Source organism: Micromonospora sp. NBC_00362 (assembly GCF_026342155.1).
Classification (GTDB): domain Bacteria; phylum Actinomycetota; class Actinomycetes; order Mycobacteriales; family Micromonosporaceae; genus Micromonospora; species Micromonospora hortensis.
This window is the reverse complement of the sequence record NZ_JAPENH010000001.1, coordinates 6863669-6921339: the sequence shown is the minus strand read 5'-3', so window position 1 is coordinate 6921339 and position 57671 is coordinate 6863669. Positions and strand designations below refer to the sequence as shown.

Genomic DNA, 57671 nt, shown 5'->3' with positions numbered 1-57671 from the left:
TGACGTCAACGCCTTCGTTCCGGCGATGGGCTCGATGGGGTGCTCGTTGACGTCGAAGCGGTTGTCGATGTGACCAACGCGTACACGGCTGACATTCCCCAGACGGTGGAGGCGTTCCGCGCGCTCACGCAGAATCTGCTCGCGGGCGAGGAGGGGGCAGGCGTCGAGCATGACGTACCGCGAGCCGATACGTCATCGTTGCAGCGGGTCCGACTACATGGAACACGTCGCGTTCCTCGAGTCAGACGCGGATGTATGTGACTTCGCCGACGGTGAACCAGGTGAACGGCCCCGCAGCGTCCAGCGCTTGTTGCAGCATGTCCAGAGCGACCTGGGGCGTGGTCTGGAACTCGACCTCGTCCGGGATCCCACACCGACCAACGCGACCGCTGGCCATCCGAAATGCCAGGTGCCGTTGCAGTACTCGAACCTGCCCTGTCGATCATGGTGCCACCTGTTTTGCCCAGGCGGGCGCTGGTTGTAGGAGCGTCACAGTCGCGGGCCTGCCACTGGGGGGTGGCAGGCCCGCGACTGTTTTGTGCTGGGTTTGTTGAGCGTGTCGGTGCGGTTGTAGTCGGGGTTTTTAAATTAAGGGTGTTTCCGGCCTGACCTGCCGGGCGTCGTGCCTGGTGAGGGGGGTGTCGTGATGACCGCGACGCTGAACGATCAGACCGGACGTCAGAAGCGGCCCGAGCCGTCGGCTGAGGCGAAAGCGGCCGCCGAGTTGATCCGAGCCGCGAAGGAGTAGGGCCTGTCGCTGACCGGCCCGGAGGGGCTGCTCAGGCAGTTCACCAAGACGGTCCTGGAGACCGCGTTGAACGAGGAGATGACCGAGCACCTGGGCTATGAGTAACATGAGTCGGCTGGGGTGGAGTCGGGCAACGTCCGCAACGGCACCCGACCGAAGACAGTGCTGACTGACAGCACCGGTCCGGGGCAGATCGACGTGCCCCGGGACCCCATTCCTGCAACACGCCACCAGCGTGGACTCGGTCACCCCATTCCTGCTGGCCTATGGCATTGCTGGGGTCGCGGGTAACTTCATCGCCGGCGCGACCGTCCGTCAGAGCTACGGGCCACCCTGATCGTGAGTGCCGTCGCCCTTGCCGCGGCCACCGCACTACTGCCCGTGCTCGGCACCGCAGCAGCCACGGCGATGCTGCTTCTCGTCGTCTGGGGTCTGGCCTACGGGGCCGTGCCGGTCTGCTCACAGATCTGGTTCGCGGCAGCAGCGACAGGCGCGGCCGAAGCCGCGACCGTCCTATTCACGGCGTCGTTCCAAGCCACCATCGCGCTCGGCGCCCTACTCGGCGGCGTCGTGGTCGACGCGACATCGCCGTCAACGGTCATGGTGCTGGGTTCGGGCATGGCACTGCTCGTCGCGCTCGGCGCGGGGTGGTCGGCAAGCCCGCAACGGCCCGCCTCGTCGTGAGCTGGCACCGTGGAACTGTTGAGGGCGTGAGCGCCGCTATGAGCAGTTCCGGTATTGGCATAAGACGAAGGCCGGGCCTCCCGCTGCCTCAACCTCGAGCTCCAGCCGTGATCACCAACGGCGAATGCCGTATCATCTCGTTGAATCTGTTGCCCGCTCTGTCGGTCAGGATGGGCGATCCCACTGCTTTTGTCCTGTTGAGATCCCCGGCGCCGTGAAGGTGCGGTTTCGCTTAGGGCCCCCAGCCGGCGTTACGTGCAAGAACCTAGCTGATGCGCGGATGAAGCAAGACTGAAGTCGAACTCTGGCAGGGTCACTCCAACGCCCACGGGGATGCACTAAGGGGTTCCGGATGTTCCTAGTAATCATGCTGACACCGATAGGCATTTGCCTCGCGCGAAATCGGCCTTAGGTGTAACAAAGCCTACGTCAGCCGGGTTGCCACGGTGGATCGGCGGCCACCCGCTGTCGTGACTCTACACCAATGACCTATTAGGCCGCGACTCCGGACTTCTGCGTTCACACGTATAGCAGATCCAATTGCGGAAATGGCGACGTTCACCGAGGACTCCGGTGGTTCTTTCAAACGGAAACCGAACTCTTGATGCCGTTTGTGGCACCATCACCGGTTTGGCGAGACGCAAGTTTCCCATAGGTTCGGTTCGATGGAGTGGCACGCTATACCACTTGAGCTAATGTTGTTCAAAATTGATAATTACTTCCGCCGCGCGAAATCTTAGTGGCAACTACACCCCTTGAAGTAGCCGTCTCCGGTTCTACCACCGACTTGAGGCCGTGCCGGTCGACTGGAGTGGGCGCGATCGCGGCTCAAGCAATCAGCCTGGACAAGGCAGTTGCCGCCGGAACTTCCGCCGACTTGACGTCAGACGACTGAGCGCACGCGAGAGTAGAGGCGTACGTGATCACCAGCTTATTGGCCGGGAGGAGAGATACATGACCGACGACTGCGCTCTGGCCTGGGAGCTAGACAATAACCGCACCCAGGCAGAGAGCTCTCGTATTACCAAGATGTTCGCTGGCGCCGCCCTGAAGCGCTTACAGCTAGTGTCGCGGCCAGCCGCGTCGCGGGCGCCCCCGTACTCATCGATCCTTCCGTTGCCCCGAACTTGCCCCATATTCAAGCAGACTTATGCGAAAGAAGGAAGCAGATGAATGCCTTGTCTAAGCTGAGGTCGATCATCCGCGGCCAGGTCTGGCTGCACGATGATTCCGGCTTCGATGCTGCGCGTCGCCCTTGGAATCTTGCAGTCGAACAGCCGGTGCAAGCCGTGGTCGAGGCCGCCGACGTCGACGACATCTCCGCGCTTGTCCGATTTGCGCATGATGGCGGGCTCGGTATCGCGACCCAGCCAAACGGGCACGGCGCGACGGGGCGCACGAACGGCAGTATCCTGCTGCGGACGCGGAAGCTGGACAGCCTGACAGTGGACACGGACACTCGCCATGCCCGCATCGGCGCTGGCGTGGCGTCGGGCCGGGTTCAGGCGGCTGCAGCTTCACATGGCCTTACTGGGCTGCCCGGCAGCTCCCCCGTCGTCAGCGTCACGGGCGTGGCACTCGGCGGCGGACTGAGCTGGTTCGGCCGCGCCCATGGTTGGATTGCCGACAACATCAGCGCTTTCGACATCGTTGACGCCGACGGCCAGCAACGGCACATCACCGCTGACCGGGACCCAGACCTGTTCTGGGCGCTGCGCGGCGCTGGTGGCGACTTCGCCATCGTCACCGCCCTCGAGCTCGCCCTGCACCCGGCACCCGCTCTCTATGGTGGCCGAATGCTGTGGACGGCCGAGCACGCGCCGGCCGTCGTGGACGCATACCGGCAGATCACCGCGGTCGCTCCCGACCAGTTGACTGTCTGGCTTGACCTGTTGCACTTTCCCGGAGGTGATCCGATGGTTGCCGTGGACGCCACCTACCTCGGCGACCAGGTCACCGCACGGACTCTATTGGCCCCGCTGGACCGCCTGCCCTGCCCTGTATCCGACAGCCGACGGGTGATGTCCGTAGACGAACTTGGGGCTATCACCGCCGAACCGACCGAACCCGGCGCCGGTCAGTCGCAGGGCGAACTGCTGACTGCCTTGGACGATGACGCTGTCAAAACTCTGCTAGAAAAACCGATCGCTCCGTTGCTGAGCATCCAGATCCGGCACCTGCAAGGTGCGTTCGCTCAAGCATCCGACAGCCCACACGGCCCGCTGACCGAACCCTACGCGCTCTACCTTTTTGGCCTTCCCTCCAGCCCTGCGGCCGCCGAAGCCGTGAAAGCCAAGCAACGGATGCTCGCCGACGCCCTGCCCACCAGCGGCAGGAAGCCTTTCACCTTCCTTAATCCCGACGAGACCGTCGCGGACGCCTTCACGCCCGCCGTGCTGGGCAGACTTCGCGGTATCAAGCACCGTGAAGACCCCAGTAACGTCTTCCGCTCCAACTTCGCGGTGGATTATTGAGATCGGTGCTCCTCTGTGCGTGACGAGCCCTTGGGAGCAAGTCGTTGTGACGCCCGCGTGGCTCGACTTCGTAGCTCCGACCTCTAGCACCCCTGAGGGCAGAGCGGCAGCGCAGCGTGAGGGACCGAAACGGAGTAAAACTCGACCGATGTCACCTTCTGTCCACCGTCATTGCAGGTCACGCTGGAGCGCAATTTGCTGAGCATCAGGGCTGCCACCAGACTCCCGTCGTCAAGCTGGTCCGTGCGATGTAACGGCGAAGATCGGCCTCCCCAGTTGACACTGAGCCACGATCTGCCAGTACCGCAAACCCCGGCACGGTTACACCTGATCTGCCTAAACCGACCTGGCTCCCGCTTGCCCTTACGCGGTCTCAGAAAGAGAGCTTGTCCGAAATCAGCCTTGTCATAGCCGCGCTCCAGACAACTGGTCCGGATCTCGGTGTCTCTGACGCCGACGTTGGGCTCGGGCTCGGTACCTACGCGGCGGCCCGGCACCTGCTGCTTGGTATGGGTGCCGGGGACGCGATGGGGCTGCTGAAACCCACGTGCTGCTGGAGGTCGTCGCTCGAGGCAGGGCCCGCTGCGGCACGCCCACCAGCGGGTTCGCGTGCTGGTCGACCTGGACCTGGGCCCATCATTGACACGGCCGTTGTGCTTGAACGACCAACAAGATCTCGGACGCTAGTGCCCAGACCACGAACGTTGACCGGTTTGGTTACGCCGCTTTCGTTGTTGGGTGGCCCCAGCGGTGCTGTCATTCGCTGTGGACGCGTGTGCGTTCGCCGCGTTGAGCGGCCAGGACCTCGGGTGGGCGGGCGTTGGCGTTACGCCAGCGCAGGTATCGACGGAGGTGGAGACTGAGGGCGACGTGGTTGTGGTGGGCGGATCCGGCGATCACGAAGGTGCGTAGCGGGCCGAAGTGGGCTTCGATCGGGTTGGCCCAGGATGCGTAGGTCGGGGTGAAGCAGAGTGCGACTTTGTTCCGGGTCGCCCCCTGCCAGATGGCGGTGCCTCTGTGCGCGGACAGGTTGTCGAGGATGACGTAGATCGGGGCGCCGTCCGGGCGTTTCGCGCGGATCGATTTCAAGGGGCGGCGAGGGGGTTTCGTTGCGCGGATTTCTGCTGGTGAATAACGCCGAAAATGATGTCGTCGCCGACGGAGTAGCAGCCGTGGAACTGTCGGACGCCGTGCAGTTTGTGGTGGTTCGCAGGCAGTCGGTTCGGGATGATTTTTGCGCTGCCATCGCGGCCCGGCATGCGATCGGATCGTCAGCGGTCCGAACTCGTCGAAGTCGAACACGCGGTGCCGGAAGTGGTGAATGACGTGCTCGATGCGGGCCAGTTTCGCCTCACGCTGCGGGTCGTTCGACTCCCTCCACGTCTACGTCCACGCGCATTGGAAGGCGATCTCGTGTTTATGCAGGAGTTGCCGCAGCCGTTCGCGGCCCACCAGGACACTGCGGTCGGGGCTGGTGGCCAGGTACTCGGCGAGTTTGCGGATAGTCCAGCGGGTGAACGGGCGCCGAAGTTTCGTCGAGCGGGTGTTGGCCGTCGAGACGATGAACTGCTCGTCGTCAGGACTGATCTGGCGGAGACGGCCACCCGCCCACCGACGGCCCAGGCTGCGCAAACCCATCTCATTGAACCGGTGAAGGACACCACGCACGGAATCCTCCTCGGCTTGGACCAGCCGGGCGATGACCGGCACACCGTAGCCGCCAGCGGAGGCCAACACGACCACCGCCCGGCGCAAGCCGGTACCTCCGAACCGGTCCCGCGACGCACGAGGCGTTGCAGCTTCTGGCCTTCTTGATCGCTTAATCGACGTACTCGAACGGGTTTTACCACCGACACAGCCTTGACCGACCCCGGGTCCAGGCAGCGGACCCGGCCCGGCGTGTCACCCAACCCGGCCAACGTTTCTGGTCAGGGCACTAGCTAGTGGTGGGGTAGCCGGGGCGCCAAAGGGGTAGACCGTCGCATGCGCTGGCACCTCAGGGCCACTCGGCACGATGGCAACACTCCACCTACCGGATATCGGGGCGCTCGGACAGCCGTGGCCAGGCGTGCGGTTGACTCGCTGAAGTCGACGGCACGGGACCGCGCGACTCGGTTGCGTGCGGGAGGTGTGGTTGCGGTACAGGCAGGGCTAGCTGCCAGCCTGGCGTGGCTGGTGGCTCATGAGTTGCTCGGAAACCCGGATCCTGTTTTCGCTCCTATCGTTGCGGTAGGCACGCTGGCGGCGTCGGTTGGGCAGCGCGTCAGACGGATTGTCGAGCTTATTGTGGGGGTAGGCCTCGGTGTGGCGGTGGGTGATCTATTCCTTGCCGTAGTTGGCACGGGGGTTTGGCAGTTGGGCGCAATCGTGATCTTGGCAATCATGGCTGCACTGATACTCGGTGGCAGCGTCGCGGTGGTTTTGCAGAGCGCGAGCACCGCCGTCCTGATCGCGACGTTAAGTCCAGCGGTGGGAAATTTGGAGGCCCCAAGATTCGTCGATGCACTGATCGGTGGTGCCGCTGCACTCGTGGTAACTTCTGTGTTGATCCCGATTAATCCTTTACGTGTTATTAACAGGGCCGCCGGGCCAGCCTTGGACATGCTTGCTGAGCAGCTATCCAATACTGCGGAGGCCTTGGCCGGCCGGGATATTGGTCGAGCCGAGCTTGCGATGGATCGCCTCCGACGAAATAAGGCTGAGCTGCAAGCGCTGACAGACGCAGTGGAAGGGGCTAAGGAGTCGACCACCTTGGCGCCGGTATCCTGGCGCTACAGGCGCGGAATCATCCGTCACTATTCTGCGGCCGCAGAACCTATCGATCGAGCAATGCGCAACAGCGGCACGCTTATCAGGCGAGCGGTGACGCTCATCGAAGATCAAGAGCCAGTACCTGTCGCCTTGCGGTCTGCGGTACAAGCGCTTGGTGAGTCCGTTCAACTTTTGCGCAACGAATTCGCGAGTGGAAAAGACCCGGCCGATGCGCGTGCACGCGCTTTGGGCGCCGTGCTATCGGCAGGCGTGGCCTACAGAGCAAGAGTGGGCTTTTCAGGCTCGGTTGTGGTGGCCCAGGTCCGTACCACGGCGAGCGACATACTCGTGGCTTCAGGAATGCCGCAAGCCGAGGCGAATCGCAACGTACGAGATGCCTTCGACCGTCGAGTCGTAGCTAGCCGATGAGCGCCTCTAACCTCGCGTCGTCGTCATGAAGGCTGGCGTTCTCGCGGCGACGAGCAGGCACTATCCGGACCTTCCTGCACGTGCTGCAAGCCGCCGAATCCCGCAGCCGCTGCACGGACCTCGACACTGTCGCCGACCTCGCCCGAGGGTTCACCGCGCTGGTCCGCCACCAGGGCACCGGCCAGCACCTTGACGCCTGGATCGACTGCCCGGCACGCCGGATACCCCGAACTGCGCGGCTTCGCCGCTGGCCTGATCAGTGACCGCGACGCGGTCGTCGCCGACCTCACCCAACCTTGGAGCTCTGGCCCCGTCGAAGGCCACGTCAACCGCATCAAAAACATCAAACGACAGATGTACGGCCGCGCGAACCTCGACCTCCTCCGCAAACGCGTCCTCGCCACGCCATGAGCCGCCACCAAGACCAATCACAGAATGTGTGCCAGAGCCCCGCTGCGGTCAACTCGACCCGACGGGCCTGACCGTCGTCGAAGCACACCATCACGTCCAACACGGTGGTGTCGATCTGCAACCTGCTGCCCGGACGGGACGCCCACGTCACCGTGAACGGCTCATCGGAAGGGACGCCGTCGACCGGCGGCTGGTCGCCGCACCAAAGGTGTGCTGCCCGGACGACAAGGACGCGACCAGTCGGTTGAAGGTGGACTTCGACGGCAACCGCCCCGCCCGGCCTCGATGCCGCTCGGTCAGGATGTCCTCCACCCGCTGCCGCAGCCGTTGCCGCGTGCCGATCGACCGCGTGACCTCACCGGACAGGGCGTCACGGACCGCGGGCCACGACCTCCGCATCCGACCTGCCGACCGGCGACGTCGCCCGCTGTGACCGGCCGTCAACCAACGCCCGCAGGCCGCCAGTTCGGTAACGCTGCCGCATCCGCTGCGCCGTCACGCCGCTGGTCTTCATCACTGCAGCGGTCAGCTCTTGCGCCTTGGCCGCCTCACGCTGGCGCAACGTCCGCTGCTGCGGGTCGTACTCCGGTTTCGACGTCATCCCCGGTTCAGCATCCGGAGGCAGGCCGATTTCCGCCTCCACGATGTGGCGCTCCCACCCCGGAGCCCGGTCTGCGACAACGTCGTCGAGGTCATCGAGCTGGTGAAGGGCTATCAACGCATGCGCCCGCTGTCACGGCCCCGTCGGCAATCCTGAAGCCTGGCCAATCGACCAAGTGCATCCACAGCACCACCGTAGGTGTGCCGTCCCGGCCAACCAAGCAGACCCACGAACCGGTCAGCGCCACGACCTGCTGCTCAAGGTCTTCGAAGACCACCCGGTCGCCGACTAGCAACAGCCGCGTCACGAGGCGGCCCCCACGATCGACGAAGAGTCCAGCCGCACCGCCAGGTCAACCTCCAGACGACGGGACCACAACAGATGAAGCAGCGTAGGTAGGACAGCGATTGGATCTCCCACCGTCTCGGCGCCCTTGATCAGTGGCATCGGCTCCATGAACACCTCCACCAGGCCGGCCGCGACAGGTTCGACGAGATGGCGAGGATGCCGATACCCGGCCAACCACTGCACGTTGGCCAACCACACTGCCTCATGTCCGTGGACCAGACGGTAGCCCCAACCGATATCCGCGCAGGCTCGCGCGGTGGCCTCGAAAGCCACCGCGTCGCACGGCTCCACTCGGGACGCAGGGCGGCAGTCGACCACGACGCCCATCCCGTCCACCTTGCGCGCAAAGAAGTCCGGCGCGTAAGACCGGACCCGACCGCCCTCCGGCCAAAACAACCAGAACGGCTGCGCCGCAAAATGCGGCCACCGTCGGGTCGAAGTCCATTGCCATGGCCTCATCACGCTCCAGTCAGGACTCGTACCTGACATGCGCTCCAGAACGGGGCAACCAGTAAAAGCCCAGGAAGTTGCGCTACCCCCGGTACGACGGAAACGACCGCACCGGAGACAGCTGCTCGAGCGGCACCTCGGCAGCCTCATCCATCGTCCGACGGACCTCATCGCCATCGGGACCGGCGTACGCAACTTCGAACCCTGTCGGAGGGATCACCCAGGAACCGGGAATGGCCCGCAGACGCTTCGGCAACCCTGGCCTCCTCACGACGTCCCTTGCGTTGACCCGGGGTGTGGGTAAGAATCGCGACACCAGAGGCAAGCAGATAATCTATGTGTGAGGCTGGGCATCTCAAACGGCGGCAGTAGCGCGCGCCTTTCCGCACACCTCCAGCAGCGGCAGGCCGGCCGCGTACCGCCGGAAGAAACCGGCGGTCGGGGTGTCCGCCGTCGCGACAGTGTCCGGAGTGCCCTCCGCGACCACCGCGCCCCCGTTCGGACCGGCTCCCGGCCCCAGGTCGATGACCCAGTCCGCGGACGCGGCGACGGGGATGTTGTGTTCGGCCATGACGACGGTGTTGCCCGAGTGGAGCAACACATCGAGCGCGTCCACCACGCGCTGGATGTCAGATGGGTGCAGGCCCGAGACGGGTTCGTCGAGAACGACGAGGCCGGCCTTGCGGCTCTCGCGGACGCCAGCTTCAGCCGCTGTGCCTCGCCGCCGGACAATTCTGTGGCGCCTTGGCCGAGCTGGAGATAGCCAAGCCCGACCTGGCTCAAGGCTCCCAGAGTCTCCGCGAGCTGCCGGGGTTCGGAGAACTGTTCGACGGCCTCGGCTACGGTCAGCTCCAGCACCTGATCGATGGCCAGCCCCTGATACCTGATTTCCAAAGCCTCCGGCTTGTAGCGCCGCCCGTCGCACGCGTCGCAGACTACCCACACGTCCGGCAGGAAGTGCATGTCGACCAGTTTTCGGCCATAACCGGTGCAGGTTTCGCAGCGGCCACCGCCCGCGGTGTTGAAGCTGAACCAGGAGGCATTGACCCCGCGCCCGCGCGCCACGTCGGTTTCGGCGAACAGCTTGCGGACAATGTCGAACGCCTTGCTATAAGTAGCCGGGTTGGATCGCGGCGTCCGCCCGAGCGGTTCCTGATCGACAACGGCGACCCAGTCGAATCCCTCGATGCCGGTCACCTCTCGCACCATGTCGGTCGCCGTTCCGTTTAGGGCGGCGTCCACGCTTGCCGCGAGCGCGCCGAGTAGGGTGCTCTTGCCGCTGCCGCTCACGCCGGTCAGGCAGGTGAGCCGACCGGCGGGGAACCTCACCACGCTCGCGGTCACGTTGTGCGCACGCAGGCCGTGCAGCTCCACCCAGCCGGTGTCGTCCCCGGCCGGACGGCGGGTCCGGTGCAGCCGCGGCCCCTCGCCGGCCAGATAACGCCCGTCAGCGACACCGGGCGGGCGGCCACGTCGGCGGGAGGCCCCGACACTAGGACCTCACCGCCGAGGCGGCCCGCGCCGGGCCCCATGTCGATCACCCAATCGGCCCGGGTAATCAGTTCAGGGTCGTGCTCGACCAGGAGCACCGTATTGCCAGCCCCGCGCAGCTCCAGGGCGATGTCGAGCAAGTGCGCCTTGTCCGCCGGATGCAGCCCGGTCCCGGGCTCGTCCAGGACGAAGATGATGCCGCTCAGCTCGGTGCTGAGCTGCGCGGCGAGCCGGGTCCGCTGCAACTCACCCCCAGACAACGTCGCCGCGCTCCGGGACAGCTGGAGATGAGCAGGCCGAGCCGGTCAAGGATTCCGAGCCTGCGGCCCAGGTCCTGCAGCAGCGGCTCACCCACCTCGCGCTGCCGGGCACCCAGGTCGTCCGCCACGCGCTTAGCCCAGCTGTGCACCTCCCGCACTTCCACCTCGAGCAGAATCGGGGTATGTCAGCCCGCCGAACCGCACGGACCGGGCCACCTCGTCGTACCCGCTGCCGCCGCAGGTGCCGCAGGGCTGCTTGCGCATGTACGGCAGATAGCGCTGCTTGGCGCTGGACGTCTGGGCGTTCACGAACACCCGCTCCACCTCGGCGAGCAAGCCCCGCAGCGGCTGGCTCGAGGTGTAGGTCATGAGGGGCGTCTCATTCTTGTTTGGCATGTCGACGGTCGCCTCGATCTTCTCGTCACCCGTGCCATACAGCACGCAGTAGCGGAACTTCGCAGGCAGCGACTGCCACGGCCGACCGAGGTCCACGCCCCGCTTCTCGGCAAGCGCCGGCACGAACACGTGCTCTCCCGACCGCCATTTCGCGTACCAGGGCGAGGCCCCCTCGAAGAGCGGAAGCTCCGGGTGGGTGATGACCAGGTCCTCCTGCGCCTGCCAGCGCCCGCCCACCCCGTAGCAGTCCGCACAGCTCCCTTCCGGCGTATTGCGGTCGAAATGGGCGGTCGTCAGATGCCCGTTTCCGCTCTCCGGCGTCGGGTCCTCGCCGATCCCCGGAAGGCGCGAGTACAGCAGCCCCAGATGCCGTCGATGCCGGTGATCGTCGCGACGGTGGAACGGGGGTTACGGTTCAGGCGGCGCTGGTCGACCGCGAGCGTCGCGCCGAGGCCCAGGATGCGATCGACCTTCGGCCGGTTGCGCTGCGTTATGTACTGCCGTACAAAGGGCGAAAGCCCTTCCAGATACCGTAGCTGGGCTTCGTTGTGCAGGGTGTCGATGGCCAACGAGGTCTTGCCGCTGCCACTCACTCCGGTGAAGGCGACAAGCTGGCCCTTGGGGATGCGCACGGACACATCCCGCAGATTGTTGGTACGAGCCCCCACCACGTCGATGGTCCCCATACTCGCGGCATCCGGTACGAATGCAGTCAACCGTCGTCCACCCTCTCGCAACGCAGCAGGGCACGGGCGGAGGAGACTCTCCACCCATACAGAACACACCGATCACGCCACTACGCAGCAGGTCTTCATCAATAGCGCTGAAGGGCGCTTCACCAAAACTCTCATCACGTAGCTGGCCCCGATGCGGCCCGTGCTGCGGATCAGGACTGGGACGCTGCAGTGAGCTTCGCGATGTCGGGGGCGTAGACGGTCATCCAATGCGGATGTAGCCGGTAGTAGACCACGTCGTTCTCCCAGTCGAAAAAGTCGTCGCCGTAGAAGTCCTTGAAGTACGCGAGCAGGTCGGGCCAGTCCGCAGCCGGCTCACCGTCCCGGGGGTTGAGGATCTCCACCTTGCCGTGCGTAAACACGCCCAGGTCCTCACCGCGCATATGCGCGGCGCTGACGGCAGGCCGCGCCGCGAGATGGCGCGCCTTGGCGGCGTTGCGCGCCGTGCCAAAGTGCCACTTCCCGTGCAGGAAGTGCCCGTCCACACCGCTGATCCGTGGCTCGCCCTTCGCCGTCACGGTGGACAGAGCGAGGGTGCACATGCTGGTGAGGACCTGGGTGAGCTGCACTGCGGTCAGCGTGCTTTCAGCCTTGATGATCGAGCGGAGATGCGAGGCGGAACGGGAGAGGGAGGCGTCAAGGAGAACCTGAAGCTCTTGGAGATCTTCTGAAGTTTCGCGCATGGAAGTCCTTTCTATTCCATATGCATCGTGGTGCCCAGTCCGCACCATCGACACCGACAGGTGAAGCCATACTCGACCCAAAGTCTGACACCCAGTGTCATATTTCTTCCTCTGCCTTGCGGACATCACCGCCCTGGTAATCATCGGCAGGATGCCCGGACATGGATCCCCTAACGGGACGCCAGCACAGACGTCGATGGCCGAGCCCAACACCACCTACCGAGATCCACTATTCGGCCCCTGGTGTCACCGTTCTTACCAACACCTCGACCCATGGCGGGCAGATCCCTGCCGCCGAACGGAGCTCAGTCTCCGTACCAGCGCCACCGCGGCAGGAACGCCCGTGTCGCCGCCACCGGCCCACGCTCCACGTCGTTACCCGCCGCCGCCTCCAGACGGTCAACTTCGACGTCGAGCTGCGGCAGATCCTCACGGCTGAGTGCGCCATCTGACCACGGGTCAAGCTGATCCAAGATCGGAAGTCGGTTTCCGCCGGCCGCATTCATCAACGGCAGCAGCTCCTCCGCAGGCACGTCGAGCAGCAAACCGCGATCCCCCGCCGTTGGTCTCACAGGACCGGGCCGAGGTCGCGAGTTAGCAGCGGCCGTGCCGGGTTGACGGCGTCCAGGCGGAGGGCGTTGCGGGACCGCTTACAACAGTCCCCGGGTCGGGCTCACCTTGCATCGGCGAACCCGACCCGGGGTCAGACCGTTCGGATCTCAGAGCACGACCGAGGTGATGTCAAGTTCGCCGACGTTGTTGATCTCGAGCTTCTTGATCTTCTCCGAGTGGCCGGACTGCTGACCGTAGAAGTAGACCGGGATGCTCGGGACGTCCTGGTCGACCTTCTCGACCGCCTTGGCGAACGCCTCGTGCGAGGCCTCCAGGCTCGGAGCGCCGCTGGCCTGCTTGGCAAGGGCGTCGACCTCGGAGTTGCTGTAGAGGCCGTCGTTCGAGGCGCCGTTGGTGATGAACAGCGGGTTGACCCAGTTCTCGACGTCCGGGTAGTCCTGCTGCCAGGCAGCACGGTACGGGCCCTTCATCGCATGGGCGTTGATGTTCTGGCGGAACACCGCGAAGGTCGGCACACCCTCGGCCCGGGCGTTGATGTTGAGGTTGGTCTTGATCTGCTGCGCGACGGCGTCCATCCAGTCCTTGTGACTAGAGTCCGCGTTGTAGTAGAAGACCATCTCACCGCTGAAGCCACCGGCCTCGGCGAGCAGCGTCTTGGCCGTGGCCGGGTCGAACTTGCAGGCGGTGCAGTTGCCCGGCTTGGCGCCCGGGGTCAGCGGGTTCGCCCAGCTGTCGGCCGGCTTGCGGGTACCGAAGAAGATCTTGTCCGAGAGCTCCTGCCGGTTGACCGCCAGCGAGAGGGCGCGACGCAGCTTCGGGTTCTGGAAGCGCTTGTCGTAGATCGGGAACGCGATGAACGCGGTCGACGGCGTGACGGTCGAGCGGCCCCGTTCACCGAGGTCGGTCTTCCACTTGTCACCGGCGAGCGCCGAGGTGGGGACAACCTCCATGAAGTCGAGGTTGTTGGCCAGCAGATCGGCGTAGGCCGCGTTCTCGTCCTGGTACAGCTTGACGTCGACGTCCTTGACCTTCATCTTGTCGCGAAGGTTGTAGTCGTCGAAGCGCGTCAGCTTGATGAGGGAGTTGTCCTCCCACGACACAAAACTCACTGGGCCGTTGCCGATCGGCTTGCGGCCGAAATCCTGGGGCTTCATGGTGAAGAACACGTCCGGCAGCGGCATGAAGGCGCTGTAGCCGAGCTTGGTCGGGAAGACCGCGGTCGGCGCCGCCAGGGTGACCTCGAAGGTCTGCTCGTCGATGACCTTCAGGCCAGACATCGCCTTGGCCGACGGCTCGGGAGCCTTCTTCGGGCCGTCCGCGCCATCCGGGTCGGAGGTGTAGGTCTGGTCGAAGCCCGCGATGTCCGCGAAAAAGGTGCCGTTCTGCGCACCGTTCGGCGAGTAGGCGGCCCAGTTCCAGGCGTCGACGAAGTTCTTCGCCTTGACCTCGGTACCGTCGTGGAACTTGGTACCGGCCTTGATCTTGATCGTGAAGACCTTGGAGTCCGTGGTGTTGATGGACTCCGCAAGCGCGTTACGCGGGGCCCCACCGTCGTTCGGGTACTCGACCAGGCCGGTCCACATCCAGTCGATGACCCTGCCACCACCGGTCTCATTGGTGTTCGACGGGATCAGCGGGTTCTCCGGCTGGACGCCCCGGACAACGATAAGACCGTCCTTGCTGGCGACAGCATCGCCGCCGCCGTCACCGCTCGAGCAACCGCTCGCGACAAGCGCGGCAGCCGCGCTGAGCGCGATGGCGCTCGTTGCCCGCTTCGAGATTCTCATCCCGCCGGGCCTCCTCTCTAGGAACTTACTTCTGTCATGGCTTCTGGGTTTGTGGATGTAGCGCCGCACACCCGGGCACGTAGCACGTAGCACGTAGCGTTGAGGTGCTTAGAGACGACCTTGCGCCTAACCGCTTCGGCCCGCCTTAGGCCGTGCACGTAAGCGCCGAAAATACCGACCGACTCATTCAGGTTGGACACAGTCGGCCTTCAGCTGTCAGTCGACGATCATCGTGGTTCTGAGCAATTGATCGGACGACCGCGACGCCTGGGATGAGTTGGCCGTGCGCATGCCGCGCACGGAGGATGCCGGGGCTGTCGCGCCAACGGCGTTTCCGGCGATCTTGGTTAATAGGTTTCAGCGGCTGGGAAGCGGTCGCTGAAGGTGATGGCGAAGGCGTTCAACGCGGTCTCCAGCGCATCGTCCATCGGGTGGCGGCTCTCAGCTTGCCGAGCAGGACTTTGTGCAGGCGTTGCCACACGCCGCCGTCGTTCCAGTCCCGCAACCGACGCCAGCAGGTCATCCTTGACCCGAACCCAAGTTCCTCTCGCCGGCCAGATAACGCCCCGTAGAGCACGAACAGGATCCCGCACAAAACCTTGCGGTCGTCGAAGGGCTTACGGCCCGGGAACCGGTGCTGGCGAGGCGGTCGAGGTGGCAGCAGCGATTCGATCTCGGGCCACAGGTCGTCCGAGACGATCCACGGCGGCTGCTCACCCCTCCGTAACGTCCCGGAGTTACGCCCAACATCATTTGATTAGGAGCTCTTAGTCGGGTCGTTCGTCGTGCAGGACGCTGGAGATGCTCCGGATGAGACTGGTGTATGCGCTGCCGGCTACGGCCGCCGGGACGAGCCGTGCCAGGAACTTCGTGGGGCCGGTGGCCGGCTTGTTGGTGCGCTCATTCGCGCCCATTTTCGATATCCGGCGCCCGTGCGGCGCGTCGGCGCTCGTACGCGCGTAGCCGCTCCGCCGTGTCGGAGCTTTCGGCCAGCGCTCTGTGGAGCAGCCAGGCGTCCTCGAGTGCCTGGTTGGCGCCTTGAGCCTGCGACGGGGGGAAGGCGTGTGCAGCGTCGCCAAGCAGGGTGACACGTTCGGTGCCCCACACGTCCGTGACGGTATGCAGGACCTGTGGGCGGATGCCGCCACCCAACGACCGTCGCCGCGCGCAGATCACCGACGCCGCTATCACCCTGCTGACCGAGGCGGGCGTTCACGGCGTCACTCACCGGGCTGCCGACAGTAAGGCCGGACTCCCGACAGGCACCGCCTCTAACTACTTCCGCAGCCGCGAAGCACTGCTCGTCGCCGTCACCCGCCGCGTGGCCGAACTCCACCAGGCGGACATGGCAGACGCCGCAGCGACAACCGACGTCGGCGGCAACGCAATCGAACACCTCGTCGAGCTGATCGCCGGGTCACTGCTGCACTCCGCGACCGCCGAGAGGGATCGCTACCTGGCCATCTTCGAGCTGCGGTTGGAAAGCCTGCGCCGCCCTGCGCTTGCCGCAGCCCTCGACACCCTGACGGAGGCGATGGCCGCCTACACCGCGGCGTACCACTCGCAACTGCGGCTGGAGATCCCGCCGGACGCGGTACGACCACTGATGGCCCTGTACGGCGGAGCACTGTTCACCCTGATCACCGCGCCACCAGAAACCGTAACCCCAGCCACAACACAGGAACTCGCCACCGCCATAGTGCGCGGCGCGATCGGCTAAACGCCCGCCATCCCCGTCGCGGCACCGGAGGCATCCAATCGACACCTCGAGCGCGGCGGGCGATCGCTCGGCTCCTAACATCGCCAACCATCACACGGCTTTCGGCTTGCCCCGGGGTGTGCTTTCGATCTACAGCATGGCTGTGTTCGGCATTCAGGCCCCTGGCGCTCCATCTGCGGCGCCGGCTGATCGATGAGAAACGCGAGGGCACTAACTTTCGGGCCCAGGCCAGGCCTCAGGAAACGATCCCGCAAGCGCTGCAGGATCTCCGGGAAAGGGCACCGCTTCCAAGTTGATCTTGCAGCTCAAGGCGGGTATGGCAAGCCCGGAAATCGAAGAGGGCGAAGCTCCAGGTACGACAGCAGTCGTCATGGTGCTTGGCACGACCGGCATCGCGGGTGCCAACCCTGGCCAGACCGCGCAAGTGCAAGGTGCAGCGCCTGGCACCCGGCGCCTGCTCCCGGCCCGCTGCCGATGCGCCCGAGACTCAGGCAAAGTCGCGATGTTCGAGGTCGACCGTCACCGAGTTGCCCAGGTTGTTGGTGAACCTGGCCACTGAGCCACGCGCCTCCGCCTTCTCGAACGGGTTGGAGTCGACCAGCGCCACAATCCACATCAGATTGCACTTCTGGGACAATGCTTGGGGCCCCCGAGTGGGAAGGCCCGCCGGTAGGCTGCGCGGAGACCTCCATTCCGCGAATGTCGTCGTCTCGGAACGTCAGAACACGATCGAGCGCGGCCCGGCCCGCAGTACCCCATGTCGGCTTGCCGCCAGGAAGGCCCCGCTCCCGTTCTGGCCATGACGATGAGGAAAGGCTCTTCAGAGCAGCCAACCCTCGGGCACGCCGTATCGTCGCACCGTCTCCAGCTTGCGCTGGCCCTCTCCCACATAGGCGCCACTCCCATCTCGGAGCGAGACGGACTATTTCAAGGCGTTCTGCGGCTGGTGTCTGAGCAAAGGACACTGGGGTCTATTCAACCGTCGCGGTTCGCCGAGGAATTTAGCCTGTTGGTCGTGTGTGACCGCCAGCGGTGTATCGGCTCCACGTCCTGCTGGCCTCTCCGATGAAACGACTGGTGGTCCTGTCGTGGTGGCCGAAAGCGTCCGCGACGACGGGGCCGGGCAGTTCGAGGAGCTGTTGGCGGATTGCGGCCCGGTCAAGACTCACGCTGCCTGACCGCGTGTCTTCAACGCGGTGTCGATCAGGTCCCAGACCACGACCGCGGCCGCGCCTACCGCGATGACGGCCCCAACGATGTTGCGGTTGTCCACGTCCGCCAGCCAGCTCAGTCGGTCGGCCAGGACCGGGTTGAGCAGGCGGTCTGAGAGCGCCAGCCACGCCAGCGGCACCGAAAACGCGAGGTCGAGCAGCGCCTTGGCCCCGAACAGCGCCCAGTTCCAACGTCCGATCCGGTACTTGACGATCTCGAACACCACGCGGGCGGCCAAGACCACGATCAGCGCCGGCAGCCAGAACGACCAGAGCGCCGGGTCGAGGATCGGGATGTTCTCGCCGTCGGCGCCGCGAACCCAGGACCGGTAGTACTGGAACGGCAGGTATCCGATAGCCACCACCAACATGACCACCGACGCGACGGTGTCCGCGAGGGAGATGTCGCGGTTCGCCGGAACATCGGGCAGTTGGTCGACCGTCCAGGCCGGCAGGTCTACGGTCGGTTGTGAGCGCTCGATGATGGCGAAGATCAGGGTGAGCCAGAAGGCGATGTGCACGCCCACGTGCAGGGCGACGACGATGCCCGGCCCGATGGCGCCGAACCCCTCGCCGCTGGCCACCCCGACGACGGTGACGATTGTGGCGACGAGCGCTGGGATAAAACTGAGCAGCAGCTTCAGCAGCCGCAGCCAAACCAGGTAGTAGGTCGGGCCGATGAGCTGCAGCCGGCGGTCGGCGTACCGGACGGCCAGCACGTCCGGGTTGCCCAGCTCGGTGAGCACCTCCCGCTCGGCGACGATCGGGTCCGCGCCACCGCCGGTGCGGTCATCGATCATGTCCTCGATGGAGGCCCGCAGCTCGTTGGCGATCTCGTCGCGGCGCTGGCTGGGCACCGAACGCAGGGTGGCGGCGAGGTAGCGGTCGGTCAGGGTGTTCATCGGTCCACTCCTTGGATCAGCCCGGTCATGGAGGTCCGTACGGTGGCGGAGACGTCGAGTAGCCGGGCGATCGGGGTCTACCGCGACGACGTAGACCCCTGAGTCTGGACTCGCGCCCAACCGGCGCGACGAAACTCAGGTTGCTGTAGTGCAGGTGGGCGTCCGCCGCGCCTGACCTTCAGTCCGGCTAACAAGAGTGACGCATCCGCAACTTGGCAGGGCGCTCCTTCCTAACAGGTCTGACCTCAACTTCCGAGGCTGGCCAGAGCCGCCTTCACCTCGTCTGCATCGGCATCGCCAGCCTCGACAAAAAGGTTCAGCGCCTCGGTCCAGCACTCGGCCGCTACCTCGGCTTCCCCTGCGGATCGGAACGTGCGCCCCAGATGAAGTAGCGCGATTGCAACCCCCCGGTCGCTGCCGATCTCGCGGCTGATGGACTCGGCCGCGCGTTGATAGGTGATTGCCCGGTCGAAGTTTCCGAGCGCGTTGTAGGCACGGCCCAGATTCGTCAGGTTGGTGGCTTGAACGTACCTGGCTCGAGCCTTCTTGTTAATTTCTAGAGCACGTCGCCAGTTTCTAATCGCATTGACGAAATCCGACCGAGCGAATGACAATTCGCCAAGATTGTCGAGGCTATGCGCCCGACCCCGCGAGTAATCGATTGCCGTGCAAATATCGAGGGCCTCGACGCAGAGCCGCTCAGCGGTTGCCAGATCCTCCTGCTCTACGGCCAGCATAGCGAGATTGCCTAAGACCTTGGCTTCGCCCATGATATAGCCGTCTGCGCGAAACGCCTGGATCGCCGCCTCGTACCGCTCCCGAGCATGGGCCGGTTGGCGAGTTTCCGCCAAGGCATTGCCCACGGCATTAAGTAGATGCCCTTCGAGACGCCGGTCGCCAATCTTGGCGGCAGCCGCGAGGGCGGGCTTGTGGCAGTACAGAAAGTCGTGCCAATGCTTGTAGTTGGCCAGCAACGACTCCAACAGATATGCGATCTGGCCAGACATCTCAAATTCACCGATATCGCTTGCCCAACCGGGCAAGGCGATAAGGGTGGGGTATTCAACCTCGCACCACGCCAGGGCAGACCTATGATCTCGGAACGAGAGCACCGGCACTGATCGTTCGAAAGGACCCGCCGGATCTCTATAACGGTCCGGCGCAAATATCTCGTCGATATTTATGAGAGTGTTCCTAAACCACTGAAGTAGTCGTTCCTGCGCCTTCGCTCGAGCCTCTGCAGAATCCTGCTGATGGGTTCGCTCGGCTGCGTATGTGCGCAGCAAGTCATGCAGACGGTACCGATTGTAGGCACTTTGCTCGACAAGGTTTGTTGCGACAAGTCGGTCCAAATGCCATCGAGTATCAGCAAGCCCAAGCCCACTGATCGCGGCTGCGGTGGCGAGCCCGATATCGTTGCCAGGATAGAGGCCGCCGACGAGGCGGAGAACGGCTGCAGTCGTCGACTCCAGGTGGTCGTACGACCAGGAAAATACCGCTCGGAGATCAGCGAGGTCACCGTCGTTGGCGTTGAACGCGTCGAGTCGGTTGAATTCAAAATCCAATTCGTCGACGACGTCGCGGAGCCTAGCATCTTGCATGCGGCCGATGCGCTCGCCGATAAGCCGCAGTGCGAGAGGGTTGTAATCACATATCTTAGCGATCAGCAGTGCTTCGTTGTACTCTTCCTGGATTCTGGCCGAACCGATAGCTGAGGTCAGCACCTCAACCGAGTCCTCGATCGGCAAGGGCTGGACACTCACCCGTTTCGCGGCCTCACGAGCGACGAGTCCACGGAGCTGGTTCCGGCTCGTCACGACCGTCACGCAGCTCCCGCCGGCCAAAAGCGGGCGCACTTGGTCCGAATTCCGGGCATTGTCGAGAAGGATGAGCATATGGCGCCCAGCGGTACGCGAACGGAACAAGGCGGAGCATGCCGCAACATCGTGTGGCACGCTTTCGGCTGGTACGCCGACACTGCGCAGCAACACGTGCAGAGCACCGAGCGGTTCCATCGCCGCCAGCGCGCCGAACCCTCGCAGATTCAGGTAAATCTGACCGCCGTGAAAGATGTCCGCGACTCGATTGCACCACCTGACAGCGAGAGCGGTCTTGCCGACACCGGCGCTGCCGTCAACGACAACAACCGAACCTCCGACCCCGTCGGTTGCTCCGGTCGACAGGATCCTGTCGAGCGCGGCGAGCTCTGCCCCTCTGCCGACAAAGTGAGCGACGTCCGTCGGGAGTTCCCGGGGTGAAGCTCCTGGAGCGGGATCATCAGTGAGGTGCACAGCTGCAACAACTGCCTCGCTCGAAGCGAGATGAGGGTTGATTGCGATGTCGGTATTGCGCTTCCCGGCGTTCGGCGCCACGTATTCGTCGTTGAGCATCTGCCGATGCAGTTCACGGAGCTCCGAGCCCGGATCGATCCCAAGCTCCTCTGAAAGCATCTTGGCAATCGCTCGATAGGTTTCTAGAGCCTCACCTCTTCGGCCCTGCAGGTAGAGCGACGCCATGAGCTGTGCCCAGAACCGTTCACGCAGAGGAAACTGGGCGGTCAGCATGCGTAGCTCGCCGCCGAGCCTCTCAGTTCGGCCGAGCAGAAGATCAAGATCAATTCGGCGCTCGAGGGCGACCAGCCTCCGTTCGGCCAGTTGGGCGACGTCGTTCTCATGCAGCACTTCGGAATCGACGTCCTGACACACGTCGCCCCGCCACAAGCCCAGAGCGGCGTGGAGCAGTTCGCACTCTCGATCGATCTCTGATGCGCCCTCTGCAACCGTAACCAGCGTTTGGAACTGGAGCAGGTCCAGACGGTCGGCGTCGATGTCGATCATGTAACCGCCGGGCCGGGTCACGATCGGGACATCGGCCGGCAGCGCGTGACGTAGTCGGACTACGTTGGTTTGCACAACGCGTCGGGGGTCCTTGGGAGCGGGGCCGTTCCACAGCCGGTCGATGAGGTGGTCTACCGTGACAACTTTGCCGGGGCTTAGTAGCAGCGATGCCAGCAGTCGGCGGATCCGACTTCCGCCGACATGAATTATCAGCTCATTGCGGGAGACGACCATCGGGCCAAGCACCTGCAAGCGGGTGAAGGCGCTGTCCGGCAACTGCACGTCAAGCAACCGATCCGTAGGCTTCTGGTTTTTCATCTCAGCGCCGATTCCGAGATCGATTCCCGGCCGTCGTGCAGGGCCAAAGGCTTGCTCGTGACGGCCTGCCCAAGGGCCCGCTGATCCAACTTTCGGACGGCCAGCTCGGCAATCCCATCGCAGTCTTTACTGTCGACACCGCTCAACGGCGAGGCCGCAAGCAGCGTCTTCAAACCTTCAACCACTGGTTCCCATCCGTTCGCGTCAAGACAAGAAGGCAGGCTCATCTCCCTACACAGGCCCGGGTCTCTCGACAGCGCACGTCCCGGGTTCCCGCGAACAGGCATCGCCGAGATCGACCGATCCGCCGTTAGCTGGAGCCAGGCGAAACCACTAGAAGAGCAGAATGGAGACACCGAGGGGCAAGCAGGCAGTCGACAAAGACAAACGTCATCTATGCCGCGCGAGGCAGAATTAAGTCGCAAGTCGCTCCTCGGTCAAGCCGTTGGGCCGCGAGGCGGAGCATCAGGCCCTTCCTGAACGGTCACTTATGAGAGTTCTATCATACCCGCGTGAACGCCAACCAGCAGTTTAAGCTCAGGACCGTGCAGCCCCTCGGTCACCCGGATAACCGGCAACGTCCTCTAGTCCGCAGCGAGGTGGCCTACGTTGAGACGTTTGGCCCCGCACCACCATATTTTTGGATTGCCAGGCAGGAATGACCGTTCCGGAAGATCGTCGGTTGGCCTGTTCGTACCGCTGGGGTCTGCAGGGGCGCCGCCGCCCGGTTCGAGAGGCGGAACACTCCGTCTGGTGATAGTTCTACACCGACATACTTCATCTCGCCATGGCCATGAAGGCGAATTGTCACTGAGATGAAGGTGAATCGAAGAGCGACGGATCTAGAGTCTGCTCGATATTTGCCGCAGAACTACGCCTTGCCTTACGTGCTGGCTGCATAGGTCAATGCTGGCATGACTCGACCCGCCGAGCCCTCAACCTCACGCCGCTTAGGAATTTTCACAATAGAGTCCGTAATCTGGACCCGAAACGCACTGACTTGCTGGCTGCGAGCACGCCAAGCACCCTCATCAGAACCGCTGCTTGTCGTTGGAGCGGTGCCGGGAAGATGCAATCCTCAGCGGGGGCCCACCCTATCCAAACTGGCCGATGAGAGCGATTTCGCCACGGCATCTGACTACCGAATATAGCTGGACACCCCGGGCGGACGGCCCGCATGAGCCTCGATGTTGGGCGAGCGGCTCCGCCTGCGCCGACCGCGAGGACATCCGCCAGACGCTCGCCCTGTTGTCCTGGCTCACGGAGCGTCACCTGACGGTTGATGACCTTACGCAAGCTCACCTAGACGAGCTCACGGCTACGCACAGTGGGTAGGAGGCGATTCTGGCTGATGACGATGCCGAGAACAACGATGACTGCTCCGACCGGCTGGTTCCAGCTGACGCGTTCGTCCAGCAAGACCACCCCCAGCGCGACACCAATCAAGGGTGTCAGGTAGGTGACGGTGGAGGCGTTGGTGGCGCCCCACCCCGCTACGACCGCGGTATTCCACACGTAGGCCATGCCTGTGCCCAGCACTCCCAAAGCCAGCATGCTGAGGGTGACGCGGGCGGTGAGGTGCATCGGCTGGGTGGCGATGAACGGAGCAGCGAGCATCATCAGAACTGCGCCAATGCTGACCTGAACGGTGGCCAGTGGTACGGCGGAGAGGCCACGAGGAGATATGAAACGGCGCAAATAGACGAAGGCCAGACCGTAGCACGCGGTAGCCACCAGGCAGTAAGCCTGCGCCAGGACACCACTGTCTCCGAGCCCACGCCATGGGGCTAGCACGACCAGAACGCCCCCGAATCCCGCGACAAGTCCCGTGAGCCGGGCAGGTGTAGGACGTTCCGCCGGGAGGGCGGCTAAGGCGACCAGCATTGTCATCAGCGGAGTGGTGGCGTTGTAGATGCTCGCCAGACCCGAGGAGATGTGCTGCTCCGCCCATGCGAACAGCAGGAACGGCGCGACACACAGCAGTATGGCGACCACCGTGAGATGTCCCCACACGATTGCTTCGCGGGGTAACGCCTGCCTGGTGAACAGCGTGATGGCCAACAACGCCGCTGCCCCGAACACCAGTCGCGCCAGAACTACCTGAGTGGGCGACAGACCTTCAAGCCCGATCTTGATGAACAGAAAGCTGGCACCCCAGGTCACCGCGAGGAGGACAAACTGTGCCAGGACCGATGCCGATACTCCCGCTGACCCCTGTCGAATCACGTCAGACTCCTGTCCCGCTCCGAGGAGCGTGTCCTTGCGCTGACCCACCGAAGTTGATCAGCCGATCTTGCGCCAAGTATTGGGGGTTCGCGTGCTGGACGCTGGCGGGTTTCGGACCTCGCGTTCCGCCGACCATCTTCTGTCCGCTCAGCCCAGGGGGTCCTGCTCGGCGAGCGCGAGTGCAAGAGTTCGCGCCTCCGCTCGTTCACCGAGTGTGCTTCCGGGGCGTCGTTGGCAATCGTGAGCGCTCAACGAGCCGCAGACAACGCGCGGGTCGGCGCCAATCGCCGCAAGGTGTACTGACCGGGGCTTGACTAACCGCGCGTAGGGCGGCTGGTTGTCGCACGCGGCGTGGGGCGGCGCTGGTTGTAGTGGTGCAGCCACACCTCGAGCGCGTCGCGGCGCTCGGTCTCTGACTGGTAGCAGCGGGCGTAGGCACACCCGTCGGCTATCGTGCGATGGAAGCGCTCCACCTTCCCGTTCGTCTGCGGCCGGTACGGCCGCATGAACTTCGGCCGGATTGACAGCGCCTCGCAGGTGTCGCGCCATAACAACGATCGGTAGGCACCGCCGTTGTCCGACAGAACCCGCTCGATGGTGACACCTCGCTCGGCGAACCAATCGACAGTTCGGTGCAGCACTCCGACTGCGGTGCCAGCAGTCTCGTCATCGTGAACTTCGGTATACGCGACGCGGGAGTGATCGTCGAGGACGGTGTGGACGAAGGCGTAGCCCATCTTCGGGGCGCACCACTTGCTTTTGGGTTTGCCGGGGGTCGCGGCTCGGTTGCGTTCGCCATGCTGGCGTCGGACGTAGCGTCAACCTCCGCCGTCGGGGATGTTGCCGAGCTTCTTCACGTCCACGTGCACCAGCGACCCCGGATGTGGGTGCTCATACCTGTCGGCTCCGCCTGAAAACTGACCACGTGGTTCCGGCTGAATCGGGACCACCTCCTGAAGCATCGGGAGGTGCTGAGCGTGGAGGACTGGACGGAGATCCGGCGGCTGCGGCGGTCGGAGGGCATGGCGATTCAGGCCATCGCACGGCGGTTGAGGTTGTCTCGCAACACCGTGAAGAAGGCTCTGGCTAGTGATGAGCCGCCGCGGTATCGACGGACGGCGAAGGGTTCGATCGTGGATGCGGTCGAGCCGCAGATCAGGGTGTTGTTGGCGGAGTTCCCGGAGATGCCCTCGACGGTGATCATGGAGCGGGTCGGGTGGACTCGGGGCAAGACGGTCTTCTGTGATCGGGCGCAGCAGCTGCGGCCGTTGTTCCGCCGTCCGGACCCGGCCCAGCGCACTGATTATCTGCCGGGTGAGTTGGCGCAGCGTGATCTGTGGTCCCCGCCGGCGGACGTGACCTTGAGTTTCGGGCAGGTCGGCCGGCCGCCGGTGTTGGTGATGGTGTCGGGGTATTCGCGGTGGCTGTCGGCGGTGATAATCCCGTCGCGGCAGTCGCCGGATCTGCTGGCCAGGCACTGGAGGTTGATCTCAGGCTAGGACCGGACGCCCAAGGCATTGGTCTGGGACAACGAGTCCGCGGTTGGGCAGTGGCGGGCTGGTCGGCCGCAGTTGACCGAGGCGATGAACGCCTTCCGCGGGACCCTCGGCATCAAGGTGATCCAATGCCGGCCGGCGGACCCGGAGGCCAAGGGCCTGGTCGAGAGAGCCAATGGCTATCTCGAGACGTCGTTCCTGCCCGGGCGTCGGTTCGGCTCGCCGCAGGACTTCAACACCCAGCTCACCGATTGGCTGGTGCGGGCGAACAACCGCCAACACCGGATGCTGGGCTGCCGGCCAGTGGACCGTTGGGACGCCGACCGGGCCGCGATGCTGTCGCTGCCGCCAGTGTCGCCGGTGGTCGGCTGGCGGCAGACCACAGGGTTGCCTCGGGATCATTACGTGCGTCTGGACAGCAACGACTACTGGGTGCATCCCTCGTTCGTCGGGCGTCGTGTCGAGGTCACCGCCACCGCAGCGCAGATGGAGGTGTTCTGCGACGGCCATCTGGTGGCCCGGCATGCCCGATGCTGGGCCAAGCATCAGCATCACCGATCCAGTTCATCGCCAAGCCGCCGCCGACCTGCGCACGGCTGCCCGGCAGGCACCGGCGCCAGCAGTCACGACTGAGGTCGAGCACCGCCGGCTGGCCGATTACGACCGGATGTTCGGCCTGGACGAGGTGGCTGCGTGATGGCCACCAAAACCAACAACCGCAACGTGTCCGCCGAGATTGCGTTCCTCACCCGCAATGAAGGCACCCTCCCTCGCCGCGTCGGTCGAGCGTCTGGCCGAGCGGGCTCGGACGGAGTCGTGGACGCATGAGGAGTTCCTCGCCGCCTGCCTGCAACGCGAGGTCGCCGCTCGGGAAGCCCACGGCGGTGAAGGGCGCATCCGAGCCGCGAGGTTCCCGGCCCGCAAGAGCCTGGAGGAGTTCGACTTCGAGCACCAGCGTTCGTTGAAGCGGGAGACGATCGGTGATCTGGGCACCCTCGACGTCGTGGCGTCGAAGGAGAATGTCGTCTTCTTGGGCCCGCCCGGCACCGGCAAACCCACCTGTCCATCGGTCTCGGGATCCGAGCCTGCCAGGCCGGACACCGCGTCGCGTTCGTCACCGCCGCCCAGTGGGTGTCCCGTCTCGCTGACGCCCACCACGCTGGCCGCCTGCAAGGCGAACTGGTCAAACTCGGCCGGATCCCGCTACTGATCGTCGACGAGGTCGGCTACCTCCCTTTTGAAGCCGAAGCCGCGAACCTGTTCTTCCAACTGGTCTCCAACCGCTACGAACGCGCCAGCCTCATCGTCACCTCGAACAAGCCCTTCGGCAGATGGGGCGAAGTCTTCGGCGATGACGTCGTCGCCGGAGCCATGATCGACCGCCTCGTGCACCACGCCGAAGTCATCTCGATGAAGGGCGACAGCTACCGACTCAAAGACCGCGACCTCGGCCGCGTCCCACCGGCCACCAAGACAAACGACTAAAGATCAACCAACCCGAGGTGGTCCACTTTCAGCCGGACCACGGTGGTCAGGGTTAAGGCGGCGTTGACAATACCTCCGGATGAGCTCGCCGGCCGCCCGGTCAACGTGCGCCAACCGGTTCAGGCGCGCTGTTGTGAGGATGCGATGCGCGGTCGACGGCGCGATGTAGAGGCGGGCCGCGAGGTGAACTGGTCCCTCCCGCAGCCTCATTCGCAGGCTGATGCAGCGCTTGGTCGTCTTCTAGCTGGTCTTGTTCGGGGACGTCTTCGGCGTGAAGATCGGTCTTGCATGGGTTCGCCGACGAGGTAGCGGTGGACCCACCGCTTCACGGTCGGCCAGGACATCTGGAAGCGGGCGCAACCTCGCTGATGGGCCATCCCTTCGTCGACGACGGGACGGGCGACGATCAGGCGGTGCTTGGGCGTCAGAGCAGCATTCGGGTGCGACATCAGGCATCACCGCCCAAGTGGTCGCAGGGCGTTGCTGGCGATGCAGGCCGCGATGAGGTGAGCGGCGGCAGCCGTGAGGAGTGCGACGGTCAGGCCGCCGTGCATGAGGGGGCCGCGGCCAGCGCGCCGATGCCCGAGACGATGATCTTGAGGCTGGCCCCGGTCATGAAGACCTGAGTGCGCAGCCGGTTGATGCCTCTTGGTGGCGAATCTGGATTAGCCCGGCGAGCTGGGGTCCGTCACCCGCGCCGCCTGCCGGCCACCGCGGCTGACGGCACATGAGGACACCTTGAACGCCCGTCGGTAGCGGGCGTTCAACGACTCGATCGCGTTGGTGGAGCAGATGACGGTGCGGATTTTCGCGTCGTAGTCGGGGAACGGGATGAACTCTGCCCAGGCGTTGTCCCACAGGCGGATCACCGCCGGATACCTGCCGCCCCACTTCTCGGCTAGGACGTCGGACGCGGCCCGGGCCGCAGCCGCGTTGACGGCGGTGTAGATCGGCTTGATGTCCCGCTTGAGCTCGTCCCAGTACCGGCGCGACGTCAGGCGGAAGGTGTTGCGGATCAGGTGGATGATGCACGTCTGCACGATCGCGCGGGGCCACACGTTCGTCACGACCTCGGGGAGGCCTTTCAGCCCGTCGCATACGAGGAAGAACACGTCCTTCACACCGCGTTCGGGGACGACATGCCGGACACCTCGCTGCCGCAGGCCCGCCTCGCGGACGTGCACGAGCTCTGATGCTGCCGGCACAACGTTGGTCGACCGCCGAGGGTGAATGACTGGCCGTGGAAGGCCGAGCAAGGCGCTCGCTTCGCGCGTTCTTGCCTCGGCCGCCGGAGGCTAGAAATAAGTTCCAGAGCTCTCCATTTCGGTACCGCCGGCACCAGCGTGCGACACTATCCTGGTTCCATCCCTCAGCGATCGCGACGGTAGTCGTCGGTACGTCGGAGGCGATCCCACCGCGATCGCCCTGGCACTGGGCGGGCGATTCTCAGGCCGACTGAAGGCGGAGTGCAGGCAGCCGGGGTGCAGGGTGGCGAGCATGTCGATTCTGTTGATAGGGAGCAACCCAGGGCTCGGACTATACCCGGCGGATGGGTCCAGAAGTTTGATCGCTTTCGCGTCGGCCTGGCGGGTTGATTGGTCCCTGCACGGTCCAGGAACCGTAGTCGTACTTTGGCACGAGAGTCGGGTATGCGTGGTAACACAGAAGCCCGACTTAGGGCTTTGGCTCGCGAGCGCGTTCAACCGCCACTTCCCCGAGGTCGCCGCACTGCCGTGGCCCGAGCCGGATCTCATCGAAGCTCCCGTGGACCTTGAGCTGGACCCGCTGACCGGTGTGCGGGTTCGGGCGGCCGATATCGCGATCGAGATCTCCGGTCCCCTAGATCGGCGCTTGAACACGGTCGCGTCGTTTCCCGGTAATGGTTTTCAACTTTCAAACGTCTACACGCCCTGCGCCACCGGCATGCTGCAGATTGCCGGACGCAGGATCAGTGGCTCGCCGCGAGTCATCACTAAGGCGCCCGCATCTTCGACCGCGTTTCTCGCTGACGCCGAGACCTGGTGCGATCCCGAGCCTTCGGCCGAATCATGATTCGACGGCCTCACAGCCAGCACGTCCGATGCTGGATGGTGTGCCTCGGGCCGTACCCGCCCCGCAGTGGGTCGAATTAGGTAGACGCTCCGTCGCATCTGCTGACACTGCGGGCCCGTGCGCCGTAGGCCGATGACCTTGCCCCAGACGTCGAACACCGGACCGTCCGAGCAGGGGTTGAACACGCCTTGGCCAGGATGAAGAACTGGAAGACCCTGCGTGACTACCGCCGCGCCGGCCACACATTGGCCGACGCTGCTTCCGGCATCGCCAACCTCCACAACATTCTCCTCACCGGCTGACCAACCGGGCCGGCGCTGAGCAACGTCCTCACCCAGTAGCGAGACAGTGGCTGGAGTCGGTTGTCGACTGCGACGGCGGTCCAGGACGCCTTGTGAGGATCGATCGCGATGACGATCGAAGCAGGTGCTGACGGTGCGGCGGAGGGGATGGGTCTCCTTGCAGGGCCGGGGAAAGGGGTCCGGCGAGGAGGGCAGACCAAACTTCGGGTTAAACAGACCTCTCTCGAGCCACTCCCGCCGGCGGTTTTGGCCGGGCGCAGGCCGTTAGCGAGACAGTCGTTAGTCGGCGACGTCGATGATCGCAACTTCTTCAGGTGCGATAGGGGGCAACGTCGTCCTGCCGCTCGTGACTGGGGCAGGGCGGCACGCACCAGCCGGGCAACGCGGACAAGACAGAGATAGGCCTCTAGCCAGGCTCCTATAAGTGACAACGCCACGTCCAGTGAGTGCATGAGCACCTCCCGACCGAGGCCGACAGATCCCGTTGAGGACCCGAAGTCAGTCAGACGGTGGTCAGACCCCGCCGGGAGGTGCTCATAAATAACATCTCTGTCAGACGGTTATCGCCGCACGGCCCCGGCGTTGTTCTTCTATGCCCGATTTGATCACGGTTGGTTAGATACCAAAGACGGCGAAGACGTCGGTGCGGTCGCGCAGATCGCGGCGGGCGTGGGCGATATTTACGCGTCCGGCGAGGCGGAAGGTGTTCAGAGCCAGATTGCGGAAGGCTGCCAGGTTGCGGAGTGTCGTACCGGTTGAAAGCTGGGAGCCGTCCTCGCCGAAGGTGACATTTTGGGTCCAGTGGAGACGGTTTCCCATTTCCACTGCCCTGTGGCCTCTCGTGTAATGGTTCAAGTGGTGCGGGCCCAAGTCAGCGTAGCCGGTACAGGCGCTCGATCGTCTGGGTGGTCGTGGCGCCGTCCCGATCGACTGCGGTTGCCCGCAGAGAGGCGTAGCCGGGGCCAGCCGGGTGCTGCACAATAGCCCGCCAACCCGCCCCGTGGCGGCGAACGGTGGCCTTTGTCCAAGTGGCGCCGTCGTCGTAGGAGATTTCAACAGTTAGTTGGTCGATGCCGCTGTACGCGGTTCCCCGCGGCGGCGGCTGTACCGAGATCGGAATGCTGAACGCCGAGGCAGCGCGTGCGGAGCCTGATGCGTTCAGTTTGGGCGCGTACCGGATTGCCGAAAGCGGCAGGGCCTTCGACCGGTCACCACTTACGCGGGCGGACCGGAACGTCCATGTTGCGTAAATGCTGGTTGTGAGGGCCGAGAACGAGCGGGTAGCGCTGGCCTCCAGCCGGTATGTGGCGGTACCGGCTGGCACGTCGAACTCGCCGACCCCCGGGTCGGTGGTTTCACCGATTGGCCGGCCGTTGCGGTATAGGGCGGTTCGGGCGGTGTCGGTTGTTGACCAGCCTGGATGGCCTGCCCGATCTCCGAATAGCCACGCGTTCACCTGGATGCGGTCGCCTCGACGCTCGGCCAAGCCGGGTGCCGCGACTGGGCCCGTCGGAGCGGCCTGCCACTCGTCCGATGAGGTGGTGGTCGGTTGATATGACACCGGTGCTTGGACGAGCCCGGCGGACTGGTCGATCCAGCCGGTACTGTCAGGAGTACCGATTCCCAGCTCTCGCATCCAGGACGGACCGGTGCTCAGATACTCGTCGCGCTGCTTCGGCACGGGGAGAATCATGGCGGCGCCCTCGACTCCAGCCCCGAAGACGGGAGTTGCGATCGATATCGCAGCCATTCCGTCAGGCGTGGGACCGTACCGTTGCCGGACGGTGGCCAGTTCTCGATCTTGGTAGCTTTTGGTGTATCCGGTTGGCAGGCGACCAGGGACGGTCTCGGCGAGCAAATAAAGATATCGGGTTTCGTCTAGTCGACCTTGGTCATTGAGTTCACCCCAGGAGCTGTTGACGAACGAGTACAGCTGGTCGCTCGGTAGCTTGGACCCGACGTGAGCAGTCTCCAGTGTTTCGAAGCTGTCCGTCACTACGCGTCGAACGGTTGGGCCGTCGGTGGTGGACTGCACGAAGCCGACTTCGGCGAAGCCGATACGCGCCGTACGTTTGGGAGGATTGACGCTGACTGGCCGCGCCTGGCGGGCGTCGAGCGTAATCCGAGTGTCGCGGTCGAGGTTGACAACCGGCTGCAGAATCAGTGCGTACCGCTCCCTCCGATCCGCGCTAGCCGGCGTGTAGATGGTAGCGCTCAGGCTGTACCGTCCCTTGGGTACGCGCACGGTGGCCGTTCCGTTTCGGGGGGCGATATCCTGCCGGTGCGGACCGTCAAGTTGCGTTAGATTACTGTCCAACCGCTGAGTCGGTGTGCCGGTGCCATCTAGATAAGAGACTGTCAGGTCGTATCGCTCGTCCTCCTTGTTGATGGCCAGTGGCGTGTGCACCACGGTCGTGTCGGCGGAGGCGATGAGGTGGCCGGTGTAACGGCCGTCAGGCCCGTCGACCCGTGTATCGGTCGTCACCGTGACCGCTGCCGTGCCGGCGGCAGGCACGGTGACGCGGCCAGTGCTGGTTCGAAACATGCCACCCGGCGCGGCGGCAGCGCCGGGACCGGTCACTGTCATGCTCAGCGTTAGCGTGATCGGCGCAGAGCCCACATTGCGGTAGGTGACGACCCGGCTGATCGGCTGGTCGTCGTCATGCGGCCATGCCTGCCGGCCGAACGAGATCGCGGTCGGCTCGGTGATCACGATCTGGGTGACGGCCCGGGCGGCGTCTACCCGTCCGGCGCCCTGCTCGAGAGTAGTTAGCGACGGGTTCGGCTGCGCGGCTGCCATGAGCGAAGCCTTCAGTTGCTCGGCCCGCCACTGCGGGTGCCGCTGCGCAAATAGAGCGGCGACACCTGCGACGTGCGGAGTGGCCATCGAGGTGCCGGAAGCAGCCGTGTATCGGTCATTAACTGGCTCGCCCATAGCGGTACCCTCGGCCCGAGCGGCCACAATCCCCACACCGGGTGCTGTGATGTCCGGCTTGATAATCTCCTCGCCGACCCGCGGGCCACGGTTGGAGAACGGCGCTCGCCGCTCCGCTCGGTCCACCGCACCTACGCTGAGCGCGGCGTCGGCGGAGCTCGGGGAGCTGACCGCGCCGTCTGCGCCTTCGTTGCCGGCTGAGACGACGAAGAGTGTCCCGTATCTAGCAGTCAGCGTGTTCACCGCTTCCTCAAGCGGGTCGTTTCCGGATGCGTCGGCGGTGCCCAATGACATGTTGACAATTGCCGCCTGCTTGTCCGCCGCTGCCCAGTGCATGCCAGCGAGGATCGCCGACTCGCTGCACCACTCGGTCTCGCAAACCTTTCCGGACAGCAGCTTCGCATCCGGCGCTACCCCACGATGCCTGCCGGCCGACGCGGCTGCGCTGCCGGCGATCGTAGACGCGACATGAGTACCGTGGCCAACCGTGTCGCCGTCCTCTGGCGTGTCGGTGAAGTTGACTGCCTCGAGCACTTTCCCGGCGAGGTCGGGATGCGCGGTATCCACGCCGGTATCGAGCACGGCAACCGTAACGCCGGACCCGGTGTAGCCGGCCCGCCAGGCGTCCGGTGCGCCGATCTGCGGCACGCTGTGATCGAGCGAGATCCGCCGCCGACCATCCAGCCACACACGCTCAACTGCGGTCTGCCTGGTCAACACCGCCCACGTGTCGCCACGGTCGTCCTTGACCGCGTTAACGGCCGCACCGCCCACCGCCGACAGCTCACGGGCAACCACCACGCCCGCCGCGCGCAATTCGGAAGTCGCGCTGCGGGCGGTACTTGCACGGTACGTGACCAGCAAGGGCAGCGTTGCTCGCTGGGCGTCGCCATATCCGTCGCGCAACAAGCCCCGCACGTCGAACAATCGCGGATCCAGCCGCCCGCTGCGAAGAAGGGGTGCGGCGTCGTCTGGCACGACATGCAATGCCTCGCCATCTCGCTCAATGAGGAAGCGTATCCCGTTGCGCTTTGCTCCGGGACGCACGCCGATCCGGCCGGCAGTGTCCACCGAGACCCGGTCTCCAGTCAGCAAGGTCACCGTATCGCTGTGTCCCGATGAGCCTGCGGGCGTACGGTCATGTCCGGTAGTAGCCTGCCCCGGCTGCGTGCCACCTAGCACCAGCCCGACGATCAGCGCCGCAGCAGCGGCCTTCCTAATTTGCACGATGTAACTCCTAGTTGCGTCCGAACGGACACCGAAGCTTGAAAAGTTTCATACTTGATATTCAGGTGATGACGGGCAGGTCAAAACATGACCACTGCCGCGCGGCAATCGACGTTTCGTCGTGATCTTGGGGAGCCGGGTTGGGAGCAGATAGCTCTGCCGCGCTGGGGTCTGGAAGTTTGCGTCGCCCGCGAATCGAAGGGACGCATCCAGGCCCCGTCAGCCCTTTTCGCGCATCGGAGCCGGCTTGCCTCCCTCCGCGTTGGGGCCGATGTCCGCAGTCGAGTCTCCGCTGCCTCGGAATCCGCGGGTCCTGGCTACACTGATACCGATCCCCGCGATCACCGATTGTCAGCACAAGCTGAACGACCAGGCCTGCTACCGGTTCAGCTTGTTCTCGATTGCGACAGACCAGGCCGTACTCCAACTAACTCCATCGACTGAGGCGTTGCACATAGTCGGATGACAGTGTGCTGGCCCGCTTTGGTCGATTGCGGAACTTGCCTCAACGCGGACGTGGAGCCGCCCTACAGCCCGCCTTCCATCGCTCAGCGACAAGGCATCACCTTGACGCTGAGCACATTGGCTCACGGGAGTCTTGGAATCCGTGTGAGCCAGTGTGGTTGCTCAGGCCGCGCTGCCGTCGCTGACGATTATCGGGAGGGCAATTCGATCTTGAATGGTTCGGTGGTGGCGGGCTGGCCGGTCGTGGTCAGTAGTCGCACGGACAGGTCGACCTGGGGCTTGCGGGCGGGGGTGGTGAACACCGCGTAGCGGGGGCCGTCGGGCCGGTCGGGCCGGGCGTGCGTGGGTACGTCGCGGGTGATGTTTGTGTCGTCGGTGACGCGCAGGGTGGTGACCGTGGGGTGGACCGCGATCATGGTGATCCAGTCGCCGTTCTGGTCCTTGCCGCCGAGGCGTTGGGAGAGCTTGGCGACGCGGCCCGGATCGGCGAGCCAACGGGCTTCGTCGTTGACGTAGCAGCCGGTGCCGGGTGCTCCGCCCTTCGGGGCCTCGCCCCAGGCGACGCCCGAGTTGGCCTGCCCTCTTCCTGGAGCGTCGGCCCTCTCAAACGCCAGTTCCACGCCGCCGAAAGTCTTTCCGCAGACATCCTTGTGTACGGCCGGGACGAGCCAGTACCGCTCGCCGTCTTCGGAGCCGCTGACGAAGGCGGTCTTGGGTGGGATTCGGCCCACGTCGCCGGAGTCGATGGCGAAGGTGGAGAAGGCCGCCACCGGCACGACGGCGGCGGCGAGGCCGATCGCCAGCCACCGCTTGCGCTTTCGCCGGTCCCGGCGGGTGCGCACCACCGATGCGGATTGCGCCAAGATGTGCTGCTTCGTCTCCGGCCGGACTGGGGATGCGTCGGTGATCGTTGCGGCGACCGCGTTCAGTGTCCCGCGCAGCCGGGCGTCGAGAGCGGGATCGATTGCAAGGTCGAAGTCGTCGGTGCTCATGAGTCGAGGGCCTTTCGTAGATGTTCCAGGGCGCGTTTGAGGTCAGAGCGGACGGTCGCTGGTGGGCGATCCATCACGGCGGCGATTTCTACCAGCGTGAGGTCCTCGTAGAAGCGCAAGATCACGACTGTGCGCTGAACCAGCGACAGCTTCTGGATCTCGGCCCATGTCTCATCGACCTCGGGCGGATGCGTCACCGCCTCAGGCACAGCCAGCGTGCGTTCCCGCGCGACGCGGCGGTGGTGATCCGCCGCCTGGTTGACAATCGCCCGCTTCAGGTACGGCAGGGGCTGCTCGATGCGATCCCAACGCGGCAACGCCGAGACGAACGCGGCTTGGACAAGATCCTCGCCCTGTTCCCGCGAGCCAGTCAGTAGATACGCCAACCGCAGCAATCCCACACGGTGATCCTGATAGACCCGCACCAGCTCCGGCGGGCCTTGCTTCACATCCATCACACCTCTACGTCGCCCCCAGACCACAAAACGTGGCACCCAACAACCAGAAATTAAACGGCATAACGGCGGCATCGGCCGGTCTGTGGATCTAAAGGCACCTCTCTTGTCAGCCCGCCGGAGGCAGAGAGGTCTCCGTGTCTTTGACCATGGTGCGGTAGACGACGAGGGGGCGGGTGCGGGCCGAGGTTCGCGCGGAATTCCTTATCGGCTACCAGTCCGAACGCCCGCTGACCCCAGCCGAGGCCGGCTGGCTGGCTGGCTGGCTGGCTGGACATCCTTCTGTTCTGGCAGGGCTTGGCGATGGTGCCCCCCCGGTGACGACCCGACCGGGTGGCCGTCAGCGCTGAGCCAGCTGACACGCCCCTGAAGGATGTCTTCAAAGGATCTTGGTATCGGATGTTGTCGCGCGCGGGACGTGGCTACGAGTTGTCTGACGTCGAGTGGGAAGCGTTGTCGAGGTGCCTGCCGTCGGCGGTGGCCGATGGTCGGCCGCGAGCCGATGACCGACGGGTAGATCGTGTGGCAGTTCCGAGCGGGGCAAGCGGTACGAGTGCCCGGCTGTCCGGGTCAGCGCGTTCGCGGGTGCGCTCCGGGTGCAAGCTGCCGCTCCGGCCCGTCCGTCGTGCCCACAGCCGTTCGGCGCTGTCGATCGCTGGCAGGAGCACGATGACATAGGCCCAACCGACCAGCACGTCGATGATCCAGTGCTCGGCGCTATAGACGAGTGCGAACGTCATGGACAGCGGATAAAGCGCGAGTACGGGCCACCATCGTCGCCGTATCCGTGGGGCGAGGAACAGCACCGCGAGCAGCGCGAAGGCGGTGTGCAGGCTGGGCATCGCGGCCACCCGGTTCGACGTCTCCATTTGCGCAGCGTTGAGCAGGCTGCCCGCCCCATGCAGACCGATGGCGTTCCCCCCACGGGTCGAGATGCGGGTAACCGTGCTGATGAGGCCGTGCTCCGATGCCCACCACGGCGGAGCAGCCGGGTAGGCGCCGATCAGCTCGTATACGTATGGCGCGCCCCGATCGGCGTAGCCTCGCGAGACGGTGTACCAACTAAAGAACGACTCATATTTCCAATGTGCCGGCATGATCCCACTGGTTGTGACGCAGCGGTGGAGTCGCCCTCCCGTCGTGGTTACCCATCAGACTTGACCGATGAGCAGTGGGCGTTGATCGAGCCGCTGCTGCCGCAGCCCGCGACGGAGGGTCGGCGGGAGAAGCATCCGCGGCGAGATCGTGAACGCAATCCTGTACGTCGTGCGATCAGGTGTGCCCGTGGCGGTACCTGCCCGCCGATCTACCCCCGTGGCAGACGGATCTGGTCGGGCCTTCCAGGCCGGGCGCCGGGTCTACTGGTACTTCACCCGCTGGGAACAGGCAGGCGTGACCGAGCAACTGTTGGCCACCATCAGGGTCAAAGCCCGCGCTGAGCAGGCCCGCGGACCGGAACCGACGGCCGGGATCATTGACTCCCAGTCAGTAAGGGCGCTGACACCGTCGCCGCGACACACGCGGCTACGACGCCGGGAAGAAAATCAACGGCCGCAAACGGTTCATCATCACTGACAGGCTGGGACTGCTGGTCACCGCTCGGGTTCTCGCCGCATCGCGGCAGGACCGCGACGGTGCCAGGGGTGCTCTGGTCGCAGCGAGCGTCGCGGCGCCGGCGATGCGACACGTGTTCGCCGAGTCCGGTTTCGCCGGACGGCTCGTCGACTGGGCACGCGAAACGCTTGACACCACGATCGAGATCGCGCGCAAACCCTCCGAGCAAAAGGGATTCGCCGTCCAGCCACGCCGGTGGGTCGTTGAGCGCACCCTCGCCTGGCTAACCGCCCAGCGCCGACTGGCTCGCGACTACGAACGCCACCAGAAGTATCCGAAGCGATCATCCGCTGGGCCGCGATCGCAGGCATGGCCCGCCGCATCACCAGAGGCATACCCGACCGACGGCAACCCCGGCGCACCTTCGCTTGGACCTAACCAGCCGTTCTCAAACACGCTCCTAGAGGCCGAGGTGTTGCCCGCCGGCCACGGTCGGTTAGACAAGCCGGTCCACGACGTACGCGGTCGCCTCGGCAAGGAGAGCCTGGTCATAGTCGGCTTCTCGAGCTGCTCTGCTAGACATCAATGAGACGACAAGGGGCGTGGATCCCGGGGGCCAAACGATAGCGATGTCGTTGATCGTGCCGTAATCACCGGTGCCGGTCTTGTCGGCCACGGTCCAGCCCGGCGGCAGCCCGGCGCGGATGCGGCGGGCGCCGGTGGTGTTGCGGGTAAGTAAGTCCTTGAGGAACTCGCGCTTGTCGGCCGGCAATGCGTCGCCCAGCACAATCTTCTGGTAGTCGGTGCCAATGGCCCTGGGAGTGGTGGTGTCGCGCGGATCGCCAGGAATAGCGCTGACGATTCCTGGCTCGATCCGGTCCATCTGCGTGACCGTGTCACCGAGGCTTCGCAGGTAGGCCGTTAGCGCTGCCGGCCCGCCAAGGTCGCGAAGTAGGAGATTGCCCGCGGTTCCATCGCTGTACCGTACGGCGGCGTCGGCCAGTTGCCGAATGGTCATTCCAGTCGCTACGTGCTTCCCCGTGATGACGGAGCTCTTCATGAGCTCCTTACGGGAGTACCGGACGACCGTCTCCAGATGCGGCATCGAGTGGTTATGAAGGATGGCAGCAGCGGCGAGGCCCTTGAACGTCGAGCAGAAGGCGAACCGCTCGTCCGCACGGTGCGCGATGGTGGCGCCCGTTCCGGTGGCGAGGGCATACACACCCAGGCGCGCGTCGAACCGACGCTCCAGCTCAACCAGGCGGCTGTGTTGCTCTTCCGCCGATGAGCTGGGGGAAACGGGCGGGGAGGAGGCGGCCGGTGAGGACGCGCTAGGTTCCCTGGCTTCCCCGCAGGCGACCAAAGGCAGTAGAGCCGCCACGCTCAGCAGGGAGCGGCGACCGACCCTCGATGGCTCAGTTGCCCAACGGGTAATAGAGGCGCCCGCGGTCGGAGGCAGAAACGTCGGCCGCGGCGATGAAGGCTGATCATGGCTGGTCATACAGGGGATACGCCTGATCACCCACTGCCGGTTGCTCGCCGAATCCAGAAGTTAGTCACGCCACACTCAGCTTGAAGGCTCTGGGTGGCCCGCCTCAACAGCACAGGTTGTGGCGACAACCGGGCAAGAGGTAGAAGGCTCCTCTAGATGCCTTCGAGGGAAGCCCATCCGCAAGCTCAAAGTAGCGCTTAGCCAGGCGGTTGGGCACTTCGCAGCTCACGGTGTAAGTGATCCTGCTGCCTGCTGCCCTTAGGCAAACTCGTCCGCGCGCGCCGAAGCAATGCTCAAAACCTGTGGACCGGCCCTGGGCAGACGCGGAGGGGCGCACCTCCCCCGGTGACCGATTGGCACCGAATAGACCACCGTTGCATCGTCGGCTGGAGGAAGCAGGCCCATGCGCAACGTCGGCAGTCTGGACGGTTCCACCGAGCCCGGCTCTCTGGTCGACGACGTCGTCCTGAGGGTGCCCCTCCGAGTGCTGGCAGCGGTACGGGTGGCCAAGGTCAATCAGTACAAAGGTGAGCGCTGACAGGGCACGGCTGCCCAAGTACGAGGACGCATACGCCGAGGCGAACACTGGTACGGCCCGGCTTGAGGGCGACTCGCGCGGCCCTCAAGCTGTTGCTGTTACGGCTACCCAACGAGGCGGAGTGAGAATGCGCGGCTCGGGTCGGCACCATCGCACTGACCTTCGCGGCCGCAGGGGCGAAGGCTTTCGGGCTGGCGGCGATGGGTTGGCGAACGAGCTCTGCGTCGACGTGTGGGTCCCCGGGTTCACGGGCACCGGTAGACGCAGCCGCGGACCGGCGACGGGCCCACGGGCCGTACGTGGTGGAGCCGCCGATCTCCCTCCGTGGCAGGGCTACGACGACTTGCTACTGCTGCTCACAGCAACTCGGCACGAGTACACCGCCTCAACTGCGGTTTGCCCGGTCGCCGGCGCATACCCTGCGCTAATCGATCTGGAGACGACCATCCCAAGCCCGAACCCGCCGATCCCTCTACCAGCGCCAGAGAGGCGAAGTGATGACCGGCAGCTCCTCTGCGGGCACCTTGGCGCGCAGCTGGTCAACCATCGGCTGCGACAGCCCGACACCGGTAACGGGGATGCCTCGGGCAGCGAGCGGAATCGCAACCCGACCGGTACCGATTGCGAACTCCAATGCAGGGCCAGAACCCTGCCGCCCGGGCGAGGAAATCGACGGCAGGGTCAAGCACCCGGGTTCGAACATCTCGGCCGAGAGAGCGTCGTACCGCTCCGCAGTATTATCATCCCACAAGTCACTGCTCGTCATGCGGATCCTTCTGTTCGGCTTCCACCGCTCGCGCCGCCGTTTTACGCAAGGCCGCGCTCCCCCAACATCCACCCGTACCGCCAACAGGTGCGATGATTGCGCGTAGAGCCCTTCGTGTCAGATGAACGCACCGTGTCCCGATGGGTGGCGGTTACGGGTACCACGGCCCGCCGACTTGATCGCACTTCGTCGAATTTTGACCCAAGACGCGGTGTCCACCGCACTGACAAAACCCAGATGCCGACCTCGGGGGCGTTCGTCAACGCCCACGCGAATATCCCGCCTGGCCGGAAACCCACCGCGACGGCCTCCTCGAGATGAACTGGGCAAGGTCGGCCGGGTTCCGCCGCAGATTGCCGGATGAGGTTGGTTACCTCCCGTTCGAAGCCGAAGCCGCGAACCGTATCCTTTCGGCTGGGTAGGTGCGTCACTGAAAGTCAAGCCGGACGGCCGCAGGCGAGGTCCTCGGAAACGTGGTCGCCGCGCTCATACTCGGCCGCCTTGTGCCACCACATTGAAGTCATCTGGATCAAGGGCGACAGCTACCGAGTCGGTGCCCGTGAGGCGATCACTGCGATACGTACGGGCAAATTAGCGGCCCGCCTTCGCCTGATACTCATCAATGACCTGCTGGGGGATTCTGCCCCTCTCTGAGACGGCTATACCGGCCGTCTTGGCCCAAGCACGGATGGCCCTGTTTTGATCAGGGTTGGCTGCGGCAGCTCGACCCTTGGCCACCCGGCTGACACGGGAGCCGACCAGCCCGTGGACGTCACGCCTCGTGCGGATCGTTCCGTCTCGACCAACTCTGGTGCCGTTGGCGGTATATGGAGCGAAGACGTTGCGCAGCTTTCCGGCATTGGTGCTCGACAGATCAATCTCGTACTGGACCCCGTCGAGGGCGAATCTGACGCTCTCGTCGGCCTCCCCTCCACTGATGTCATCGATCAACTTATTAATGATTTGCTTTGCCACGTTCTGCATCCTTTCAAATTTCGCTCCGGAATCGTGTCTACAGTAACCGACGTATGGCTCGCAACGAAAGCAGCCTGTCAGGTCCGAGGTTCTGTCACTCATCAGCACTGGCCCGGGGCGGTGCTCCGCTCGGGCCAAGCGCATCCGCCTGGGTTATTGCGTATGGAGGGGAACGCTGCGCCGGCCGGTCGCGCTGATCCACCGTCCGATGCAACGATGAGCTGCATTGGCGGTGAAGGAGCACTCGGGCAGCTCAGTCGAGACCGGCTCAAGATGGCGGCAGCCCGGCCGCACAACGCTGTCGCAACGCTGTTCAGGACCTAGTCAAAGGCCTCATCGAGAGTCTTTTGACGAGGGTTGACGGCAGCCGCCTGCGGACCCAGGCGCACCTATTGGCTGACCGCCCCCTCGTCCGCATAGATGCCGGACCGCCTCGACCTGGCGGCGTAGGATCGCTTGAACGCGACGTTGGATGAGGCGACGGCTCCGGGACGTGCACCTCTGCCATGACGTAGTCAGCCACCAGATCGGTCCGGTCGTCCTTGCAGGCACTCGAAGCACGCTCACCGGCCGGGCATGTGTGTTCCCCGCGATAGAGCACATTCAGACGGCCTGGCATGAGCCATTATCGGGGACGGCGGATCCTGTATGGAAGGTTGCTGCGGTCTGCAGCGCGACGCTGAGGGCCACCGGCATCGGTCACGTCGCGGTCACGTCGCGTGCAGCATTTTGGCGTCTGGCATGCCAAGCGTATGACTAGCCAGCCCTCCGGAGGGCCTGCCGAGCTACCGCCTCCTGATTGGGCCGGATGACGAAAAGTTCTGCCGCAGGGTCAGCGAAGCCCTCGATCTCGGGTTTCGTCTCCATGGCGATCCGGCGGTCACATTTGACGGTGAACGAGTGATCGCCGCGCAAGCCGTTGCCTGGCCAGGCGGTACAACGGAGTAAGCGCGGGCCGTATCAGAACCTTGGCGCCGGGACAAGGGGGCCTGTTGGCCGGCTCGAGTCGAACTGATTGCGGCGACTGCGGGGCCGCACTGTACGACTGGCCGATCGGGTGTGGTCGACGGCACGCCGAAGTGCCCTCGATTCACCATCACAAACGGGCGAATTTCTGCATGAAGCGATTCTTCCAGGACGCGATCAGCTCAATGGTCCGAGGCGCTCTATCAGGCCCGGCGACACCGGACGCCGTCAGGGCTAGCCGGGCGGCGGATGTGGGTGCTTCGACGTCGGGGAATACCAAGAGCGGGACCGCCGGCAGTGCCTCTCAACTGTCCACTGTGACGGCGAGATTATCGGATCTCATCGGCGATGCAGAGCCACATGTCTGGGCGTGACGCCGGTACGGCAGCCACGCCCAGACATCCACTTCATCAATGCTGGGCCGAAGGCGACCGCCTGCCAGCAGCGTGCGAGGAGATATTCGCCAAAGGTGCCCGAGACCCGGGGTGGACCTCGCTGGCGGGCCTCACCCGGGCCGCACGGGCGGATACGATCCGGCCGACTCCGGCTGCGGAGGCGCTGGCCCCAGGCATTCGCATCTCGAAAAGCGACCGAAGACGTCGCAGCATCGCCGATTCCGCACGGACAAACCTGCCTTTGAAACAGGCACTGCATGCAAGCATGCGGCTTCAGATCGCTCCCCGGAGGCCCGCTCCCGCCACACTGCCCAAGCGCAGGATCAGAGGTTTGTCACTGGAGGGGTGAACTCAATGCCGGGTTTGCCCTTCATGGCGTCTCGAAGAGTTTCGTAGACCGCCGGGTTGATGCCGGTCGTGGTATCGTGACCCATTATTTGGTTGGTCTGAGGCCAGTCAGGGTCGGCCATGATGCCGGCCACGGAGTACTGCTTAGTCATTGCGACCAGGGCGGCGGTTTTGTCAAGGTCAGTCGTGCCGGATTTGCCGGCCACCGGTTTACCAACGATGGACCGGACGTTACCCGCGGTCGCGTTTGTGCATTTGGATATGATTGACCGATCTCCAACCGGGCAGCGGGCGGCGTCCACAGCCGCTCGGGCTACCTCAGTACTGACTCGCTTCTCGCAGCGCGGCTTAGCGATGTTTGGGATCTCGCCATCCGGGCCGCGAATCTCCTGCACCGGCATCGGCTCACAGTACTCACCGTCGGCGGCTAGGGTGGCGTAGGCGTTGGCCAAGTCTAACGGTGTGGTCTGCGAGACGCCGAGAGTAAAGGCACCCCACTGGTTGGCACCGCCTTCCGTGGTCGCCCGGCGGGCGTCCCCACTATCCCGGAAATTGATACCAAGTCGCTGGGCCGCCTTGACAACGTTCTCCGCACCGACCTGCTGCTGCAGAGCCACGAAATACGTGTTGACGGATGTGCCAAAGGCGCTCCACATAGTGTGCTTCCCGGCCATGCTCTCAACGTCGTTGGTGGGACAGTAAAGGTTGGTGCCGGGGCAGGCCGCCGGAGACGCCGCCTCAATTAGGTACTCCGACTTGAATTGCTTGGGCGCATCAATGACATGGCTGAGTGGGATACCCCTCTCCAGGGCCACGATGGTCGGAAATATTTTGAACGTCGACCCCACCTGGTAGCCATCGATGCCGTTGCCGCCAGTAAGTAGCGGGTTGACCGTATTTGGATAATTCCCCCGGATCTTCTTATTAGCCTTCCGTGGATCACTGGAGTACTTGTTCTGTGGATTCTTGGGGTCGTCGATTTTAAAGTTCCGATTCACCGCTAGTGCTCGCACTCGGCCGCTGCCCGGCTCGATTGCTGCGACCATCCGGGCGGCCGCGCTTTTCACGCCAAGGTTTTTACGCACCGCCTTATCCGCGCCCATCTGAGCGTGCACGTCGAGTGTGGTCGTGATTGTGTACCCGCCGCTCTTCAACTGCCGCTCACGTTCGAACGGAGTCGAGCCGAATACTTTCTGCTGCATCCACCAACGGTAGAAATAGTCACAGAAAAAGCCCCAGCTGTTGACGTTGGCAGCAATGCAACCGTTCGGCGTGCGCTTTCCCTTCACCACCAGCTTGATCCGTTTAGCGGCCTCACCTTCCGTCTTGCTGATCGCTTTGATCTCGACCATATTGTCGATAACCCAGTCGCGCCGATCGAGAGCGAGCGTATAGCCAGCCTCGGTCGTCGGGTCGTTCATGGTCGGGGCCTTAACCATGCCTGCGACCAGGGCCGCTTCCTCGATCGTCAGCTTGCTCGGATGCTTACCGAAGTAGACCTGGCTAGCCGCATAGATGCCGTACGCCCCGTTACCGAACGCGGCAATATTTAGATAGCGTTTCAGGATCTCATCTTTGGACAACTCTTTATCCACCTGCATTGCCAAGCGGATCTCACGGAGCTTTCGAAGCTTGGTGTCTTCACCCGCCGCCACTGCGTCGGCGGGGTGGGTCGCCGAGTACGTGGTGGCTAGCCGCACATATTGCATCGTCAGCGTTGACGCACCCTGCCGGCCTGCCCGTTCGTTTTGATTATTTACGAAAGCGCGAGCCACACCTTTCAAATCCACCCCATTATGTTGATAGAAGCCGTGATCCTCAGCCGCAATTATGGCCTCCCGCATGAATGGTGAGATCTCCGAAAGCTTCACGTCTCGACGGTTCTCGTCGTACATGGCTGCCAGTGGCGTCTTGCCGTCCGAAGCCAAGAGATAGCTAATCTGCGGGGCTCGTGACACCCTGAGCTCGCTCGGCAGCCTATCGAATGCTTCAGCACCCGCCTTCGCCGCTAACCCAGAGAAGCCGACTAAAGGAAAGGCCGCTGCCGCCAGCAACAAGCCCGCCACCAAGCCACAGATCCCCAAAGATCCGATATTAGCCAAAATCTTACGACTGCGAAACCACATCACTAAAACCCTAACCGGTACAACCTAAGATTGACTTTGAGGACACTGCTCTTGCACTAATCGTTGCAACCCTTTCTAAGCGTTAAAGGTAGAGGCCGTCCCGATTTGCAGATTTGATAGCTGATGCGAACTGTCAGCTCTCACCGCTGGTCACTCCAATCGCTACTGTGCTGCAGGGGCGACGTTGCATCGCGATCGGCAAGGCCCTCGCAGCATCTGCGAATGTTGACCGCTTATCAAAAGGATCGCTGTGCGGTGTCGTGACCCGGGGATCAATATCAGTCGTACGCCCTTACGATCGTTTTCACGAGACAGGCATCGGGCTAGGACAAGTTCCTAGGCAGGCTTTGACTGCCGGCTGATTCCAGCCGGTTTTGCACCGCAGGCCGCTTCAGGCTACGCTGCGGCAGTTCTATCGGGCGCTCTAGTCCAGCTGCAGACCCAAGGTCATGAGGCTCCCTGGACCGCTCTGAATGATCCCGAAACCACCGTTAGTCTTCCAACCCTGCGGCGCAGTGGCCACCATCGCCGCTAAGCTTTCAGACTGTCGATAGACACAGCAAGCCACCGCCGTTCGTGCGCTACATGTGTAAGCGACTAACCTACACTCGGCCGCATTCAGTTCCGTTTCACAGCGGCTTCACGGAGTGGCGTTCTACCTACCCGGTAGTTCAGTCGATATTGATGTCGTCGCTGCCGGCAGGATTGAGAAGTCGGTCACGCACTAACGAAACAGCGCCCGGCCACCATGGTTGCTTCAAGCGCCAGCTGCCTGACTGGCGTTGCTGCCGGGTCCGCGGCACCGGCCTATCCGAGTTCTGCAACAGAACGCCGTTCCCCACCCGAGACCTGGCCCACCGCCGACAGCTGCCAGGACTCGCCTGGCAGTGGACCGGCCCCGCGGTCCCGGGCGATCTGTCGCTTTGGCGCAATGACCGGGCCGGCCGTTGGCCGCCAAGCCGCCCGGATCAGCCGCCCACGGATCCAGCGACTCTAACGGTTGCCGCAGTCAGTGGACATCCACGCACAACCGACAGACAGCCTTCAACCCAGCTCAAGTCGAAGCCAGCCATTAGCCTGACTGGAGGCCTTGTCGGGCCAGGGCAGTCCTTCGGGATGCCCGAAGGCCGGTGCTTGCCCGGCAATCAACTGGTGCAGTTAGGCCGCGACCGAGAAGATGGAGTACGTGCTTACGGACCTCTGGCCTCAATACAACCTCATCATCACCACACCACACCTGGAACTACGCCTGCCCAGAGGCCGAATTAGCGAATAGCTCGCTTGGCCGGCGCGGGGGTCCACCCCCCAACGAACGTCCCTTCCTCACCCCCTGGACCGACGGGAGCTACGAAGACCGCGCTCGGGCAGTGCTTCAGAGTCACTGGAGAAGCCTTGCAGAATGGCAGGTCACGACGTGGCAGCCGGGGTCGGGGGTGTTTCACGGGGACGAGCCGACCGGCCTGGTCAATTTGCGAGCACGTGATTTTCCGACCGATCGCGAGGTCAAGACGTCAGCCTGGCTCGGACTCAAACATCAGCGCAGAGGTTACGGAACCGAAGCCCGCTTCGGTCTTCTCACCTTGGCCTTCGATCACCTCGGCGCCAACGCGGCACTCACCGAGGTGTTTCAGGGCAATCACGCCTCCCACGGAGTATCCCGCAACTCGGCTACGAGAATGACGGCATCTCCGTCGACGCCCGCGGCAGCGAAGCCGTCGTATCCGATCGCCTACGGCTGACGCGACAGAAGTGGGCTCAACAGCAGCGGCCTACCGTAACGGTCAAGGGCATGTCGACATGCGGCCCAGTGTTTGGCCTCTGACGACCAGACGGCGGCCGACCGACTTGACGGTTTCTGACAGCGTCGAGCAGGCCAGACCTGCCGAAGGTGCTTCAAACCGCTGCCACCGCGCCTCCAGACCGTGACCGACGCCGCCGCCAGCATCGCCAACCTCCACACCATCGCTACAGGTGATTGGCCGTCGCCCGGAGTGAACAACACGAGGGATTGCCGCAGCGCTGAATGCCTACGAGACAGTGGCTGCCGCCTGCGCCCGACGTGGTGACGAGCTGATCCCCCACCTTGCAGCGAGGCCGTCACTCCCGCCGAATGCGTCTGCTTGCTGGGGTTGAGCGACCGCGATCTCAACAATTGACCTCAGCGCTAGGGTACTCGCGCCGCCACAAGGCACGGGTGTCGGAGGTGCGGTCGCGCAGGCGTCGATCGCTCGGCGGGTCTGCACGGCGAGCAGCACGGTGGCGAATCGTTACCCAGAGCGGCGAGCGAAGTCGCCGACGGAGATGCCAGCAGCGTGATCGAGACCAGGACGATGAGATGCGGGTATGTTCGCGTCCCATGAGTCTCATCCTCTTGCCGCTGCTGCTAGTACAGGCTTGGCCTGTGGCCGCAGTGAGCGCCGGCGTGCTCGGGGCTCTGGCGATGCTCGCTCTGACTGGTAAGCGACGCATGCGGGACAGATCGAGGGCGCTGACGAGGGCGGGGGGATTGCTTACTTTCGGAGCGTCGTTGGCGACGGCGGCCGCCTACGGGTATGGGTTGGCAGCGACCACTTTCGGGGCGGTTACCGATGCCGACGACCGGTGCGGACTGGCGCGACCGGACCTGTATGGCTATGGGTATCGCGGCCCGGCTGACGGGTCGCTGCGCATGTGGCCGCTACACGACACCACCTGCGGCCCCGATTTGGTGCCCGGTTTCGTCAACCCGTTAGTAGCCGGCTCCGCAGTGCTGTTCGTGGCGCTGGCGGCGGTCACGGCCGTGATGAAGATCAGATCCATGGAACGCCGGAGTACTAGCTGACGACCTCCACATGGTTGTCGGGAGGATCAGTTCCCCTTGCGGTGGAATGTGGCTGGATTAGGCGCCTGCCGATCCGAATATCGACGTAGTCGCTCTACCGCGAGAACTTCCCGCAGCCTCCGATTGCGCCCGACGGGACACGGCCGCACAATCGCCAGGCCGACGCTTTGCCCCGAATCCCGCGTACACTGCCACCGCTTAACAGCGCGGCCATCGGCGAAGCGATCGCTCTGCGATGCTTCCCCGATCCACTTCGACGGCCTGGTCCGCGTCCGAACCATCAGCGAGCACGGCCCACGGAATGTGCGCCGGAGCCAAGGCTCACACGACGTTGACCACCTGCTCGTTGACCTGGTTCGACCAGGCGGCTTTGATTTGAGCTCAGCCCCACCTCCGGGCGACAGGAAGCCCGCGATGATCATCGCCTCGGTTCTGCAGAGGCGTGGGCACTCGCCCGCTCGGCGCTGGTTTGCGCCTTGCCGGCGACAGCCTATGCCGCATGCTCGGTGATCATCGACGTCGAGCTCGTCGACAGCAGCCACCTCACCGAGACTTCGGGCATCGCTGCGCCGGCCGGTTGGAAGGCAAGCAGCAAGAAGGCCGCAACCTCCCGGCAACCAGCGTGCGGACATGACGGAGCCTCGGCGGCTGATCATTCCGAGCCGAAGCTTCGCGGCTCACTCAGCTCCTTCGGCACGGCCTGTCTTGACCCGGACGGTTGAGTGCCTTCAGCACGCCCGTCAACACCTACCTCCTGGTTTGTAAAAGCACGTCCGCCCAGAGGACGTTGTCAAGGCCGCCAGAGAGTCGGCATCACCCTCCGGAATATCGAGGACGCCCGCCGGACGATCACCAGACGCGGCGCCAACCGGTGGGGTGCATAGCCGCCCTTCGAGAACCGCGGGCCGTCTTCACGCTGCCCTACGGTCAGGACGATCGACATCGACTTCTGCCGTTTGTTCACACGTCAGCCCTCGTCGGCGGCCCGGCATAGGAGCAGATTAGGCTCTGCGTGTGACGCGCCCTGTGCTGCTGGACTGCGATCCTGGCATCGACGATATGCTGGCCATCCTGACGGCGGTGGCTAGCCCGGAGGTGGAACTGGTCGGAGTCACCACCGTTGGCGGCAACGTGGGAATCGACACAACTACCCGCAACGCCTTGGACGTGCTGGCGATGGCCGGCCGGGCCGACATCCCGGTTGCCCGCGGCGCGGACCGGCCGTATCTGCGCTCGCTGAGCGCCCGCGCCGAATCGGTCCATGGAGACAATGGGTTAGGCGGGGTAACACTGCCAACCTCGAGCGCCGGTCCAGTCGATGCCACCGCACTGGAGCTGATCGTCGAGACTGTACGGACTGCCACCGAGCCGGTGACGCTGGTGGCGACTGGGCCGCTGACCAACGTGGCGCACCTATTCGCGGTGCATCCCAATGTGGCGTCACGATTGGCCCGGCTGGTGGTGATGGGTGGCTCGATCGGAGCCGGCAATCGAACACCAGCAGCCGAGTTCAACATCTGGGCTGACCCGGAGGCCGCCTACCGGGTGCTGACTGAGCCGGGACTGCCCCGGCCGGTGCCGACCACGTTGGTCGGGCTCGACGTTACGTACCGCACCGCCTACAGTCCGGATGACTTGGACCGGCTGCGTTCGGCTGGCACCGTAGCCGCTCTTTGTGCGAACGCGCTGGGGTACTACCTTTCGGCATACGGGCGGGACCACGGAATGGACGTGGTGCCGCTGCACGACCCACTGGCGATGGCGGAGGCGATCCGGCCCGGCCTAGTCACCGTTGCCCGGGCGTTTGTCGAGGTGGACACCACAACTGGGCCGAGCCGCGGCAACACCCTCGTGGACTTGTATGGCCGGCCGACGGTCGAGGTGGGGGTGGACGTCGACGTGCCGTCCACGTTGGATTTCATCACCACTCAACTGGAGTCGCTGGCGGCGGTTGGTCTCGTCGAAGGCGAACTCGCGAGCCGGGGGCGGGATTGGGTAAGTCGATGATGTGCAGGCCGTCAGTGGGCGCACCGCCGTCGACGGGGATCCGCCCCGGGGCGATCATCTTCGTCACGTACCGGTCCATGTAGGACTGGCTGGTACGCGGTGCCCAGCGGGGCGAGGTTATTCGCCACGGCGGAACCGCGCGGTCGGTCTTGCGGCCTCAGGGTGCAGCGTCATCCGGCGCAGGACGGCCATCGCGCGAGACGGTGCGAGGTTGTTGAGCGGGCCACAGCAGCTGCCTTTTGTGGAGGGTGCCGTGAAGAGCTATCTGACCAGCATTTTCACCCGGCTGGACGTGCGTAACCGGGTGCAGGCGGCGATCCTCGCGTGCGAGGCGGGGTTGGTCGACGGCTGAGCGGAGGCCCGCGACCGGCCCCCGCTCAGCCGACATGCGTTACGCGTCGCGGCGGCGCAGGGCGGCCCGGCCCAGCAGCAGTGCGGCGGCGGCCCATCCGGCGAGCAGGAGCAGCCCGACCGCTGGTGGGTACGGCTCGGTGTCGCCGGCGAGGAAGTGCCCGCCGGCCACGCCGGGGAACACGTCGGCGATGCGGTTCAGCACGTCGATGTCCGGCTCCTGGAGCGACAGCGGCACGATCATCAGGGTGGCGAGGAGCACGGTGAGGGTGAGCACCGCGCTGCGCAGCGCGGCGCCGAGACCCAGGGCGAGCACACCGACAAGCGCCAGGTAGGTCGCCACCGCCACGATGTCGCCGATCGTGTCGGCGGCCGGGACGCTGCCCCACTCGCCGAGCACCAGCCGAGCGACCAGAGCGCCGACACCGCCGAGCACCAGCCCGAGCGCGAAGGTGACCGCACCGGCGACCGCGGCCTTGGCCAGCAGCACCCGACCGCGCGACGGGGTGCACTGCAACGTGGTCCGGATGGTGCCACTGGTGAACTCGGCGGTGATCGCCAGCAGGCCCAGCCCCAGCACCACGTACTGGGTCAGCTCGACCGAGTCGATCAGCACGCTGCCGACGGTGACGACCCCCAGGTCGTCGGCCGGGTCATCGTTGGTGTTGGCGACAAGGGCGTAGATCGCCACCTGCGCGGCGGTGCCGGCCATCAGCACTAGCGCGGCGAGCGCGGTCCACCAGGTGGTGCGTACCGAGGACAGCTTAGTCCACTCGGCGGCCACCGCACTGCGCAGAAGGGCCGGCCGGGCGGTAGGAGTGATGTCGGTGCTCATCGGGCCTCACCTCCGGTCGTTCCGCCGGCGTACTCGACGCTGTCGGCGGTCAACTCCATGAACGCCTGCTCCAGCGACGCGGCGTGCGCGCTCAGCTCGTGCAGGCGTACCCCCAGTTCGTGTGCCAGGTCGCCGACCTGGTCGGCGGTGGCGCCGGTGACGGTCAGCGCGTCGCGGTCGGCGCTCTCGACGCTCGCCCCGGCGGCGGTGAGGCGCGCGGCGAGCGCGGCCAGCCCGTCCGGGTACGGGCTGCGGACCCGGACCGCTACCGTGCTGCGGGCGATCACCTCGCCGATCGGCGAGTCGGCGAGCAGTCGTCCCCGGCCGATCACCACGAGCTGGTCGGCGGTGAGCTGCATCTCGCTCATCAGGTGGCTGGAGACGAAGACCGTCCGCCCCTCGTCGGCCAGTGAGCGCGTCAGCTGCCGCACCCAGCGCACCCCGTCCGGGTCGAGGCCGTTCACCGGCTCGTCGAACATCAGCACCGGCGGGTCGCCGAGCAGCGCCCCGGCGATGCCGAGTCGTTGACCCATGCCGAGGGAGAGGGCCCGGCCGGGCTTGCCGGCGGCCCGTCCGTCCAGCCCGACGGTGTCCAGCACCTCGTCGACCCGGCGGGCCGGGATGCCGTTGCTGTGCGCCATGGCACGCAGGTGCGCCCGGCCGGACCGGGCCGGGTGGATGGCCCGGGCGTCGAGCAGCGCGCCCACCTCGTGCAGCGGTCGGCGCAGCTCCCGGTACGCGCGCCCGCCCACCAGAGCCTGCCCGGCGGTGGGACGGTCCAGCCCGAGGATCATCCGCATGGTGGTGGACTTGCCGGCGCCGTTGGGGCCGAGGAAGCCGGTGACCCGGCCGGGCGCGATGTCGACTGTCAACGCGTCGACAGCGACTGTCGGGCCGAACCGTTTCGTCAACCCACGTAATGTGATCATGCGCTGACGCTAGGCGAGCGGCCGGCCGCCCCGCCGCGCCCGAACGGCACCACCCGCCCCTGACTTTCGTCAGGTCGGCGACGGGCCGATCACCGTACGTACCGCTCCAGCAGCGCCGGGGTGAGCCCCGCCCGGTGGATCGCCTTCAAGGCCGCGAGCAGGTCGTCCATCAGCGCCGGGCGAAAGTGCATCAGTAGCACGTCGCCGGGTTGGACCACCTTCTCCGGGGTCTGCTAGCGCACCTTCCCCTCATGAAGGGTCCGGGTGCAGCGAGCTGCAAAGAATTGGCCAAATGACCTAGCGGCCCCTTGCCACCTCTAACTTATAACACATAGGGCCTCTTGCCGCAAGGCCTGGTTATACCTCAGACTCACTCGTCAACGCCGTCGGCAAACCGAATAAGAGGGAGTTGTGAAATGCGGATCGTGTTGGTGACTTACGGTTCACGCGGGGATATCGAGCCGATGGCGGCGCTGGCCCTACAGCTGCAGGACCTCGGCGTCGGGGTGCGGATGTGCGCGCCGCCGGATTTTGCAGAGCTGCTGGATGGCACCGGCATACCGGTGACGCCGATCGGCTGGCCGATAAGGGCACTGGCGATAGGAGCGCTCGGCGGCCTCCCCAAGACCTTGGCCGATATCGCGGCCAAGCTCACCGCAATGATTTACGAGGCGGTCGCAACGGCTGCCAACGGCTGTGACGCGGTGGTGGCCACCGGATCGCCCCCCGCCATGGCCGGCGCGCGGGCGGCGGCCGAAAAACTGGGCATCCGCTATCTGGCCACTGCCCTCTCTCCCTACCAACTGCCTTCGCCGCACCACAAGCCCGTCTTCCGACCAGGCTCATTGATGCCCCCCGAGGAGGTCGATCGCAGGGTGCTGTGGGACTTCAACGCCGAGCACCTGAACGAGCTATTCGGCGAGCCGGTCAACACACACCGGGCCTCGATCGGGCTGCCCCCGAGAGACAACATCCGCGACCACATCCTCACTGACAAACCGTTCCTGGCGGCAGACCCGGTCCTCGGCCCTTGGCCGCAGCCTGCGTACCTTGATGTGACGCAGACCGGTGCCTGGATCCGACCGGACGAGCGTCGCCTTCCGACAAGTCTGCAAGCGTTCCTGGAAGCCGGCACCCCAACGGTGTACGTGGGCTTCAGCAGCATGCCGATGCGTGCTGCGACGGAGATCGCTCGGGCGGCCATCGAGGCGGTCAGAGCACACGGCGGCCGTGTCCTGCTCAACATAGGATGGGCCAACCTTGCGTTAATCGACGAACGGAATGACTGCTTCGTCGTAGGCGAGGTCAACCAGCAGGCCCTGTTCCACCGGGTAGCTGCCGTCGTTCATCACGGCGGTGCAGGCACGACTACGGCGGCGGCCAGCGCCGGAGCACCCCAGTTGGTCGTGCCGCAGGGCGTGGATCAGCACTACTGGGCCGACAGGGTAACCGAGTTGGGCCTCGGAATGGGACACGACGGCCCGACACCGACCGCTGGATCTCTATCGACCGCGCTCGACGTCGTACTGGCCCCCCAGACGGTTGCCCGCGCGGCCGCCCTAGCCAAGACAGTCCGTGCCGATGGAGCTGAGCAGGCCGCGAAGCTCCTGCTCGAAATGAAGGGCCATCGGGGCTTTGCGACGGCCCCAGGCTGATCTCCAGGAAATCGCGCTCCTTTCGGGACGCCGTCCAGTGGTCCCTACGCCCGCCCCGCCATCGCCGTCCGCGGCCCTACAGATCTGGTCCGCCTGGTCGCCGAGCGTGGGGGGACGCAAGCGCTGCCGGCCCACCGGGCCGGCAGTGGGCCCTGGACCTCGCCGATCGGGTGTTGCTGGTGGCCGCGTACTGGCTTACGGACTTGACGATGCGGCAGATCGGCCCGCTGTTCTGGTGTCGCACTCCGCGGCGTGTCGGGTCATCGACACCACGCACCGTTGCTGGCCTTGGTGCCGGTGCATAAGCGGCCGGTCGAGCAGATCGCGATCGTCGACGGGGCCCTGGTCCCGACCCGCGATCATCGTCTGGCGGCTCGGAGCAAGAACTGCCGGTACTCGACGAACCTGCAGGTAGCCATCGACGCCTCCACCCGCCTGGTCATCGCCGTCGGCGACCCGCAGCCCGGCAACCGCAACGACACCATCGTCTACCGCACCTCGGGCATCGCCGAGACGTTAGACGGACGCCCGGTGATGACCGTCGGCGGCTACTGCGGCAACCCGAGGTGATCATCCCGTACCGCAAGCCCACGACGGCAGCGAACTACCCGCCTGGAAGCAAGACCCCGAACGTGCAACATCGCCCGGTCCGGGCAGGGGGCGAACAGGCCCTGGCCAGGATGAAGTGCTTCAAGATCCTGCGCGACTACAGCCGTGCCGGCCACACATGGGCCGACGCCGTTTCCGGCATCGCCAACCTCCACAACATCATCCTCACCGGCTGACCATCGGTCCGACCCAAGGCAATCCTTCACCCAGCTACGAGACGCCCATTAGCTGATGTCAGTGCGTGGACGGCGGCAGCGGAGACGAGGTCGAATGTCAGTGTTCTCGGCGGCGGATCCTAATACTGTCCAGGTCGGTAGACACCGACTTGAGGTCGCGGTAGTCGGCACCAAGTCCCGAGACGGCGGCTGCGGCGAGCGCTTCCGCTTTACCGATCACGATCGCTTCCTTGTCCTCCTCGTTGGCCGGAACCAAGCAGCGGAAGGTGAACGTAAGCAGGGACCGCTCGTAGGTGACGGTGCCTTGTTCTGTGAATTTCGCCTGGAACACGTCGTGCTCGTCAGCCTTGGCGAGCAGCGCGGCCTGCTGTTCATCACCGAGCGGCGCGAACTTGCCACGCACGATCACCTGATATGTCTTTCGGGTCATCGCTGGGTCTCCGGTTCCGGCTGAGTATCACGACATCGCTCAGTAGGCTGGTGCGGCCGAGCGGGCGGCGAGCAGATCGCCGTAGCCATGCAGTTGGCCGACTAGGACGGCGCTGGCGACCCTACCGGGAAGCGGATAGGAGCGCGTGGCATTTTCAGGGCGGTTGGCGGGCCCGGCGCGCAATCGAAACCACATCCTGTCTGGGCGCGATCCGCGCCGTCGTCGCTGATCGATCGGAGGGCGGTTGTCGCAGGTCGGCCAGCGGAGGACAGTTGGCGAGCCGCGTTCACTGTCAACGTCCTCCAGGATGAAGGCGGCTCACAAAGCCGGCTGCGCCGGCCCGGCCCGGCCTGCTGGCTCTCCGCTGTCCGCGCTGGCTGGGGTGGCGGGCTACGCTGGTGGGCAACCACGAGCGAGGCATCGGCCCCCGGCCCCCGAAGGCCAGCCCTTCTCAACGATCGTACGGACGGATCACCTCGCCGGGAACCACAAGGTCCATCAAACGGACTCGTCAGGAGAGTCTGGTCGCTTCTGCGGTGTCCATTTACGTTTGCCGGGTTGGTGCCCGGGGGTTTGTCGTACCGATGGGGCGGGTTTGGCTATGCCTCGTCATCGGGATCGGCCCGCGCCTCGGGTGGTGTATCGGACCGCGCGGGTGACGTCAGGGCAGCCGCGGCGGCGTTTCGGGTGGCTGCGTCGCCGCCGGGACCGCCGTTGTCCGCCTATCAGGAGTTGTGTCGGGAGTTGGCGGCCTCGGGGCCGGGCACGTTCGCCGAGGCCCGCGGGCGGACGCTTCGATCGAGCGGCTCCAAGTGCGTGCCAGTAGACGATCCCCCAACGGGCACCAGCTCAATCACCGCGAGCCACTCAAGGGGCCATCCGCTTCCAGGCCGTCCTGACCATTGCCCATCATCAACGAGCGACTCAGACCAGATTATGAAACGCGCCCTAGGCCGTGTCTTCAAAGGTTCACAACCATTGGAGTAGCGCGGCGATAGTGACTGTGGCCTGGAACGAGGTCGCGGTCTTGTCGTAACGGGTCGCCACGCTGCGGCACTGCTTGAGCCGGTTGAAGCACCGCTCCACGACGTTGCGCCGTTTGTAGAGCTGCTTGTCGAACACCGGTGGTCGGCCGCCACGGCTGCCTCGTCGGTGGCGGTTGGCCTGCTGGTCGGCGCGCTCAGGGATCGTGTGTCCGACGCCGCGCCGGCGCAGGTGCTCACGGATGGCCTTCGAGCTGTAGCCCTTGTCGGCGATGACATGGTCGGGCCGGACCCGAGGTCGGCCGGGTCCGGACCGCTCGACCCGGATCGCTGCCATGACGTGCGTGAAGCGGCTGCAGTCGTTGACGTTGCCGCCGCTGAGCACGAACGCCAGGGTCCGACCCAGGCCGTCGCAGGCGAGGTGAATCTTGGTGGTCAGTCCACCTCGACTTCGACCGAGGGCGTGATCTTGTGGTTCGTCCGTTTCTCGGTGCCCCCTTTAGCGCCAGCGGCATGCTGATGAGCACGCACGATCGTGGAATCCACCGACACCAGCCAGTCGATGTCCCCGGCAGCGTCCGCGTCGGCCTGGACCCCGGCGAGCATCCGCTCGAACGTGCCGTCCAGGGCCCATCTGCGGAAACGGGTGTAGATCGACTGCCAGGATCCGTAGCGGGCGGGCACATCCCGCCACGCCGCCCCGGCCCGGATCTTCCACACGATCCCGTTGAGGACCCGCCGGTCATCGACCCGAGGCCGACCACCAGTCACCGCCGACGGCAGATACCTCGACAACGCATCCCACTCGACGTCAGACAACTCATAGCGACGACCCACGCCCTACATCATCCGACACCAAAATCCTTTGAAGACAGCGCCTAGCGGTGCGCTACACCCTCGCACTGGACGCCGGGAGAACGGCACGGGCCGGAAAGCCCATCCTGCTCCCGATCCGGGTCGAGCATCAGCCAGGGCCGACCGGCGGCTCGGTCAACGAACTCACCGTGCGGGTGTCCTACGACGACGGAACGACCTGGCGGACCGTTCCAGTTACCCAGATAGGCGGCATCTGGGTGGCGGCAGTGATCCATCCCGCTGGCGCCAGCCATGTGTCGCCGCGGGCTACCGCCAGGGGCACCCAGGGCAGCCACGTCGAACAGACCATCAGCCGGGCCTACCCTGCTCCGCTAAAAATTCCATCCGCTGGTCAAGGACGGTCAGGTAGAAACTCAGCAGAGGGGCTGGCTTTTCCTTGATCGCTGCCCGATCATCCGCGACCTGATCGCCTGGGTCATCGAGGTTGGCATTGACATCGGCCGCACCGAGGCCTACGACCCACCGCAGTTCACCGGGGTCCTCCCTGGGTAGAGCGATTTGCTTGCAGGGCAACAGGTCGCGAAGCACAGCGTTGTGGTGTGCGCTGCAGCTGTTTTGAAGGAAGGTTGGATCAGAGGTGAATTACGTTAAATATATTGTTTGCCTATGGTTGATGTAAATCGGCGAGTTCAACTCGCTCGCCTCATCATCGTTGCATCTGTCGCTGCCGCCACACTGGCCGGTCCCTGGACCATGGCTGCCCATGCTTCTGAGGGCAGTCAAAGCACCTCAGTCGCAGGGGTGGGTGTGCTATGGACTGGGACGGCGGGACCGATGCTCACAGAAGGCGACTGCAAGATTACCCGCAATGAATTCATCCGCCGCGGCTACGAGACTGGTCCGTGTTATCCGATGATTGGCAGGTGGTGGTTTGGCTGGGCGTACTAATATATCCCACCTGTTCGTGAAATTTCTCGACTGATTATGAGACCAACCTTTGTTTGGCGCTGACTTCTACGCCCAGGCGAGAAAAGCGATCGCCAAAGGCTGTCCCCAATCGGCGAGTGGCCCTCGTTGAGTTCCGCGATGACCATCGGAGAGCTCAACGTCTGCCTCAGCGAGGAAGCGGCCGCTTGACGATCACCCAGCCCACTGCAAAAGATCAATGTGGTCGTTGGCGCGCTGTCACCTTCGTGCTCGGGCCGCTGCTCGGCGGCGTCGGCGCCCTGCTCGCCCGGCCGGTGCTTGGCGAGTGGGGCAGCGCCACGATCGGCGACATCATGGCGGTGGCGGCCTACCTCGCGCTGGTCAGCGTGCTCGCCGGGTGGGCCGCCGCCGCACTGCTGCTGGGCCGGGCCGCACTGCGCCGCCGCGACGCGTAACGCATGTCGGCTGAGCGGGGGCCAGTCGCGGGCCTCCGCTCAGCCGTCGACCAACCCCGCCTCGTACGCCAGGA

General features: G+C 64.8%; 41 protein-coding genes and 14 pseudogenes (1 of these 55 cut by a window edge). 22 read left to right on the top strand and 33 right to left on the bottom strand.

From position 1 onward, the window contains the following. Positions 1 to 646: 646 nt before the first annotated feature. The 3 genes and pseudogenes from OG992_RS33865 to OG992_RS31950 all read left to right on the top strand — a co-directional run. Positions 647 to 958, top strand: a pseudogene (locus OG992_RS33865) (transposase); the annotation flags it as partial. A gap of 129 nt (positions 959 to 1087) precedes the next feature. Further along, complete coding sequence (locus tag OG992_RS31955) at positions 1088 to 1432, top strand: hypothetical protein (protein WP_266305101.1); 345 nt, start codon at positions 1088 to 1090, stop codon at positions 1430 to 1432. Positions 1433 to 2601: 1169 nt separating this feature from the next. Next, the gene (locus OG992_RS31950) at positions 2602 to 3906 is read left to right on the top strand and encodes an FAD-binding oxidoreductase (RefSeq protein ID WP_266305100.1); all 1305 of its coding nucleotides are present in this window, start codon (positions 2602 to 2604) and stop codon (positions 3904 to 3906) included. Positions 3907 to 4662: 756 nt separating this feature from the next. Here OG992_RS31950 and OG992_RS31945 read toward each other — a convergent pair. Beyond that, positions 4663 to 5208: a transposase gene (locus OG992_RS31945; RefSeq protein ID WP_266305099.1), complete on the bottom strand. Its 546-nt coding sequence runs from the start codon at positions 5206 to 5208 to the stop codon at positions 4663 to 4665. Between the two features lie 81 nt (positions 5209 to 5289). Beyond that, entirely contained in the window at positions 5290 to 5661 is a 372-nt protein-coding gene (locus tag OG992_RS31940; RefSeq protein WP_266305098.1) for a helix-turn-helix domain-containing protein, read from the bottom strand. Between the two features lie 228 nt (positions 5662 to 5889). Here OG992_RS31940 and OG992_RS31935 point away from each other — a divergent pair, with 228 nt between their 5' ends. Further along, positions 5890 to 7086, top strand: coding sequence for an FUSC family protein (locus OG992_RS31935; protein WP_323181935.1), 1197 nt, complete (start codon positions 5890 to 5892; stop codon positions 7084 to 7086). A gap of 240 nt (positions 7087 to 7326) precedes the next feature. After that, positions 7327 to 7497 (top strand): annotated as a pseudogene (locus tag OG992_RS31930) (transposase); the annotation flags it as partial. A 370-nt stretch (positions 7498 to 7867) separates the two neighbouring features. Here the strand turns inward: OG992_RS31930 and OG992_RS31925 are convergent. The 9 genes and pseudogenes from OG992_RS31925 to OG992_RS31890 form a co-directional block, all read right to left on the bottom strand. Continuing rightward, on the bottom strand, positions 7868 to 8140 hold the full coding sequence (locus tag OG992_RS31925) for a hypothetical protein (RefSeq protein ID WP_266305097.1): 273 nt from the start codon (positions 8138 to 8140) through the stop codon (positions 7868 to 7870). Positions 8141 to 8401: 261 nt separating this feature from the next. Beyond that, positions 8402 to 8905: a TnsA-like heteromeric transposase endonuclease subunit gene (locus OG992_RS31920; protein ID WP_266305096.1), complete on the bottom strand. Its 504-nt coding sequence runs from the start codon at positions 8903 to 8905 to the stop codon at positions 8402 to 8404. Between the two features lie 346 nt (positions 8906 to 9251). Then, positions 9252 to 11729 (bottom strand): annotated as a pseudogene (locus OG992_RS31915) (excinuclease ABC subunit UvrA). A gap of 200 nt (positions 11730 to 11929) precedes the next feature. Further along, a complete protein-coding gene (locus tag OG992_RS31910; RefSeq protein WP_266305095.1) occupies positions 11930 to 12460 on the bottom strand; it encodes a pyridoxamine 5'-phosphate oxidase family protein in 531 nt (176 codons plus the stop codon). 305 nt (positions 12461 to 12765) lie between these two features. Then, positions 12766 to 13005, bottom strand: coding sequence for a hypothetical protein (locus OG992_RS31905; protein ID WP_266305094.1), 240 nt, complete (start codon positions 13003 to 13005; stop codon positions 12766 to 12768). A 174-nt stretch (positions 13006 to 13179) separates the two neighbouring features. Beyond that, positions 13180 to 14820, bottom strand: coding sequence for an ABC transporter substrate-binding protein (locus OG992_RS31900; RefSeq protein WP_266305093.1), 1641 nt, complete (start codon positions 14818 to 14820; stop codon positions 13180 to 13182). 400 nt (positions 14821 to 15220) lie between these two features. Continuing rightward, the gene (locus OG992_RS33940; RefSeq protein ID WP_353962159.1) at positions 15221 to 15505 is read right to left on the bottom strand and encodes a transposase; all 285 of its coding nucleotides are present in this window, start codon (positions 15503 to 15505) and stop codon (positions 15221 to 15223) included. 82 nt (positions 15506 to 15587) lie between these two features. Then, the gene (locus OG992_RS31895; RefSeq protein ID WP_266305092.1) at positions 15588 to 15734 is read right to left on the bottom strand and encodes a hypothetical protein; all 147 of its coding nucleotides are present in this window, start codon (positions 15732 to 15734) and stop codon (positions 15588 to 15590) included. Next, on the bottom strand, positions 15721 to 15927 hold the full coding sequence (locus OG992_RS31890) for an NAD(P)/FAD-dependent oxidoreductase (RefSeq protein ID WP_266305091.1): 207 nt from the start codon (positions 15925 to 15927) through the stop codon (positions 15721 to 15723). The genes OG992_RS31895 and OG992_RS31890 overlap by 14 nt, the downstream gene beginning before the upstream one ends. On the opposite strand from OG992_RS31890, the gene OG992_RS31885 reads away from it, so the two are divergent. Then, positions 15905 to 16540, top strand: coding sequence for a TetR/AcrR family transcriptional regulator (locus OG992_RS31885; protein ID WP_266305090.1), 636 nt, complete (start codon positions 15905 to 15907; stop codon positions 16538 to 16540). The two genes, OG992_RS31890 and OG992_RS31885, sit on opposite strands and share 23 nt — an antisense overlap. Before the next feature lie 487 nt (positions 16541 to 17027). Here OG992_RS31885 and OG992_RS31880 read toward each other — a convergent pair whose 3' ends face one another. The 6 genes and pseudogenes from OG992_RS31880 to OG992_RS31855 all read right to left on the bottom strand — a co-directional run. Continuing rightward, a complete protein-coding gene (locus OG992_RS31880; protein WP_266305089.1) occupies positions 17028 to 17156 on the bottom strand; it encodes a hypothetical protein in 129 nt (42 codons plus the stop codon). Between the two features lie 549 nt (positions 17157 to 17705). Beyond that, a complete protein-coding gene (locus tag OG992_RS31875; protein ID WP_266305088.1) occupies positions 17706 to 18653 on the bottom strand; it encodes a permease prefix domain 1-containing protein in 948 nt (315 codons plus the stop codon). A 245-nt stretch (positions 18654 to 18898) separates the two neighbouring features. Further along, entirely contained in the window at positions 18899 to 21808 is a 2910-nt protein-coding gene (locus tag OG992_RS31870; protein ID WP_266305087.1) for a BTAD domain-containing putative transcriptional regulator, read from the bottom strand. Further along, complete coding sequence (locus tag OG992_RS31865) at positions 21805 to 21993, bottom strand: hypothetical protein (protein WP_266305086.1); 189 nt, start codon at positions 21991 to 21993, stop codon at positions 21805 to 21807. Before OG992_RS31865 ends, OG992_RS31870 begins: the two co-directional genes overlap by 4 nt. 1117 nt (positions 21994 to 23110) lie before the next feature. Continuing rightward, entirely contained in the window at positions 23111 to 24034 is a 924-nt protein-coding gene (locus OG992_RS31860; RefSeq protein ID WP_323181934.1) for a DMT family transporter, read from the bottom strand. A gap of 327 nt (positions 24035 to 24361) precedes the next feature. Beyond that, positions 24362 to 24933: pseudogene (locus tag OG992_RS31855) on the bottom strand (integrase core domain-containing protein); the annotation flags it as partial. Positions 24934 to 25002: 69 nt separating this feature from the next. Here OG992_RS31855 and istA point away from each other — a divergent pair. Next, positions 25003 to 26227: pseudogene (istA, locus tag OG992_RS31850) on the top strand (IS21 family transposase). Continuing rightward, positions 26227 to 27015 (top strand): annotated as a pseudogene (istB, locus tag OG992_RS33935) (IS21-like element helper ATPase IstB). The pseudogenes istA and istB overlap by 1 nt, the downstream one beginning before the upstream one ends. A 69-nt stretch (positions 27016 to 27084) precedes the next feature. On the opposite strand, the pseudogene OG992_RS31835 reads toward istB, so the two are convergent. Then, positions 27085 to 27422 (bottom strand): annotated as a pseudogene (locus OG992_RS31835) (IS481 family transposase); the annotation flags it as partial. Between OG992_RS31835 and OG992_RS31830 the strand changes: the two are divergent. Then, positions 27327 to 27641 (top strand): hypothetical protein, encoded by a 315-nt coding sequence (locus tag OG992_RS31830; RefSeq protein WP_266305319.1) that lies wholly within the window; start codon positions 27327 to 27329, stop codon positions 27639 to 27641. The pseudogene OG992_RS31835 and the gene OG992_RS31830 sit on opposite strands and share 96 nt — an antisense overlap. Positions 27642 to 27683: 42 nt before the next feature. Here OG992_RS31830 and OG992_RS31825 read toward each other — a convergent pair. Further along, a pseudogene (locus OG992_RS31825) lies at positions 27684 to 28142 on the bottom strand (transposase); the annotation flags it as partial. 526 nt (positions 28143 to 28668) lie between these two features. Here OG992_RS31825 and OG992_RS31820 point away from each other — a divergent pair. Beyond that, complete coding sequence (locus OG992_RS31820; RefSeq protein ID WP_266305084.1) at positions 28669 to 29067, top strand: hypothetical protein; 399 nt, start codon at positions 28669 to 28671, stop codon at positions 29065 to 29067. Positions 29068 to 29222: 155 nt separating this feature from the next. Then, positions 29223 to 29369: pseudogene (locus tag OG992_RS31815) on the top strand (IS5/IS1182 family transposase); the annotation flags it as partial. Between the two features lie 615 nt (positions 29370 to 29984). Here the strand turns inward: OG992_RS31815 and OG992_RS31810 are convergent. From OG992_RS31810 to OG992_RS31795, 4 genes are all read right to left on the bottom strand, one after another. Continuing rightward, the gene (locus OG992_RS31810) at positions 29985 to 30188 is read right to left on the bottom strand and encodes a hypothetical protein (protein WP_266305083.1); all 204 of its coding nucleotides are present in this window, start codon (positions 30186 to 30188) and stop codon (positions 29985 to 29987) included. A gap of 52 nt (positions 30189 to 30240) precedes the next feature. Beyond that, positions 30241 to 33531: a S8 family serine peptidase gene (locus OG992_RS31805; RefSeq protein WP_266305082.1), complete on the bottom strand. Its 3291-nt coding sequence runs from the start codon at positions 33529 to 33531 to the stop codon at positions 30241 to 30243. Positions 33532 to 34184: 653 nt separating this feature from the next. After that, entirely contained in the window at positions 34185 to 34988 is an 804-nt protein-coding gene (locus OG992_RS31800; RefSeq protein ID WP_266305081.1) for a hypothetical protein, read from the bottom strand. Further along, the gene (locus OG992_RS31795; protein WP_266305080.1) at positions 34985 to 35443 is read right to left on the bottom strand and encodes an RNA polymerase sigma factor; all 459 of its coding nucleotides are present in this window, start codon (positions 35441 to 35443) and stop codon (positions 34985 to 34987) included. Before OG992_RS31795 ends, OG992_RS31800 begins: the two co-directional genes overlap by 4 nt. 170 nt (positions 35444 to 35613) lie before the next feature. Between OG992_RS31795 and OG992_RS31790 the strand changes: the two are divergent. After that, positions 35614 to 35813: pseudogene (locus tag OG992_RS31790) on the top strand (aminoglycoside phosphotransferase); the annotation flags it as partial. A 52-nt stretch (positions 35814 to 35865) separates the two neighbouring features. Here OG992_RS31790 and OG992_RS31785 read toward each other — a convergent pair. Next, positions 35866 to 36438 (bottom strand): annotated as a pseudogene (locus OG992_RS31785) (phosphatase PAP2 family protein); the annotation flags it as partial. A gap of 548 nt (positions 36439 to 36986) precedes the next feature. Between OG992_RS31785 and OG992_RS33930 the strand changes: the two are divergent. Next, the gene (locus OG992_RS33930; protein WP_353962158.1) at positions 36987 to 37586 is read left to right on the top strand and encodes a transposase; all 600 of its coding nucleotides are present in this window, start codon (positions 36987 to 36989) and stop codon (positions 37584 to 37586) included. Here OG992_RS33930 and bla read toward each other — a convergent pair. Further along, positions 37494 to 38378: a class A beta-lactamase gene (gene bla / locus OG992_RS31780; protein WP_266305079.1), complete on the bottom strand. Its 885-nt coding sequence runs from the start codon at positions 38376 to 38378 to the stop codon at positions 37494 to 37496. The two genes, OG992_RS33930 and bla, sit on opposite strands and share 93 nt — an antisense overlap. A 514-nt stretch (positions 38379 to 38892) precedes the next feature. On the opposite strand from bla, the gene OG992_RS31775 reads away from it, so the two are divergent. Continuing rightward, a complete protein-coding gene (locus tag OG992_RS31775) occupies positions 38893 to 39027 on the top strand; it encodes a hypothetical protein (RefSeq protein ID WP_266305078.1) in 135 nt (44 codons plus the stop codon). A gap of 472 nt (positions 39028 to 39499) precedes the next feature. On the opposite strand, the gene OG992_RS31770 is transcribed toward OG992_RS31775, so the two are convergent. Then, positions 39500 to 39793, bottom strand: coding sequence for a class I SAM-dependent methyltransferase (locus OG992_RS31770; protein WP_266305077.1), 294 nt, complete (start codon positions 39791 to 39793; stop codon positions 39500 to 39502). Between the two features lie 591 nt (positions 39794 to 40384). Then, positions 40385 to 40768, bottom strand: coding sequence for an Lsr2 family protein (locus OG992_RS31765; protein ID WP_266305076.1), 384 nt, complete (start codon positions 40766 to 40768; stop codon positions 40385 to 40387). A gap of 777 nt (positions 40769 to 41545) precedes the next feature. Here OG992_RS31765 and OG992_RS31760 point away from each other — a divergent pair. After that, positions 41546 to 41716 carry a DUF1737 domain-containing protein gene (locus OG992_RS31760; protein WP_323181998.1) on the top strand — a complete coding sequence of 57 codons (171 nt, stop codon included), beginning with the start codon at positions 41546 to 41548 and terminating at the stop codon, positions 41714 to 41716. Positions 41717 to 42467: 751 nt separating this feature from the next. Here OG992_RS31760 and OG992_RS31755 read toward each other — a convergent pair. Continuing rightward, a pseudogene (locus OG992_RS31755) lies at positions 42468 to 44603 on the bottom strand (transglycosylase domain-containing protein); the annotation flags it as partial. Positions 44604 to 45733: 1130 nt separating this feature from the next. On the opposite strand from OG992_RS31755, the gene OG992_RS33860 reads away from it, so the two are divergent. The 4 genes from OG992_RS33860 (at position 45734) to OG992_RS31735 (ending at position 49431) form a co-directional block, all read left to right on the top strand. Continuing rightward, a complete protein-coding gene (locus tag OG992_RS33860) occupies positions 45734 to 46342 on the top strand; it encodes a GNAT family N-acetyltransferase (RefSeq protein WP_323181932.1) in 609 nt (202 codons plus the stop codon). 617 nt (positions 46343 to 46959) lie between these two features. After that, complete coding sequence (locus tag OG992_RS31745; protein WP_266305074.1) at positions 46960 to 47424, top strand: hypothetical protein; 465 nt, start codon at positions 46960 to 46962, stop codon at positions 47422 to 47424. 506 nt (positions 47425 to 47930) lie between these two features. After that, positions 47931 to 48146 (top strand): hypothetical protein, encoded by a 216-nt coding sequence (locus OG992_RS31740; protein WP_266305073.1) that lies wholly within the window; start codon positions 47931 to 47933, stop codon positions 48144 to 48146. 292 nt (positions 48147 to 48438) lie between these two features. Next, complete coding sequence (locus tag OG992_RS31735; RefSeq protein ID WP_266305072.1) at positions 48439 to 49431, top strand: nucleoside hydrolase; 993 nt, start codon at positions 48439 to 48441, stop codon at positions 49429 to 49431. A gap of 391 nt (positions 49432 to 49822) precedes the next feature. Here the strand turns inward: OG992_RS31735 and OG992_RS31725 are convergent, their stop codons facing one another. Both OG992_RS31725 and OG992_RS31720 read right to left on the bottom strand, forming a co-directional pair. Continuing rightward, positions 49823 to 50617, bottom strand: coding sequence for an ABC transporter permease subunit (locus OG992_RS31725; RefSeq protein WP_266305071.1), 795 nt, complete (start codon positions 50615 to 50617; stop codon positions 49823 to 49825). Further along, the gene (locus tag OG992_RS31720; protein ID WP_266305070.1) at positions 50614 to 51546 is read right to left on the bottom strand and encodes an ATP-binding cassette domain-containing protein; all 933 of its coding nucleotides are present in this window, start codon (positions 51544 to 51546) and stop codon (positions 50614 to 50616) included. The genes OG992_RS31725 and OG992_RS31720 overlap by 4 nt, the downstream gene beginning before the upstream one ends. A 416-nt stretch (positions 51547 to 51962) precedes the next feature. Here OG992_RS31720 and OG992_RS31715 point away from each other — a divergent pair, with 416 nt between their 5' ends. Both OG992_RS31715 and OG992_RS31710 read left to right on the top strand, forming a co-directional pair. Then, positions 51963 to 53201 carry a glycosyltransferase gene (locus OG992_RS31715; RefSeq protein ID WP_266305069.1) on the top strand — a complete coding sequence of 413 codons (1239 nt, stop codon included), beginning with the start codon at positions 51963 to 51965 and terminating at the stop codon, positions 53199 to 53201. 110 nt (positions 53202 to 53311) lie between these two features. Then, a pseudogene (locus tag OG992_RS31710) lies at positions 53312 to 53986 on the top strand (transposase family protein); the annotation flags it as partial. Positions 53987 to 54083: 97 nt separating this feature from the next. Here OG992_RS31710 and OG992_RS31705 read toward each other — a convergent pair. Both OG992_RS31705 and OG992_RS31700 read right to left on the bottom strand, forming a co-directional pair. Next, positions 54084 to 54416 (bottom strand): DUF6204 family protein, encoded by a 333-nt coding sequence (locus tag OG992_RS31705; RefSeq protein WP_266305068.1) that lies wholly within the window; start codon positions 54414 to 54416, stop codon positions 54084 to 54086. Between the two features lie 969 nt (positions 54417 to 55385). Beyond that, positions 55386 to 56236 (bottom strand): annotated as a pseudogene (locus tag OG992_RS31700) (IS5 family transposase). Between the two features lie 1112 nt (positions 56237 to 57348). On the opposite strand from OG992_RS31700, the gene OG992_RS31695 reads away from it, so the two are divergent. Then, the gene (locus tag OG992_RS31695; protein WP_266305067.1) at positions 57349 to 57597 is read left to right on the top strand and encodes a hypothetical protein; all 249 of its coding nucleotides are present in this window, start codon (positions 57349 to 57351) and stop codon (positions 57595 to 57597) included. A 39-nt stretch (positions 57598 to 57636) separates the two neighbouring features. Here the strand turns inward: OG992_RS31695 and OG992_RS31690 are convergent, their stop codons facing one another. After that, positions 57637 to 57671, bottom strand: the final stretch of a protein-coding gene (locus OG992_RS31690) for a response regulator transcription factor (RefSeq protein WP_266305066.1). It continues 655 nt past the right edge of the window; the window shows 35 of its 690 coding nt (coding positions 656–690); its start codon lies beyond the right edge, outside the window — the gene reads right to left on this strand; the stop codon is at positions 57637 to 57639.

What these genes read in the sequence shown, in the direction of transcription:
- OG992_RS31950 (WP_266305100.1), top strand. Translation starts at nt 2,602, where the DNA reads ATGAATGCCTTGTCTAAGCTGAGGTCGATCATCCGCGGCCAGGTCTGG.
- OG992_RS31935 (WP_323181935.1), top strand. Translation starts at nt 5,890, where the DNA reads ATGCGCTGGCACCTCAGGGCCACTCGGCACGATGGCAACACTCCACCT.
- OG992_RS31920 (WP_266305096.1), bottom strand. Translation starts at nt 8,905, where the DNA reads ATGAGGCCATGGCAATGGACTTCGACCCGACGGTGGCCGCATTTTGCG.
- OG992_RS31910 (WP_266305095.1), bottom strand. Translation starts at nt 12,460, where the DNA reads ATGCGCGAAACTTCAGAAGATCTCCAAGAGCTTCAGGTTCTCCTTGAC.
- OG992_RS31900 (WP_266305093.1), bottom strand. Translation starts at nt 14,820, where the DNA reads ATGAGAATCTCGAAGCGGGCAACGAGCGCCATCGCGCTCAGCGCGGCT.
- OG992_RS31895 (WP_266305092.1), bottom strand. Translation starts at nt 15,734, where the DNA reads ATGGGCGCGAATGAGCGCACCAACAAGCCGGCCACCGGCCCCACGAAG.
- OG992_RS31880 (WP_266305089.1), bottom strand. Translation starts at nt 17,156, where the DNA reads ATGTGGATTGTGGCGCTGGTCGACTCCAACCCGTTCGAGAAGGCGGAG.
- OG992_RS31875 (WP_266305088.1), bottom strand. Translation starts at nt 18,653, where the DNA reads ATGAACACCCTGACCGACCGCTACCTCGCCGCCACCCTGCGTTCGGTG.
- OG992_RS31870 (WP_266305087.1), bottom strand. Translation starts at nt 21,808, where the DNA reads ATGAAAAACCAGAAGCCTACGGATCGGTTGCTTGACGTGCAGTTGCCG.
- OG992_RS31810 (WP_266305083.1), bottom strand. Translation starts at nt 30,188, where the DNA reads ATGGGAAACCGTCTCCACTGGACCCAAAATGTCACCTTCGGCGAGGAC.
- OG992_RS31800 (WP_266305081.1), bottom strand. Translation starts at nt 34,988, where the DNA reads ATGAGCACCGACGACTTCGACCTTGCAATCGATCCCGCTCTCGACGCC.
- OG992_RS31795 (WP_266305080.1), bottom strand. Translation starts at nt 35,443, where the DNA reads ATGGATGTGAAGCAAGGCCCGCCGGAGCTGGTGCGGGTCTATCAGGAT.
- OG992_RS31775 (WP_266305078.1), top strand. Translation starts at nt 38,893, where the DNA reads ATGCGCAACGTCGGCAGTCTGGACGGTTCCACCGAGCCCGGCTCTCTG.
- OG992_RS31770 (WP_266305077.1), bottom strand. Translation starts at nt 39,793, where the DNA reads ATGACGAGCAGTGACTTGTGGGATGATAATACTGCGGAGCGGTACGAC.
- OG992_RS31745 (WP_266305074.1), top strand. Translation starts at nt 46,960, where the DNA reads ATGAGTCTCATCCTCTTGCCGCTGCTGCTAGTACAGGCTTGGCCTGTG.
- OG992_RS31725 (WP_266305071.1), bottom strand. Translation starts at nt 50,617, where the DNA reads ATGAGCACCGACATCACTCCTACCGCCCGGCCGGCCCTTCTGCGCAGT.
- OG992_RS31720 (WP_266305070.1), bottom strand. Translation starts at nt 51,546, where the DNA reads ATGATCACATTACGTGGGTTGACGAAACGGTTCGGCCCGACAGTCGCT.
- OG992_RS31715 (WP_266305069.1), top strand. Translation starts at nt 51,963, where the DNA reads ATGCGGATCGTGTTGGTGACTTACGGTTCACGCGGGGATATCGAGCCG.
- OG992_RS31705 (WP_266305068.1), bottom strand. Translation starts at nt 54,416, where the DNA reads ATGACCCGAAAGACATATCAGGTGATCGTGCGTGGCAAGTTCGCGCCG.